General features: G+C 63.0%; 58 protein-coding genes (1 of these 58 only partly in view). 30 read left to right on the top strand and 28 right to left on the bottom strand.

From position 1 onward, the window contains the following. The 6 genes from NKH29_RS09570 to NKH29_RS09545 all read right to left on the bottom strand — a co-directional run. Positions 1-81 carry the start of a chorismate mutase gene (locus NKH29_RS09570; protein WP_023721912.1) on the bottom strand. It extends 246 nt beyond the left edge of the window, so 81 of the gene's 327 nt are visible here — the first part of the coding sequence; its start codon is at positions 79-81; its stop codon lies off the left edge, out of view. A gap of 7 nt (positions 82-88) precedes the next feature. Then, a complete protein-coding gene (ffh, locus tag NKH29_RS09565; protein WP_352999472.1) occupies positions 89-1,699 on the bottom strand; it encodes a signal recognition particle protein in 1,611 nt (536 codons plus the stop codon). Between the two features lie 312 nt (positions 1,700-2,011). Further along, positions 2,012-2,980: a CPBP family intramembrane glutamic endopeptidase gene (locus tag NKH29_RS09560; RefSeq protein ID WP_023721910.1), complete on the bottom strand. Its 969-nt coding sequence runs from the start codon at positions 2,978-2,980 to the stop codon at positions 2,012-2,014. A gap of 147 nt (positions 2,981-3,127) precedes the next feature. After that, on the bottom strand, positions 3,128-3,730 hold the full coding sequence (locus NKH29_RS09555) for a DUF1236 domain-containing protein (RefSeq protein WP_023721909.1): 603 nt from the start codon (positions 3,728-3,730) through the stop codon (positions 3,128-3,130). A 63-nt stretch (positions 3,731-3,793) separates the two neighbouring features. Next, entirely contained in the window at positions 3,794-4,891 is a 1,098-nt protein-coding gene (locus NKH29_RS09550) for a zinc-binding metallopeptidase family protein (RefSeq protein ID WP_352481078.1), read from the bottom strand. A 90-nt stretch (positions 4,892-4,981) separates the two neighbouring features. Then, positions 4,982-6,229: a flavin monoamine oxidase family protein gene (locus NKH29_RS09545; protein ID WP_352999470.1), complete on the bottom strand. Its 1,248-nt coding sequence runs from the start codon at positions 6,227-6,229 to the stop codon at positions 4,982-4,984. Positions 6,230-6,414: 185 nt separating this feature from the next. On the opposite strand from NKH29_RS09545, the gene NKH29_RS09540 reads away from it, so the two are divergent. Then, complete coding sequence (locus tag NKH29_RS09540; RefSeq protein WP_023721906.1) at positions 6,415-7,215, top strand: lytic murein transglycosylase; 801 nt, start codon at positions 6,415-6,417, stop codon at positions 7,213-7,215. A gap of 58 nt (positions 7,216-7,273) precedes the next feature. Here the strand turns inward: NKH29_RS09540 and NKH29_RS09535 are convergent, their stop codons facing one another. Then, a complete protein-coding gene (locus NKH29_RS09535) occupies positions 7,274-7,768 on the bottom strand; it encodes a hypothetical protein (RefSeq protein ID WP_352495991.1) in 495 nt (164 codons plus the stop codon). Positions 7,769-7,781: 13 nt separating this feature from the next. Here NKH29_RS09535 and NKH29_RS09530 point away from each other — a divergent pair, with 13 nt between their 5' ends. Then, positions 7,782-8,162: a hypothetical protein gene (locus NKH29_RS09530; RefSeq protein ID WP_352516116.1), complete on the top strand. Its 381-nt coding sequence runs from the start codon at positions 7,782-7,784 to the stop codon at positions 8,160-8,162. Between the two features lie 99 nt (positions 8,163-8,261). Here the strand turns inward: NKH29_RS09530 and NKH29_RS09525 are convergent, their stop codons facing one another. Beyond that, on the bottom strand, positions 8,262-9,485 hold the full coding sequence (locus NKH29_RS09525) for an argininosuccinate synthase (protein ID WP_352481074.1): 1,224 nt from the start codon (positions 9,483-9,485) through the stop codon (positions 8,262-8,264). A gap of 178 nt (positions 9,486-9,663) precedes the next feature. On the opposite strand from NKH29_RS09525, the gene NKH29_RS09520 reads away from it, so the two are divergent. Beyond that, the gene (locus NKH29_RS09520; RefSeq protein WP_023721902.1) at positions 9,664-10,305 is read left to right on the top strand and encodes a LysE family translocator; all 642 of its coding nucleotides are present in this window, start codon (positions 9,664-9,666) and stop codon (positions 10,303-10,305) included. Here NKH29_RS09520 and NKH29_RS09515 read toward each other — a convergent pair. From NKH29_RS09515 to NKH29_RS09505, 3 genes are all read right to left on the bottom strand, one after another. Continuing rightward, positions 10,277-10,756, bottom strand: coding sequence for a hypothetical protein (locus tag NKH29_RS09515; RefSeq protein ID WP_352999467.1), 480 nt, complete (start codon positions 10,754-10,756; stop codon positions 10,277-10,279). The genes NKH29_RS09520 and NKH29_RS09515 overlap by 29 nt on opposite strands. Further along, positions 10,753-11,985, bottom strand: a complete 1,233-nt coding sequence (rlmN, locus tag NKH29_RS09510) for a dual-specificity RNA methyltransferase RlmN (protein ID WP_352481073.1) — start codon at positions 11,983-11,985, stop codon at positions 10,753-10,755. Before rlmN ends, NKH29_RS09515 begins: the two co-directional genes overlap by 4 nt. Before the next feature lie 315 nt (positions 11,986-12,300). Then, entirely contained in the window at positions 12,301-12,807 is a 507-nt protein-coding gene (locus NKH29_RS09505) for an invasion associated locus B family protein (RefSeq protein ID WP_023721899.1), read from the bottom strand. A 362-nt stretch (positions 12,808-13,169) separates the two neighbouring features. Here NKH29_RS09505 and NKH29_RS09500 point away from each other — a divergent pair, with 362 nt between their 5' ends. Beyond that, a complete protein-coding gene (locus tag NKH29_RS09500) occupies positions 13,170-13,778 on the top strand; it encodes a methyltransferase family protein (protein WP_352481072.1) in 609 nt (202 codons plus the stop codon). A 45-nt stretch (positions 13,779-13,823) separates the two neighbouring features. Here the strand turns inward: NKH29_RS09500 and NKH29_RS09495 are convergent, their stop codons facing one another. The 4 genes from NKH29_RS09495 to NKH29_RS09480 form a co-directional block, all read right to left on the bottom strand. Further along, positions 13,824-14,186 (bottom strand): YkvA family protein, encoded by a 363-nt coding sequence (locus NKH29_RS09495; RefSeq protein ID WP_023721897.1) that lies wholly within the window; start codon positions 14,184-14,186, stop codon positions 13,824-13,826. Between the two features lie 92 nt (positions 14,187-14,278). After that, positions 14,279-14,575 carry a 4a-hydroxytetrahydrobiopterin dehydratase gene (locus tag NKH29_RS09490; RefSeq protein WP_352481071.1) on the bottom strand — a complete coding sequence of 99 codons (297 nt, stop codon included), beginning with the start codon at positions 14,573-14,575 and terminating at the stop codon, positions 14,279-14,281. Between the two features lie 6 nt (positions 14,576-14,581). Further along, the gene (gene thpR, locus NKH29_RS09485) at positions 14,582-15,178 is read right to left on the bottom strand and encodes an RNA 2',3'-cyclic phosphodiesterase (protein WP_352481070.1); all 597 of its coding nucleotides are present in this window, start codon (positions 15,176-15,178) and stop codon (positions 14,582-14,584) included. 137 nt (positions 15,179-15,315) lie between these two features. Next, a complete protein-coding gene (locus tag NKH29_RS09480) occupies positions 15,316-15,960 on the bottom strand; it encodes an arylesterase (RefSeq protein ID WP_023721894.1) in 645 nt (214 codons plus the stop codon). A gap of 108 nt (positions 15,961-16,068) precedes the next feature. Here NKH29_RS09480 and NKH29_RS09475 point away from each other — a divergent pair, with 108 nt between their 5' ends. From NKH29_RS09475 to NKH29_RS09460, 4 genes are all read left to right on the top strand, one after another. Next, positions 16,069-16,779 (top strand): ABC transporter ATP-binding protein, encoded by a 711-nt coding sequence (locus tag NKH29_RS09475; RefSeq protein ID WP_352999465.1) that lies wholly within the window; start codon positions 16,069-16,071, stop codon positions 16,777-16,779. Further along, positions 16,779-19,328, top strand: a complete 2,550-nt coding sequence (locus NKH29_RS09470; protein WP_352999463.1) for an ABC transporter permease — start codon at positions 16,779-16,781, stop codon at positions 19,326-19,328. Before NKH29_RS09475 ends, NKH29_RS09470 begins: the two co-directional genes overlap by 1 nt. A gap of 219 nt (positions 19,329-19,547) precedes the next feature. After that, the gene (locus NKH29_RS09465; protein ID WP_254817871.1) at positions 19,548-20,327 is read left to right on the top strand and encodes a Bax inhibitor-1/YccA family protein; all 780 of its coding nucleotides are present in this window, start codon (positions 19,548-19,550) and stop codon (positions 20,325-20,327) included. Between the two features lie 164 nt (positions 20,328-20,491). Further along, positions 20,492-21,061 (top strand): GNAT family N-acetyltransferase, encoded by a 570-nt coding sequence (locus NKH29_RS09460; protein ID WP_352494036.1) that lies wholly within the window; start codon positions 20,492-20,494, stop codon positions 21,059-21,061. Positions 21,062-21,065: 4 nt separating this feature from the next. On the opposite strand, the gene NKH29_RS09455 is transcribed toward NKH29_RS09460, so the two are convergent. Both NKH29_RS09455 and NKH29_RS09450 read right to left on the bottom strand, forming a co-directional pair. Next, on the bottom strand, positions 21,066-21,452 hold the full coding sequence (locus tag NKH29_RS09455) for a DUF2794 domain-containing protein (RefSeq protein ID WP_023721889.1): 387 nt from the start codon (positions 21,450-21,452) through the stop codon (positions 21,066-21,068). Between the two features lie 599 nt (positions 21,453-22,051). Then, on the bottom strand, positions 22,052-22,801 hold the full coding sequence (locus NKH29_RS09450) for a DUF1223 domain-containing protein (protein WP_023721888.1): 750 nt from the start codon (positions 22,799-22,801) through the stop codon (positions 22,052-22,054). Between the two features lie 175 nt (positions 22,802-22,976). Here NKH29_RS09450 and NKH29_RS09445 point away from each other — a divergent pair, with 175 nt between their 5' ends. Next, entirely contained in the window at positions 22,977-23,639 is a 663-nt protein-coding gene (locus NKH29_RS09445; protein WP_023721887.1) for a ceramidase domain-containing protein, read from the top strand. Positions 23,640-23,706: 67 nt separating this feature from the next. On the opposite strand, the gene acnA is transcribed toward NKH29_RS09445, so the two are convergent. Next, positions 23,707-26,397 carry an aconitate hydratase AcnA gene (gene acnA / locus NKH29_RS09440; protein ID WP_352999461.1) on the bottom strand — a complete coding sequence of 897 codons (2,691 nt, stop codon included), beginning with the start codon at positions 26,395-26,397 and terminating at the stop codon, positions 23,707-23,709. A 283-nt stretch (positions 26,398-26,680) separates the two neighbouring features. Between acnA and ccmA the strand changes: the two genes are divergently transcribed. From ccmA to NKH29_RS09415, 5 genes are all read left to right on the top strand, one after another. Then, on the top strand, positions 26,681-27,289 hold the full coding sequence (ccmA, locus tag NKH29_RS09435; RefSeq protein ID WP_352999460.1) for a heme ABC exporter ATP-binding protein CcmA: 609 nt from the start codon (positions 26,681-26,683) through the stop codon (positions 27,287-27,289). 196 nt (positions 27,290-27,485) lie between these two features. Next, a complete protein-coding gene (gene ccmB, locus NKH29_RS09430; protein WP_352481065.1) occupies positions 27,486-28,151 on the top strand; it encodes a heme exporter protein CcmB in 666 nt (221 codons plus the stop codon). Further along, positions 28,151-28,528, top strand: coding sequence for an Imm50 family immunity protein (locus tag NKH29_RS09425; RefSeq protein ID WP_352481064.1), 378 nt, complete (start codon positions 28,151-28,153; stop codon positions 28,526-28,528). Before ccmB ends, NKH29_RS09425 begins: the two co-directional genes overlap by 1 nt. Before the next feature lie 102 nt (positions 28,529-28,630). Further along, a complete protein-coding gene (gene ccmD, locus NKH29_RS09420) occupies positions 28,631-28,798 on the top strand; it encodes a heme exporter protein CcmD (protein WP_352494038.1) in 168 nt (55 codons plus the stop codon). Further along, positions 28,795-29,370 (top strand): DsbE family thiol:disulfide interchange protein, encoded by a 576-nt coding sequence (locus tag NKH29_RS09415; protein ID WP_352494039.1) that lies wholly within the window; start codon positions 28,795-28,797, stop codon positions 29,368-29,370. Before ccmD ends, NKH29_RS09415 begins: the two co-directional genes overlap by 4 nt. Positions 29,371-29,402: 32 nt before the next feature. Here the strand turns inward: NKH29_RS09415 and NKH29_RS09410 are convergent, their stop codons facing one another. Then, a complete protein-coding gene (locus tag NKH29_RS09410; RefSeq protein ID WP_023721879.1) occupies positions 29,403-29,570 on the bottom strand; it encodes a hypothetical protein in 168 nt (55 codons plus the stop codon). Positions 29,571-29,833: 263 nt separating this feature from the next. Between NKH29_RS09410 and NKH29_RS09405 the strand changes: the two genes are divergently transcribed. Together NKH29_RS09405 and NKH29_RS09400 are read left to right on the top strand one after the other, a co-directional pair. Continuing rightward, entirely contained in the window at positions 29,834-30,751 is a 918-nt protein-coding gene (locus NKH29_RS09405; RefSeq protein WP_352999457.1) for an SMP-30/gluconolactonase/LRE family protein, read from the top strand. A 32-nt stretch (positions 30,752-30,783) separates the two neighbouring features. Continuing rightward, complete coding sequence (locus tag NKH29_RS09400) at positions 30,784-30,993, top strand: tautomerase family protein (protein WP_023721877.1); 210 nt, start codon at positions 30,784-30,786, stop codon at positions 30,991-30,993. Positions 30,994-31,261: 268 nt separating this feature from the next. On the opposite strand, the gene NKH29_RS09395 is transcribed toward NKH29_RS09400, so the two are convergent. From NKH29_RS09395 to NKH29_RS09365, 7 genes are all read right to left on the bottom strand, one after another. Continuing rightward, on the bottom strand, positions 31,262-31,795 hold the full coding sequence (locus tag NKH29_RS09395) for an NADPH-dependent FMN reductase (protein ID WP_352999544.1): 534 nt from the start codon (positions 31,793-31,795) through the stop codon (positions 31,262-31,264). Between the two features lie 40 nt (positions 31,796-31,835). Further along, positions 31,836-32,456 (bottom strand): pyridoxamine 5'-phosphate oxidase family protein, encoded by a 621-nt coding sequence (locus tag NKH29_RS09390; protein WP_352481060.1) that lies wholly within the window; start codon positions 32,454-32,456, stop codon positions 31,836-31,838. A gap of 67 nt (positions 32,457-32,523) precedes the next feature. After that, positions 32,524-33,189, bottom strand: a complete 666-nt coding sequence (locus tag NKH29_RS09385) for a septation protein A (RefSeq protein WP_352817258.1) — start codon at positions 33,187-33,189, stop codon at positions 32,524-32,526. Positions 33,190-33,249: 60 nt separating this feature from the next. Further along, positions 33,250-35,013: a signal recognition particle-docking protein FtsY gene (ftsY, locus tag NKH29_RS09380; RefSeq protein WP_352999455.1), complete on the bottom strand. Its 1,764-nt coding sequence runs from the start codon at positions 35,011-35,013 to the stop codon at positions 33,250-33,252. Positions 35,014-35,024: 11 nt separating this feature from the next. Continuing rightward, complete coding sequence (gene mtaB / locus NKH29_RS09375) at positions 35,025-36,326, bottom strand: tRNA (N(6)-L-threonylcarbamoyladenosine(37)-C(2))-methylthiotransferase MtaB (protein ID WP_352999453.1); 1,302 nt, start codon at positions 36,324-36,326, stop codon at positions 35,025-35,027. After that, positions 36,326-37,210: a diaminopimelate epimerase gene (gene dapF / locus NKH29_RS09370; protein ID WP_352641044.1), complete on the bottom strand. Its 885-nt coding sequence runs from the start codon at positions 37,208-37,210 to the stop codon at positions 36,326-36,328. Before dapF ends, mtaB begins: the two co-directional genes overlap by 1 nt. A 74-nt stretch (positions 37,211-37,284) precedes the next feature. Next, positions 37,285-37,446 (bottom strand): DUF1328 family protein, encoded by a 162-nt coding sequence (locus tag NKH29_RS09365; protein WP_031195454.1) that lies wholly within the window; start codon positions 37,444-37,446, stop codon positions 37,285-37,287. A gap of 289 nt (positions 37,447-37,735) precedes the next feature. Here NKH29_RS09365 and NKH29_RS09360 point away from each other — a divergent pair, with 289 nt between their 5' ends. Then, on the top strand, positions 37,736-38,995 hold the full coding sequence (locus tag NKH29_RS09360; protein ID WP_352999451.1) for a flavin-containing monooxygenase: 1,260 nt from the start codon (positions 37,736-37,738) through the stop codon (positions 38,993-38,995). Here NKH29_RS09360 and NKH29_RS09355 read toward each other — a convergent pair. Then, a complete protein-coding gene (locus NKH29_RS09355; protein WP_352494047.1) occupies positions 38,992-40,002 on the bottom strand; it encodes an MBL fold metallo-hydrolase in 1,011 nt (336 codons plus the stop codon). The genes NKH29_RS09360 and NKH29_RS09355 overlap by 4 nt on opposite strands. Before the next feature lie 281 nt (positions 40,003-40,283). Here NKH29_RS09355 and NKH29_RS09350 point away from each other — a divergent pair, with 281 nt between their 5' ends. Together NKH29_RS09350 and zapE are read left to right on the top strand one after the other, a co-directional pair. Next, positions 40,284-40,823, top strand: coding sequence for a protease inhibitor Inh/omp19 family protein (locus NKH29_RS09350; protein ID WP_023723103.1), 540 nt, complete (start codon positions 40,284-40,286; stop codon positions 40,821-40,823). A gap of 82 nt (positions 40,824-40,905) precedes the next feature. Further along, positions 40,906-42,102 carry a cell division protein ZapE gene (gene zapE, locus NKH29_RS09345; protein ID WP_352790100.1) on the top strand — a complete coding sequence of 399 codons (1,197 nt, stop codon included), beginning with the start codon at positions 40,906-40,908 and terminating at the stop codon, positions 42,100-42,102. An 87-nt stretch (positions 42,103-42,189) separates the two neighbouring features. Here zapE and NKH29_RS09340 read toward each other — a convergent pair whose 3' ends face one another. Beyond that, entirely contained in the window at positions 42,190-42,618 is a 429-nt protein-coding gene (locus tag NKH29_RS09340) for a GNAT family N-acetyltransferase (protein ID WP_031195456.1), read from the bottom strand. A 232-nt stretch (positions 42,619-42,850) separates the two neighbouring features. On the opposite strand from NKH29_RS09340, the gene mdh reads away from it, so the two are divergent. The 11 genes from mdh to lpdA are packed head-to-tail and all read left to right on the top strand — an operon-like array spanning position 42,851 to position 54,680. Continuing rightward, positions 42,851-43,819 (top strand): malate dehydrogenase, encoded by a 969-nt coding sequence (gene mdh, locus NKH29_RS09335; RefSeq protein ID WP_023723107.1) that lies wholly within the window; start codon positions 42,851-42,853, stop codon positions 43,817-43,819. Positions 43,820-43,860: 41 nt separating this feature from the next. Continuing rightward, on the top strand, positions 43,861-45,054 hold the full coding sequence (gene sucC / locus NKH29_RS09330; RefSeq protein ID WP_023723108.1) for an ADP-forming succinate--CoA ligase subunit beta: 1,194 nt from the start codon (positions 43,861-43,863) through the stop codon (positions 45,052-45,054). An 18-nt stretch (positions 45,055-45,072) separates the two neighbouring features. Beyond that, complete coding sequence (locus NKH29_RS09325; RefSeq protein WP_023723109.1) at positions 45,073-45,456, top strand: hypothetical protein; 384 nt, start codon at positions 45,073-45,075, stop codon at positions 45,454-45,456. Between the two features lie 18 nt (positions 45,457-45,474). Then, on the top strand, positions 45,475-45,846 hold the full coding sequence (locus tag NKH29_RS09320) for a cupin domain-containing protein (protein WP_023723110.1): 372 nt from the start codon (positions 45,475-45,477) through the stop codon (positions 45,844-45,846). 49 nt (positions 45,847-45,895) lie between these two features. Next, complete coding sequence (gene sucD / locus NKH29_RS09315; RefSeq protein WP_023723111.1) at positions 45,896-46,798, top strand: succinate--CoA ligase subunit alpha; 903 nt, start codon at positions 45,896-45,898, stop codon at positions 46,796-46,798. Between the two features lie 41 nt (positions 46,799-46,839). Beyond that, positions 46,840-47,586 carry a hypothetical protein gene (locus tag NKH29_RS09310; RefSeq protein WP_023723112.1) on the top strand — a complete coding sequence of 249 codons (747 nt, stop codon included), beginning with the start codon at positions 46,840-46,842 and terminating at the stop codon, positions 47,584-47,586. A 36-nt stretch (positions 47,587-47,622) separates the two neighbouring features. Next, entirely contained in the window at positions 47,623-50,610 is a 2,988-nt protein-coding gene (locus NKH29_RS09305) for a 2-oxoglutarate dehydrogenase E1 component (protein ID WP_352999447.1), read from the top strand. Positions 50,611-50,658: 48 nt separating this feature from the next. Beyond that, the gene (gene odhB / locus NKH29_RS09300) at positions 50,659-51,960 is read left to right on the top strand and encodes a 2-oxoglutarate dehydrogenase complex dihydrolipoyllysine-residue succinyltransferase (RefSeq protein ID WP_352548534.1); all 1,302 of its coding nucleotides are present in this window, start codon (positions 50,659-50,661) and stop codon (positions 51,958-51,960) included. 22 nt (positions 51,961-51,982) lie between these two features. Further along, the gene (locus tag NKH29_RS09295; protein WP_352910349.1) at positions 51,983-52,510 is read left to right on the top strand and encodes a hypothetical protein; all 528 of its coding nucleotides are present in this window, start codon (positions 51,983-51,985) and stop codon (positions 52,508-52,510) included. Further along, positions 52,507-53,256 (top strand): SDR family oxidoreductase, encoded by a 750-nt coding sequence (locus NKH29_RS09290; protein WP_502896936.1) that lies wholly within the window; start codon positions 52,507-52,509, stop codon positions 53,254-53,256. Before NKH29_RS09295 ends, NKH29_RS09290 begins: the two co-directional genes overlap by 4 nt. A gap of 17 nt (positions 53,257-53,273) precedes the next feature. Next, the gene (gene lpdA / locus NKH29_RS09285; RefSeq protein ID WP_352845359.1) at positions 53,274-54,680 is read left to right on the top strand and encodes a dihydrolipoyl dehydrogenase; all 1,407 of its coding nucleotides are present in this window, start codon (positions 53,274-53,276) and stop codon (positions 54,678-54,680) included. Positions 54,681-54,795 lie beyond the last annotated feature (115 nt).

The following is a 54,795-nucleotide window of genomic DNA, read 5'->3' as shown; positions in this document are numbered from 1 at the left end:
CGCCGCGTCGATGTTGTCGATCGAGGCGCGATAATTGACCAGCGCCGCGCGCGCGTCAGCCATGTCCTTTTCTTCGTTCATGGCGCCCTCATTTCTTCTTGCCGAGGCCAGGCAGCCCGCCGCCGGATCCCGGCAAACCAGGGAGCTTCATGCCGCCGGGCAAGCCAGGCAGGCCACCGCCAGCGGGAAAGCCGCCGGGCAGGCCCTTCATGCCGCCGAGCCCGGCCGCCTGTGCCTGCTTCTGCAAGGCCTCGAGCTGCTTGGGGTCCATCTTGGACAGATCGGGCATGCCGCCGCCCATCATGCCGCCTTGGCCGCCCATGCCGGGCATCATGCCGCCGAGCCCCATCTTGGAAGCGAGGCCGCCCATCATGCCGCGCATCAGGCCGCCACCTTTGCCCTTGCCGCCCATCGCCTTCATCATGTCGGCCATGCCGCGATGCATCTTCAACAGCTTGTTGATTTCGGCCGCGTCGGTGCCCGAGCCGGCGGCGATGCGCTTCTTGCGCGAGTGCTTCAGAATATCGGGATTGGCGCGCTCGGCCTTGGTCATCGACGAGATGATGGCGAGCTGGCGGCCGAACATCTTGTCGTCGAGACCGGCGGCGGCCATCTGGTCCTTCATCTTGCCCATGCCCGGCATCATGCCCATGATGCCGCCCATGCCACCCATTTTCGACATTTGCTGAAGCTGGCCGGCGAGGTCGTTCAGGTCGAACTTGCCCGACTGCATCTTCTTGGTCATCGCCGCCGCCTGCTCGGCGTCGATGTTCTCGGCTGCCTTTTCGACGAGGCTGACGATGTCGCCCATGCCGAGGATGCGGTCGGCGATGCGCTTGGGGTGGAATTCCTCCAGCGCGTCCATTTTTTCGCCGATGCCGATCAGCTTGATCGGCTTGCCGGTGACGGCGCGCATCGAGAGTGCTGCGCCACCGCGACCGTCGCCGTCCATGCGGGTCAGCACGAGGCCGGTGATGCCAACACGCTCATCGAAGCTTTTCGCCAGATTGACGGCGTCCTGGCCGGTCAGCGAATCGGCAACCAGCAGGATCTCGTGCGGCGACGACACCTTCTTGATGTCGGCCATCTCGACCATCAACGGCTCGTCGATGTGCGTACGGCCGGCGGTGTCGAGGATGACGATGTCGTGGCCGCCGAGCTTTGCCGCCTGCACGGCGCGGCGGGCGATGTCGACTGGCGTCTGGCCGGCGACGATCGGCAGCGTCGCGACCTTGACCTGCTCGCCGAGCTGACGGAGCTGCTCTTGCGCGGCGGGACGCCGCGTGTCGAGCGAGGCCATCAAGACCTTCTTGTTCTGGCGCTCGGCCAACCGCTTGGCGATCTTGGCCGAGGTCGTCGTCTTGCCGGAACCTTGCAGGCCGACCATCATGATGACGACCGGAGCCGGCGCATTGAGGTCGATGGCGACGCCCTCGGCGCCGAGCATCTCGACCAGCTCGTCATGGACGATCTTGACGACCATCTGGCCGGGCTTGATCGACTTGACCACGGCGGCGCCGACGGCCTTCTCGCGCACCTTGTCGGTGAAGGAACGCACCACTTCCAGCGCCACGTCGGCCTCGAGCAGCGCGCGGCGCACCTCGCGCAGCGCCGCCGAGACATCCGCCTCCGACAAGGCGCCGCGGCCGGTGAGGCCGTTCAGGATCGAACCAAGACGTTCCTGTAGCGATTCAAACATTCTTTTTCCTTTTCCCTGGCACCCGGATGATGCCCGAGAGGTAATGCGTTCGCGCCAGCTGTCCAAGCAAAAGCCGGTCCGGGCAAAAGCCCAAAGCCAAAAAGCACCCGGGGGCGCACAGCGCTGCCGGGTGTTGGCCTCCGGGATCGATTTACAGCACTTCACCTCAAAGAGGTTTCGGCGTCCCGGTCGGTTTGCTCGGAGGAATACTCGTCGCGGAATTTCGCGGCGTGTAGACAGGAAATCGGCCGCGGAGTCAAGCTTTGGTCAGGCTTTGCGCCAAATATGCTCAGGACCACCAGGCAAGGCGCATCAGCGCACGCTGCTGGCGCGCGCCATATCCGGCTCGACCTTCAGCGGGGAGCGCGGATGCAAAAGCAGCAGAACGGTCAACAGGCTGCTGACGATGCCGATCGCGGCGATGAGGACGGCGTCTGAAGTCGTCCAGCCGGCGGCTTCGAGCGGCTTGGCGTTGAACAGGGCGAAGGAATTATAGCTTTGCTGGTGCGAAATCAGCAGGAAGCCGGTCAGATTGTTGCCGAGATGGGCGCCGAAGCCGGCACCGAGATTGCCGGTTGCATAGACCAGAAGCGTCAGCAGCAGCGCAAAGGCGGCGATCGAGGCCAGCACGCAGGCATTGATCGCGGCGCTCGAGCCTGGGCTCCAATGTAGCGAGGTGAACAGCAATCCCGGCAGCAGCGCCCAGATGAAAGGGTTCTGGAACCGGCTCGCCAGGCCCCTGAGCAGATAACCGCGAAACAGCATCTCCTCCGACGAGGTCTGCAGAAAGGTCAGCGCAGCGATCGGGATCAGGAACAAAAGCCACGAGGACAGGCCGATCGTACCGCGCGCAATATCGGGCTGCAGGCCGTAAAGCAGGATCTCGGAAAGCAGCGAGGTGATCAGCACGGCGGCCAGCCCTTTCAGGAACCCCGACCATGAAATGCGCCGGCTGACGCCGATCAGGGCCGTCAGCTTCTCGCGATGGATCCAGCGCATGGCAGCCCAAAGGCCGAGCCAGATTCCGGCAAACGAAGCCAGCGCCGCGAGGATGCCCGCTGGAGAGGCCATGAAATCCTGCACCGCTCCTCCACCTGGCGGGGCGGTGCCAGACGACGCCTGCCAAACGGCAAAGGCATAGGTGCCGCCGAACAGCACGGCGGCAGTGATTCCGAGCCAGAACAGGATGACGACGACCGTTCCAAGCAGAAGGCGCGGCAAAGTGGTCTTCTCGTTGGCGGTGTGCCGGTACTGTTGGAAGGCGGTCGGGTCGATCGTCACGCGGGCTCGCTGGCTGGTGCTTCGGCTCGCATGATCTAGAGCATCGGACGCAAAAGTGGAAACCGGTATTGCAGCGGCAATGCCGGCTTGTGGCAATGTCGGGGTGTGAGCGGCCGCCATTACAGGGCGACCGCCCTGTTTTGCGCGTCAGCGCACGACGTACACGATACGCCGGCTGCTCGGATCGACCAGCGCCGGCTGGCCGTTCACATAGACGTAGCGATAATCATAATCGGGTATCTCGCGCAGCTCGACGGTGTCGGGCAACATCGCGCCGGTAACCACCTCGCCTTCGAGATAGACCGGATCGAGCCGGTTCGTTTCGACATAGGTGCGGATTTCCGCCGGCGGCCGCCGGATGGGCTCGATCGCCTCGCCGGCAACGATCGCTCCGGTATAGCTGTCGGAATATTCGGCGCTATCGGCAGGCGGTGTCACGACGGCAATGTCGGCGCCGGCCGGACGCTGTGTCAGGACCACACGGCTGCCGCCGAAATCGGCCGTCACATAGTCGGAATAGACCCAGCCCTGGCCGTTGGCCTCGGCGATGGTGCACCATTTGCTGTTGGCGATGCAGCCGTCGAGCGTCGCCGACTGACCGGCCGCGAGTACCCCGATGACCGGATATTGCGGGCCGGGGCCGGCGCGTACATTGAGATCGGTGATGGCCGAGACGGCGGTTTCGGCCAAAGCAGAGCCCGACATCGCTATGAGCGCTCCGGCCACCGCCGGAAACAATATGCGTTTCATGGTTTTCTCTCCGTTTCACAGTCCCTCGGGACCGAAAACGAAGCAAAGCGGCATGCGTTCCGGCTAAAAAGCCTCCGCCGGCTCACGATTTGTTCCAATAGTTTTCGGCAGGTCAGTCAAAAGCTCGTGAACAAAAGCAAGCTTTTGCGCCGCCACGTCGGAGATTACGAAGGGATACAGATCGGGCAGGCCCATGCAGCGGTTGATCGAGTTGGAAGCTTCCGACAGCACCAGCCAGCGGTCGAGGATCTTTTCGAAAGGCTCCGGCCTGGTGGCGGGTTCCGATGGTGCCGGCTGCAGCTCGCCGCCGGTATCGGCGCGCGGCAGCTCGTTGGCTTCGACGGTCTCCAGCCGGCCGAGCGGGAAATTCAGCGCATGCACCATCTCCAGCGTGTCGGTGATGTGCATGTGATGCGCCCATGTCTCGGCCCAGTCCTCCCACGGGTGCGACGTCGCATAGGCCGAGATATGGCGCTGCTGCCAGTCGGGCGGCGCGCCATCGGCGTAATAGGTCTTCAGCGCTTGTTCGTAGCCGGCGCGTTCGTCGCCGAACAAAGCGCGAAAACCGGCAAGCTTTTGCGGATCGTCACGGATCAGGCGGTCCCAATAGTAATGGCCGAGCTCATGGCGGAAATGGCCGAGCAGCGTGCGGTAGTTCTCGCCCATCTCGACGCGCCGCCGCTCGCGCTCAGCCGAGTCCGCCTCGGCGACGTTGAGCGTGATCAGGCCGTTGTCATGGCCGGTCAGGATACGCTCGCCACCGGGACCGCCACCGATAGGATCGGCAAGAAAATCGAAAGCGAGGCCGATCTCGTCGCCGGGATTCTGCTTGGATGCGACCGGCAGGCCGAAGGCGAGCAGCGAATAGACGGCACGCTTCTTTGCCGCCTCGACACGGATCCAGCGGCGGCGATTGCCGTCGACCGACAGATCCGGGATCAGCTGGTTCAGCGTGCAGGCGCGGCAGAAGGCGTGGCCAGGCTCCGCCATCCAGTTGCAGGCGCATTCGTCGGCGTTGGTGCATTGGAAGATGTCGTCGATGCCGGACAGCACAAAACGCGCATGCTCGGGATCATAGAGCACGAGGCTGGCGCAGTTCAGGCATTGCGCGTTCTCGAAATAGAGACGGTGGCCGCAATGCGGGCAGTCGAAAAGCTTCATTGGCGTCTCAAATCATTCGAAATGCGGAGGACGAGGCGAACAGGACAAGGCCAAACGCCTGTCACCGGCCCACGTTCCTGCCGGCCGATGCTATTTTGCCGCAAGCTGGGCCACGACCTCCCTGGCCACTGCCTCGCCCGACAATCTGGCGCCGCCGCAGGTCTGCATCAGCGGACCGGCCAAATGCTCGCCGGCGAAGAAGATCTTTTCCGCCACCGGCTGCATCAGCGTGGCGCGCGCTTGCGAGCGGCCGGGCCGCGCCGCCGCATAGGCGCCGCGCACAAACCGCTCAGCGCCCCAATTGGTCATCATTGCGCGTCCGACATGCTTTCGTACGTCGCCGCCAAAGATGCCGCAGAGCCGGTCGACGACGAAGTCGATGCCGGCCGCCTCGCCCGCCGCCGACATCTCCCAAGCGAAATCGCCGCCGACGAAACCGACCATCAAATCGAAGTCGAAGGGAAAGCAGAGGAAGTAGATGTCGTGCCGGGCCAGCCGCTCGATCAGCAAATCGTCGAACGGCTCCAAGCCAAGCCTCGTGCCGGATATTTCGACCGGCAGCTTGGTCAGCATGCCCATCGGCAGATCGAAGAAGGCAGCGAAATGCCCATCGGGGAGTGCGGGCGAGAACGCAATCTCCTCGAAGGCGAGCACTGCCGGCGAGGCGGTGACGATGACAGCCTTGGCGCGGATGGTACCGCGATCCGTGACGCAGGCTACGCCCGGCCCATCCCAGAGGATCTTGCGCACCGGCGTCGACAGCTCCACCGGCACGTCGGCGCCGAAGCGCGCAACCAGCGTGCCGAAGCCTTCCCTGGTGAAATAGTTCGGATCGAGATCGGCGGCGGCCTGAAAGTCGCGGATCGATATCTCGTCCTCGTCGGCGCCGAAATCCATCGGCCCCGCGAAGGTTGCGGCGGCGCGCGGCGCGTGGCCTTTGGCGAGCAATGCCGAAAGGCGGTCATCGTCGCCTTCCCTCACCTGACGTGCCGCCACCAGTTCGAGCAGTCTTGCGTCGGCCACCTTCATCGCGGCCTCTTCGGCTTCGCTTGCCTTTCGCTCGCGGAAGTAGAGATGATCGACATTCATGTCGTGGTGATGAAGCGTCCAGGCGGCGGCTTTCGCCTCGGGAAAGTAGGGATTGCGGTCTGCCGCATGCAGCCAGGCGCAGCCGATGTCGAACGGCACGCCGAAATGCTGGTCGCTGGTCCAGGCGCGGCCGCCGACGCGGTTCATCGCTTCTAACAATTTGAAGGAAAAACCGGCGGCGCGCAGGGTCTTGGCAGCCGAAAGTCCGGCCGAACCGGCGCCGACGATCACGACATCAACGTCTTTCATGCTTATTCTGTCCCCGCCACAATAATTACTTGATCGTAGGCAAATTCCCGGGCATCCGCCAGTGTGGTGGATTTGAAGTTCCTGCTGTATTGAGTGCATCGGCGCAGCGCCGGGACAGTGACAAGCAGGTGTTTCGCTGGCAAATTCGCAATTGGGAACGTGATTCAGGCAACCAGGAGAGCAGCATGGCATTTCTTGCCAAGGGGAAGATGTTTGTAGTGGCCACGGTGGTGGCGGTGCTTGCGCTGGCGACGGGCGCGCAGGCGGCGGCCAGTTGTGGCAAAAACGGCGCCGGCTTCGAGGCGTGGAAACCGGAGTTTGCCGCGGAGGCCAAGGCCGACGGTGTCGGCTCGAAGGGTCTGGCCGCTCTGGCTCGCGCAACCTACGCGACAAAGACGATCTCCGTCGACCGCGCCATCCATAAGGCTTTCAGCGGCTCGGTCGAAGCTTTCATGAAGCGCCGTGGCGCGTCCGCGATCATTGCCAGGGGCCGTGCGCTGAAGAAGGCCAATGCGGCGCTGTTCGACAAGATCGAACGGAATTACGGCGTGTCGCCGGGTGTGTTGATCGCCATCTGGGGTATGGAGACGGGCTTCGGTTCCGCCATGGGCAACCAGAATACGGTCTCTGCCATTTTAACGCTCGCCTATGATTGCCGCCGTCCGGAGTTCTTCTATCCCCATGCCATTGCAGCCCTGAAGCTGGTCGATCGCGGAGCGTTGAGCGCCTCGTCGGTCGGTGCCGCACATGGCGAGATCGGCCACACGCAGTTCCTGCCCGGAAATGTTTTGACGTATGGCGTCGGCAACAAAAATCTGCGCGACAAGAGCACTGCGTTGGCTTCCACGGCCAACTTCCTCAAGGGCCATGGTTGGCGGGCCGGAGCGAGCGCGCAGGCGAATATGGGCGCAATCGCTGGCTGGAATTCCGCTAGCGTCTATCAACAGGCCATCGCCCGCATGGCCACAGCCATCGATGCCGACTGACAGAAATCTCTATTCGATAGAATGATTCGACAGAAAGCCCGGCCATGCGCCGGGCTTTCTATTTCACGTCGAGCGCGTAGGAGCAGCCGGCGAGAACCTTGCCGGGATGTGAATTAACGGTTGAGACATTGAGCGCAATGTGCGTGGAAAATGTCATGCCGTCGGCTTCCTCGCTGCTTTCGACGAGCACCTTCTCGCCAAGGAATTTGTCCGGTGTCGAGATTTGCGCTGTGACGCCGAGCGCTCGAGCGAGATCGGGCGCGGAAACATCGTCAAACACCGCCATCGGCCCGGTCGCGGTAAGGACGACGGCCGCCGTTTCGCGCCCGAAGACGCCGACCGTGGCCGGCAGCTCGTATTGCCTGAGGAAAGGATTGCCGGCGGTGACTTCCTTCCAGCCAAGTTTTTCCGCCGCGCCGGGCTCACCGCTCAGCCACAAGGCGAATCCGTTATAGGCCGGCACGTCGGCCCTGCATTCAATCAGCGCGGCGAGGTCGAGCGAGGTGGGATCGAATTCCTCCGCTCCGGCTGCTGCCAGGCCCGCCAGCAACATCAGCGGAAGTCGCGTGGCGCGTCGCAAACTAACCATCGCCGACCTGTCACTTGCCTTTGATGACCTTCCAGATGTCGGTGGATTGGTCGAGCTGAAGGCTGTTTATGTCGGAGAAGCCAATTCGGCCGCTGCGCACCGCATCGCCCAAGCGCCGGCAGAAGAGGCTCGGCATGCGTTCCTGAGAAACGCCCATGAAGGCTGCGATCTCATGTTTGAACGTAATGGTCCATGTAGCGACAGCGGCGATGCATCCCGCCTGGGGATCCTTCTTCGTGATGTCCTGTCCGGTCTGGCAGCCCGCCAGAATGCCGATCATCGCCGTCAAAATCAAAAGACCAAGTCGCATTATTACAGCCCCATTGCCCAAAAAAACAATTGGACAATCCGGCCATGAGGTCAAGCAAGAAAAGCTCTGCAGCTGTCATTAGAAACAACTACATTAGCTCACTAAGAGTATGGATCCAGGCTAAGCAGGATTTTCATGAATATATACTTAGCCTTTACGACCACGCGCCGCCAGCGTGCGCAGCCTCAGCGCATTGAGGCGGATGAAACCTTCGGCATCTTTCTGGTCGTAGGCGCCGCGGTCGTCCTCGAAGGTGACCAGCGCGTCGGAATAGAGCGTCTTCCTCGACTTGCGGCCGGTGACAATGACGTTGCCCTTGTAGAGCTTCAGCCGCACGATGCCTTCGACGTCTTCCTGGCTGTTGTCGATCATCGCCTGCAGCATCAGCCGCTCGGGCGCGAACCAGAAGCCGTTATAGATCAGCTCGGCATAACGCGGCATGAACTCGTCCTTGAGATGGGCGGCACCGCGGTCCAGCGTGATCGATTCGATCGCCCGGTGGGCCGATATCAGGATGGTGCCGCCGGGGGTCTCGTAGACGCCGCGCGATTTCATGCCGACGAAACGGTTCTCGACCAGATCGAGCCGGCCGATGCCATTGTCGCGGCCGAGATCGTTCAGCGCCGCCAGCATCGTTGCCGGCGACAGTTTCTTGCCGTTGAGCGCGACGGGATCGCCCTTGAGGAATTCGATTTCGATCTCTGTGACCTCATCCGGCGCATCCATCGGCGAGATGGTGCGCTGGTGGACGAATTCCGGCGGCTCGCTCCACGGGTCTTCCAGCACCTTGCCCTCGGAGGAGGAATGCAGCAGGTTGGCGTCGACCGAGAACGGCGCATCGCCCTTCTTGTCCTTCGGCACCGGAATCTGGTGCTGCTCGGCGAAATTGATCAGATCGGTGCGCGACTTGAACGACCAGTCGCGCCAGGGCGCGATGACCTTGATGTCGGGGTTGAGCGCATAGGCCGAGAGTTCGAAACGCACCTGATCGTTGCCCTTGCCGGTGGCGCCATGGGCGATCGCATCGGCGCCGGTCTCCCTGGCGATCTCGACAAGATGTTTCGAGATCAGTGGCCGGGCGATCGAGGTGCCGAGCAGATAGGTGCCTTCATAGACAGCGTTGGCGCGGAACATCGGAAAGACGAAATCGGATACGAACTCCTCGCGGACATCGACGATGCGAATATCCTTGATGCCCATCATCTCGGCCTTGCGCCTAGCCGGCTCCAGTTCGCCACCCTGGCCTAGATCGGCGGTGAAGGTCACGACCTCGGCGCCGAGCTCGGTCTGCAGCCATTTCAGGATGATCGAGGTGTCAAGGCCGCCAGAATAGGCGAGCACGACTTTCTTGACGGCTTTTGCTTTCGACATGGTGGGCGGTTCCGCGACAGGATTCTTGCGGGCGAGGTATCACGGCGTTTCGGGGCTGCGCAAGGGAGGAACAGGCGCCTGGGAGCCGCAAGCGCTGGACCAGACGCCGTGGCGGCGAGATGCTGGCGTCGGCGAGGCGCCTGCGCTATAGGCTGCGCCTTCTTGTCCGAGGCCGCCAATGTCCTTCATTCCCGACAACGCTACGCTTATCCAATTCGCCATCGCGACGGTGATCCTGGCGATTACGCCTGGGCCGGACATGACGCTGTTCGTGTCGCGCACGCTGAGCCAGGGCCGCGCCACCGGCTTCGCCTCGATGGCCGGCGCGCTGTGCGGCACGCTGATCCACACCACGTTGGTGGTGGTCGGCGTCTCGGCGCTGATCGTCGCCTCGCCGATGGCGTTCTTCGTGCTGAAGATTTTCGGCGCCGGCTATCTGGTCTTCCTGGCCTGGCAGGCAATCACAAAAGGGTCGGCGTTTTCACCGGAGAAGAAGAGCGGGCCGCAGATATCGCTGGTTCGCAGCTGGGCGGCGGGGCTCGGCGTCAATCTGCTCAATCCGAAGATCATCCTGTTCTTCATGACCTTCCTGCCGCAATTCGTCTCCGCGCATGATCCCAATGCGCCGGGAAAGCTGTTCTTCCTCGGCGCGATGTTCGTCGTGCTGTCGGTCCCGGTGACAGCGCCGATGGTGCTGGCGGCGGAAAAATTCTCGGCGGCGATGAAAGCCAGCCCGCGCGTGACGCGCGTCGTCGACTATCTGTTTGCCGGAGTTTTTTCGGCCTTCGCGCTCAAGATCCTGACGGCCCAGGCAAAATAGGGCGTCCGATTTGACGCCAGCTCCCAGCCGAGCGGCCGGCGCTCAGCCAGTAGAAAATACCGCCGACCATGCCGCAGCCGATCACCGCCAGCATGACGCTTGTGTTGGTAACCTCGAAATTGGCGTCGTTCGTCTGGTGGACGAAGCCGAGGAAGACCGCCGCCACCGCCGCGCCCGCCAGTGCATAGAACAGCCAGTCGCGCCGGCCGAGGATTTCGGAAACCAGGATGGCGATCGCCGCCGGCATGAAAGCGAAATAGGCGACGAACAGCGCGACGAAGGGGACGGAAAAATAGAGGGAAGCCGTCGCCGCCGGCGGTGCCTGCTCCGGCGTGTAGCCCAGGGACGCCAGAAACATGATATTGAGAAATGCGCTGGCCGCCAGCGAGGCGACGCCATAACCGATCAGGATGACGGCGAAGCGGATCAGATAGGCGACGACGCGATTCACGCCTCGCCGTGCCCTGCGATCATCATCGCTTCCAGCGCCAGCCGGTCGACTTTGCGCATGCGCTCGGAGTCCGATTTGAGCTGGCCGCAGGCGGCGAGGATGTCGCGGCCGCGCGGCGTGCGGATCGGCGAGGCATAGCCGGCATTGTTGATGTAGTCGGCGAATTTCTCGATCGTCTCCCAGTCCGAGCACTGGTAGTTGGTGCCCGGCCACGGATTGAACGGGATCAGATTGATCTTGGCCGGGATGCCCTTGAGCAGCTTGATCAGCGCCTTGGCGTCCTCGATGGAATCATTGACGTCCTTTAGCATCACATATTCGAAGGTGATGCGCTTGGCGTTGGACAGGCCGGGATAGGCACGGCAGGCAGCGATCAGCTCGTTGAGCGGATACTTCTTGTTGATCGGTACCAAAAGGTCACGCAGATCGTCATTGGTAGCGTGCAGCGAGATTGCCAGCATGACGCCGATCTCTTCGCCGGTGCGGAAGATTTCGGGCACGACGCCCGAGGTCGACAGCGTGATGCGCCTCTTCGACAGGGAAAGCCCGTCGCCGTCGGATGCAATCAGCAGCGCCTTCTTCACCGCCTCGAAATTGTAGAGCGGCTCACCCATGCCCATCATGACGACGTTGGACACTTTCCGGCCCTCGGCCGGCACGATGGCGCCGTCGGGCGTGTCGCGGTCGGGGAAATCGCCGAGCCGGTCGCGAGCTGTCAAAAGCTGGGCGAGGATTTCTTCCGCCGTCAGGTTGCGCACCAGCTTTTGCGTGCCGGTGTGGCAGAAGGAGCAGGTCAGGGTGCAGCCGACCTGCGAGGAGATGCAGAGCGTGCCGCGGCCTTCTTCGGGAATGTAGACGGTCTCGATCTCGACCGGCCGGCCGGCGCCGCGCGGCGGAAAGCGGAACAGCCATTTGCGCGTGCCGTCGGAGGAAATCTGCTCCTCGACGATCTCGGGCCTGGCAACGGTGAAATGCCTGTCCAGTGCGGCGCGCAAATCCTTGGAGATGTTGAACATGCCGGCAAAATCGGAAACGCCGCGCACATAGATCCAGTGCCAGAGCTGCTGGGCGCGCATCTTCGCCTGGCGCTCCGGCACGATGCCGGCGGCGACGAGGGCGGCCCCGAGTTCGGCGCGCGTCAAGCCGATCAGCGACGGCTTTTCAGGCGTCGTGCGGGTGCGCAACGCGTCACGCGCGCCTTCGGCGGTAAGATCGAATGAAAGGGTCATTGTTGCGCCAATATAAGCGATTTGCGGCCGATTACAGCATCGTGCCCGAAATGAAGCGCGGCGCATAGCACAGGTTGATGGCGGAGTCATGCAGGGGGTTCTTCCTTCTCCCCTTGTGGGAGAAGGTGGCCGAGCGAAGCTCGGTCGGATGAGGGGTGTTCCAGCTTGGCATCCCCTGCACTCCGTCCAGCACCCCTCAACCCTCTTGGCGCTGCGCGCCAATCCACCTTCTCCCACAAGGAGAGAAGGCAAGACCGCACGAACGCTGGTTCTTTACGTCGCTGTGTTAGGTGGTGAACGTCCCGGACGAGGACTTTACTTGCACTTGGCGATCGAGGCCAGCGCCGCCGAGATGCCCTTCAGCGAGAAGACGTAGGTGGTGGTATTGCCGCGGCCGGACTTGGCTGACACCTTCATGTCGGTGCCGGTCTTCATCGCGGCGATCAGCACCGGCTCCTCGGCGGCGTTCTCGACCCAGGCCGACTTGCCGCGCGTGAACATCGAAAAAGACTTCTTGTCGATGGTGACGGTGGCCTTGGAACCTTCCTGGAAGGTATAGCCGGCGATGAATTGCGGCTCGTAGGACACTTGCTGCCCCGGCCGCTGGCTGACGAAGAAGAACATGTCGCCATGATCGAGCGTCGGCGGCTGCTTGTCGGTTGGCACGGTCAGGACATAGCAGACCTTGCCGCCGCCCGACGCCTGGTAGCTGTAGGTGCCCCAGGCATTGTGCTGGCCGATCTTGGTTGCCGACTGCGCCAGCGCGGGCGCCGTCAAGGCCACCAGGGCCAGGCTGGAAACTATAGCAATCAATCCGCGCATCGCTTTTCCCGTATTCCACTGGTGCGGCGGCAGGCCGGCTCGGCGTCCTGCCCGTCGCTTCATTTTGATTTAATCTGGGTTACCAAACGGTGAATTTCCCCTGAGAAAAGGATGTTCACGCCAGGAAACCGCCGCCGTCTTCGCGCTGCCGCTTGAAAAAGCGGCTGGCGCAATGTCCCTGCCGCGACTTGGAGGCCACGAAAACGGCAAGAGTTTGACTTTTCAAGCAGCTAGGTCTTGCAGCGATTCTCGCTTTTCTGAGAGCTACGTGACGAATTTCCCGCCAGGCGGTATATGTCTGCGTTCGGCTCCACGGCACTCGGCCAGGGTGCCCTCCTTGGCGGCTTACGGGAGATTTGGCCATGGCCATTTCCGAGACAGTTCTGATCCTGGCGGGCGGCACAGTCGTCCTGGCGATCGTGTTCGGCATTCGTGTCGCCGTCCGCGCGGTGGCCAGCGGCGCGGTGCCCCGGTCGGATGGCGGAGAGGTGGCGGGCGGACCGGGCGCGCCCGACGTGGCGGGGGTCATTGCGCTGCCGCCTTTGATCTTCCTCGGCTTCCTGGCGGCGGCAACCGTGCTCGAGGTGCTCGCGCCGCTCTCGGTCATGGCCGGGCAGGCCCTCGCCCGCTATCTGGCCGGCGCCGTGCTCGCGGTGTGCGGCTTGGTGCTCATCTTTATGGCGGCGGGCCGCTTTCAGGCCGCTGGAACCAACATACCACCGACCTTGCCAACGACGGCGCTGGTCGTCGACGGTATCTATCGGTGGACCAGAAATCCGTTCTATCTGGGAGCGACCCTTATCTATCTGGGCCTCGGTGTCGCGGCCGGAAGTCTTTGGGGTATCGCGCTCGTCATTCCCTTGCTGTGGGTGATCAATACGGGCGTCATCGCGCCGGAAGAGCGTTATCTCGAGCGTAAGTTCGGAGACGCCTATCGCGCCTACAAGACGCGGGTGCGGCGGTGGCTTTGACGGCCGGAAAGTCGGTTCCCGCGCGATTTTTTGCGCCGTACCGGCTCAGCTCTTGTCGGCGATGGCCTGCCTGGCGGCGAGCCGGTGCGCCGGCGTGATGTGGGCGCTGACGGTTGTGATCGCCGCGGTCAGCACAGCGATGTCGTCGGTGAAGCCAAGCCCAAAGATGAAATCGGGGATGACGTCCGTCGGCAGCACGAAATAGCCGAGCGCAGCCAGCAATGTGCCCTTGGCGCGCAGCGGCGTCTTCTTGTCCATGGCGCAGTAATAGGCGGCGACCACCTCCTCCATGAACGGGATCTGCCGGGCAGCCTTCTTCGCCGTACGCCAGAACTTTTCGCGTACTTCGCTCTCATTGCCCAGCTTGCTGCCGAGGCCGAAGAAATCAAAACCGGATTTTTGCGCCATCAACCTCTCCTTGCCGCCGTCGCGTGACTTCACGCGTGACCGCGAGGCAAAATGTGGTGAAAGCCGAACCTCGCTGCAAGGTGCAGATAACGTCAGGTGCCGAAATAGCGGTTCATCTTCCTGGCCAGATCGAAATCCAGCGCGGTCAGGCCGCCGACGTCGTGGGTGTTGAGGGTCACGTTTACCGTCTTGTAGACGTTCGACCAGTCGGGGTGGTGGTCCATCTTCTCCGCAGCCAGGGCAACGCGGGTCATGAAGGCAAAGGCTTCCGAGAAATTCTTGAAAGTGAAGCTGCGGCTGATCGAACCACCATCCTTGGCCAGCGACCAGCCGTCGAGGCCGGCAAGTTCGGCGCTGATCGCCTCTTTTGCTAGTTTCTCCCTGGCCATGTCCGTCTACCGCATGATCCGCGAAGCGTCGGCGGCGCCGGCCAAACGGCTGGCGACGCGGTTGTCGGCACCTGAAAGCGGCCAAGCCTCCTCGACGACGTAAGGCCCGCCGCCGACCGAGTCGCGCGACGACATCAGCACGAAGCGGCCGACCCGGAACGGCAGCGTCGAAAAATTGCCGCGCGCCGACAGATACTGGGCGACGTCGAGCGGGCTCGCATTGCGCAGGCGGGCCAGCGTCACATGCGGCATGAACTTGCGCGGGTCGGCCGGGATGCCGAGCCGCTGGCAGATGCGCTCGATTTCGCTTTGCAGAGCGGAAAGATCGGGCGAAGCGGCGACCCCGGCCCACACCGCATGCGGCTTCTTCTGGCCGAAGGCGCCGACGCCGGACAGCGTCAGCGGGAAGGACGGGCGGTGAACGCGGTCGAGCGCGTTGGCGATTTCGTCGGCGACATGGCCCTCGACATCGCCAATGAAGCGCAGCGTCAGATGATAGTTTTCGACGTCGATCCAGCGGGCTCCGGGCAGGCCGCCCCTGAGCAGGGACAGCGAAAGAGCGGCATCACGCGGTATTTCGAGGGCGGTAAAAAGACGCGGCATGGCAAGCCTCCTGTCCTCGAATCGAACTCTTGCCCCTAGCGAATCATCGATATTCAAACGGGGCAAGGGGTTTGTTGGTCGCAGGCCTGCCTAAAAGCTTCCCCCGCGGAAGGTGTTGCGGCGGCGAACCCTCGCCTTCAGGAATTGCCCCGGATCGCTTCAATGGTCTTCTCCACGCTGGGCAGGATACCCTCGACGATGCGGTCGACGCCTCGGGCGTTTGGATGAAGACCGTCTTCGAGCTGCAGGACGGATTGGCCGGCGATGCCCTCGAGAAAGAAAGGATAGAGCGGCACGCCGTATTTTTCAGCCAGTCTCGGAAAGGTCGCGTCGAAGGCCCTCTGGTAATCGGCGCCGAGATTCGGCGCCGCGCGCATCCCGGCCAGCAACACGGCGATCTTGCGCTGCTTCAGCTTTGCCAGCATGGCGTCCAGGTTCTTTTCCGCTATGGCGGGCGAAACGCCGCGCAGCATGTCGTTGGCGCCGAGCTCCAGGATGACCAGCTGCGTGCCGTCCGGCACCGACCAGTCGAGCCGCGACAGGCCGCCGCTCGTCGTATCTCCGGAAACGCCGGCATTGGCGACCGTGACATCGTAGCCCTTGGCGCGAAGCGCGGCCTGCAGCTTTTCGGTGAACCCCTGACCCGGCCCAAGGCCATAACCCGCCATCAAGCTGTCGCCGAAGCCAACGATGGTGAAGGGCTCGGCGCGCGCCGACGAAATGGCGCTGCAGATCGCGAGGAAAAGGGCGAAGGCTGCGGCAAAAGTGTGTTTGAAAGCCATGCGGCAGGCCCCATATGACCAGGAACATCTGTTGGCGAAGGCAGGTTTTCGTCTTTGTCGAGCATCGGATGCTCTAGCCCTCTTTCCCCCATATAGGACGATTTGATTTTGGAAGAAGCCGTCATTTCGCTGAAAGACGTATCGCTGACGCTCGGCGAAGGCGCATCCTCGGTGCATGTGCTGAAGGGCGTCAGCCTTGATGTGGCGAGCGGCGAAGCGACAGGCATCGTTGGACCTTCGGGTTCGGGAAAGTCGACATTGCTGATGGTTTTGGCCGGGCTTGAAAGGATCGATTCGGGTGCGGTACGAATTGCCGGCGAGCTGCTCAACGGCAAAAGCGAAGACCAGATCGCATCGTTTCGAGGGCGAAACATCGGCATCGTGTTCCAGTCGTTCCACCTCATCCCCAATATGACGGCGCTGGAAAACGTCGCCGTCCCGCTTGAGCTTGCCGGCCATGCCGATCCGTTCGGCGTGGCGGCGCGCGAACTGGCGGCGGTCGGCCTTAGCGATCGCATCACCCATTATCCCGGCGAATTGTCTGGCGGCGAGCAGCAGCGCGTGGCGATCGCCCGGGCGCTGGCGCCGTCGCCACGCATCCTGATCGCCGACGAGCCGACCGGCAATCTCGACCAGGCGACGGGACGGCACGTCGCCGACCTGCTGTTCGCCAAGGCGGCCGAACGCGGCATGACGCTGGTGCTGGTCACGCATGACCCGGTGCTCGCGGCGCGCTGCTCGCGCCAGGTGTCGATGCGGTCGGGGCTGATCGAGGACGCATCCAAGCCGGCCTCCAGGGCCGGCAAGGTGACCGCCTGATGCCGCTGTCGCAAACGCTGAGGCTGGCCTTCAAGTTCTCGCTGCGCGAAATGCGCGGCGGGCTGTCCGGTTTCCTGATCTTCCTTGCCTGCATTGCGCTCGGCGTCGCGGCAATCGGCGGCGTCAATTCGGTGGCGCAGGCGATTTCCGCCGGTGTTGCCGACCAGGGTCAGACGCTGCTCGGCGGCGATCTCCGCTTCCAGATCAACCAGCGCGATCCGACCAGAGCCGAACGCAGCTTCCTCGGCCGGCTTGGCACGGTTTCGCACAGCGCCAACATGCGCTCGATGGCGAGGCTCGAGGACGGCTCCGACCAGGCGCTGGTCGAGGCCAAGGCGGTCGACGGCGCCTATCCGCTCTATGGCGCGCTGGAGACCCAGCCGGTGCTGTCGCGAGAGGATTTGTTCGGCGAAAAATCCGGTGTCTTCGGCGCCGCCGCCCCGGACCTTCTGTTCGAGCGGCTGAACCTTGGCATCGGTGACCGGTTGAAGCTCGGCAGCGCGACATTCGAGCTGCGCGCCAAGCTGGTCAACGAGCCAGATGCGGTGTCGGATGGCTTCGGTTTTGCGCCGCGGCTGATGGTGTCGACCGACGGGCTTGCCGCTTCAGGCCTGATCCAGCCGGGCAGCCTGGTCGAGAACGCCTATAAGGTCCGCCTGCCCGGCGGCACCACTGAAGTACAGATCAAGGCGATCCAGGAGCAGGCCGCGAAAGAGTTCCCGCAGGCCGGCTGGTCGATCCGCACGCGCAGCAACGCAGCGCCGGCGCTGTCCTCGAACATCGAGCGGTTCTCGCAATTCCTGACGTTGGTCGGGCTGACGGCGCTGGTGGTCGGCGGCGTCGGCGTGGCCAATGCGGTGCGTGCCTATCTCGACGGCAAGCGCGGCGTCATCGCCACCTTCAAGAGCCTGGGGGCTTCGGGCGGGTTCGTCTTTGCCGTCTACCTGGTGCAGATCCTGATGATTGCCGCCCTCGGTATCACGCTGGGCCTTGTGCTTGGCGCGCTGATGCCGTTCGCGGCCAGCGCGGCACTCCAGTCGGTTATTCCGGTGCCGGCGGAAGGTGGGTTCTATCCCGGCGCCCTCGGCATGGCAGCGCTGTTCGGGCTGCTGGTGACGCTGGCCTTCGCCCTGCTGCCGCTCGGCCGTGCTCGCGACGTGCCAGCGACGGCGCTGTTTCGCGAAATGGGTTTTGAGGGCCGCGGTTTTCCCCGCCCGCTCTATGTCGCCGCGGCAATGGCCATCGCGCTGCTGCTCGCGGTGCTGGCGATCCTGTTTTCCGGCGACCGCCGTATTGCCTCGATCTTCGTCGGCGCCACGGTCTTTTCGTTCCTGGTGCTGCGTGTCGTCGGTACGCTGGTGCAGTGGGCGGCGAAGAGAAGTCCGCGTGTGCGCTCGACGGCGCTCAGGCTCGCCATCGGCAACATCCATCGGCCTGGCGCCTTGACGCCGTCCGTGGTGCTGTCGCTGGGTCTCGGGCTGACGCTCCTGGTGACGCTGGCGCTGATCGATGGCAATCTCAGGCGGCAGATTTCCGGCAGCCTGCCGGAACGGGCGCCGAACTTCTTCTTCGTCGATATCCAGAGCGGCGACGTCGATGCCTTCTCCGCGCTGGTCGGCAAAGAGGCGCCGCAGGGCACGCTGATCAAGGTGCCGATGCTGCGCGGCCGGGTGATGGCGCTCAACGGCGTCGATGTCGACAAGGTCAAGGTTCCGGCCGAAGGCGCCTGGGTGCTGCGCGGCGACCGTGGGCTGACCTATGACGCACAATTGCCGGAGAATGCAACGCTGACCGAGGGCAGCTGGTGGCCGGGGAATTATTCCGGCGAACCGCTGGTCTCGTTTTCCGCCGAGGAGGGCAAGGAGATCGGGCTGAAGCTCGGCGACACCATCACCGTCAACGTGCTCGGCCGCAATATCACGGCCAAGATCGCCAATTTCCGCCAGGTCGAATGGGAAACCATGGGCATCAATTTCGTCATGGTGTTCTCGCACAACACATTCGCCGGGGCGCCGCATGGCTGGTTGGCGACGCTGACCGAGACGAATGCGTCGGCGGCCGACGACGCGCATCTTCTCAATGCCGTCACCCGGGCTTTTCCCGCGGTGACGACGGTCAGGGTCAAGGACGCGCTCGACATCGTCAACCGGCTGGTGGTGCAGCTCGGCACCGCGATCAGGGCCGCGGCGGGCGTGGCGTTGATCGCCTCGGTGCTGGTGCTGGCCGGGGCGCTCGCCGCCGGCAACCGGGCCCGCATCCACGACGCGGTGGTGCTGAAGACCCTGGGTGCGACCAGGAAAACGCTGATCGCGGCCTTTTCGCTGGAATACATGCTGATCGGCCTTGCGACCGCGATCTTCGCGCTGGCGGCGGGCGGTGTGGCGGCGTGGTACGTCGTCGCGCGCATCATGACGCTGCCATCGCACTTCATGCCCGAGGTAGCGGTGGCGACCATCGGCTTTTCACTGGTGGTCACGGTGGGTATCGGCCTGGCCGGCACGTGGCGGGTGCTGGGCCACAAGGCGGCGCCGGTGCTGCGGAATCTTTGAGCCAGAGCCGGTTTTGATTAAATCTCGTTAATGTTTCGACCGGCAAGGCCAATAAAACCGGATCTCCGGCACTTCACGGAGCATTACGTCCGGTTACGGTCTTGTCCTTTACGCCAAGAACCATCATATTTCGGCGCAGGCATGCTGGAGCCCCGCCAGCGGCGCCTGGGTTCAAAAGGACCTGACACCGGACGGGGCAGAAGCAATATGAGGATTTCCATGGCTGATCCCGTTCGCAATTATCAGACGCGCGCCGTGCCCGGCGCCGGCGTCGATGCTGCCATCGACCAGGGCCTGCGCGCCTACATGATCAAAGTCTACAACCTGATGGGGCTTGGCCTCCTCATCACCGGCCTTGCCGCGGTCGGCACAATCATGCTGGCCACCACCAGCGATCCCGCCTCGGCGGTTGCCACGTTGCCAAGCGGCGAGATGCTGACCTCGTTCGGCTACGCGATCTTCGGCTCGCCGCTGAAATGGCTGGTGATCTTTGCCCCGCTGGCAGCGGTGATGTTCCTGTCGTTCCGGGTCCAATCGATGAGCGTTTCGGCGGCGCAGACGACGTTCTGGGTTTACGCCGGCCTTGTCGGCCTGTCGCTGTCGTCGATCTTCCTGGTCTACACCACCGCCAGTATCTCGCAGACCTTCTTCGCCACCGCCGCCGCGTTTGGCGGGCTGTCGCTCTACGGCTACACGACCAAGCGCGACCTTTCCGCGTTCGGCTCGTTCCTGGTCATGGGCCTGGTCGGCCTGATCATCGCGATGGTGATCAACATCTTCCTGCAGTCGTCGGCGCTTTCCTTCGCCGTTTCGGCGATCGGCGTGCTGATCTTCGCAGGCCTCACCGCCTATGACACGCAGAACATCAAGGAGATGTATTTCGAGGGTGACGAGACTGATGTCGCCGGCCGCAAGGCGATCATGGGCGCGCTGAGGCTCTATCTCGACTTCATCAACCTGTTCATGTTCCTGCTGCAGTTCATGGGCGACCGTCGCTAGTACGGCGTTCTTTGTTGACCATGATCTGTTCCGAAAACCGGTTTCCACTTTTCGGGATCATGGTCTGACTCCAGCGAGTTTGGAAAGGGCGGCCCAATGGCCGCCCTTTTCTTTTGTGCCGGCTTTTGCTGTGATATAGGGCAGATGAACGACGTGCATAAATTATGAGCAGCATCACCTTGCGGGCCGCGACGTCGGCCGATCTCGACCGGATCACGGAAATCTATGCCGACGCGGTGACAAACGGCACGGCGAGCTATGAACTCGACCCGCCAAGTCGTATCGAGATGGGAGCGCGCTTCGACAGTTTGGTAGCGGGTGGCTTTCCCTATCTCGTGGCGGAAAAAGGCGGCATTGTGCTCGGCTATGCCTATGCCGGCGCTTTCCGGCCGCGCCCGGCATACCGCTTCGTGGTTGAGGATTCCGTCTATGTCGCGCCCGACGCCAAGGGGCAGGGCGTCGGGCTGCTCCTGATGCAAAGGCTGATCGAGGCAGCCAAGGCGGCGGGCTTTCGCCAGATCATCGCGGTGATTGGCGATGGCCGGCCCGACAGCGCCTCGGTGCGGTTGCACGAGAAGCTCGGCTTTCACCATTCCGGCCGCCTGGAAGGCTCCGGCTACAAGCACGGACGCTGGCTGGACACGGTGTTCATGCAACTGCCGATCAACGGTGGAGCGTCGGTCCCGCCCGATCCGCAATCGCTGCCCGAGCGGAAGTTCCGCAAACAAAAATAAGGGGTTACGCCTCGACCAGCTTCAGCGTTCGGTCGAACACGCCAAGCACCCGGCCGAGTTCCTGGCCACGCTTGAGGATGCGTCCGCCGGCGGCGATGACGGCGAATGCGCCTTGCCGGCGCGCCAGCTTCGGATCCTTGACGATCTGGAAAAGCGGCACTTCGCTGGTGCGACGGAAGACGGAAAAAACGGCGCGGTCGGTGAGATGGTCAATAGCATAGTCGCGCCATTCATTGGCGGCGACCATACGGCCGTAGAGCCTGAGGATCTGGTCCAGTTCGCGGCGGTCGAACCGCACCGGCTGGTCGAGGCGTTCGTGTCTTGCCTCGTGCAGCGGGATCAATATTGCGGATGCGTCCCCATCCTCCGTCCCGCTGCTGCGATCAGTCATGCCTGGATCCTCGCAATGAATCGTACGCCGACCAAAGTTGGCGCTTTCGTTGCCGAATTGCAAGGCCCGGCCGGGCAACGGCAGCACCGCGCGGTTTCTCCAACGTCCAGTCACGTTTGCGAAACGCCTGTTGGAATTGGTGATGCTTCGCCACAATCCTGCCTTTTTTTATCCGTGCTCATGCCCCAATGTCCGACGAATTTACCGGCGTTGCCTGAGACGGTTCGGTCCGGCACCGGCTCGTAAACCCCAAGCCCCCCGCCCACGGGTCTGCGTCGGATCGAACCAACCTCGGTCTTTCCTTGGAAAGATCGGGTGCGACGATCCCAAAACCTAAATGACCGGCGTCAGAAGCAAGCTGACGCCGGTTTTTTATTGGCTGGAGCCGTGGCGGCGCGATCCATCCGGATAGGCTGTCGTCGGAGGCTTGAGCGCGGCTATCCCTTCTCCCCTTGTTGTGGAAGAAGGTGGATCGGCGCGCAGCGCCGAGAAAGATGAGGGGTGTTGGACGGAGTGAGGCGTTGGCGTTCCCTGGAACACCCTCATCCGTCGCCTTCGGCGACACCTTCTCCCACAAGGGAGAAGGGAGAGCGCTCCATCTAAGGCTTGCGGATAAAGGCTGCACCCAGGATCGGACCGGGCACGCCGTCCTTGCCGACCGACTGCAGCAGCACGGCGCAGCCGCCCTTCTTGGCGATCTCGCTCATCGGCAGTTCGTAGCGCTGCGCCTTGCCGTGCCACATGCCGGCGGTCTGGATGCTGGAGACGGCGTTCCAGTAGGTCATGCTGCGGCCGGTGTTTTCACCCTTGCCGATCTTGATCGTCTGCGGCGGGTTGAAATAGACGATGACGACATGCGCGTCGGCGGGGCCGGTCACGGCGTCGCCGGCATCGATCATGACGCGATCGCTGGTCCGGCTGACCTTGATGCCGACGCGCATGCCTTCGCCGACCCTCTCCATGCGGGCCAGCGCGCCGTCGACTTCCTTGCGGCTGGCGCCATTGACATGGCTGCGGCCGTTGATGACGGCTTGCGGGGTGTAGACGGAACGGCTGCCGAAGGCGCGCATATACTCATATTGCCGCTCGGTATTTTCCTTGCGGCTCAGCGTATCCTGCCAGCCGAGGTAATCCCAATAGTCGACATGATAGGCGAGCGCGACGATGTTCTCCTTGGCGGCGAGCTCGGCGAAGAATTCGTCGGCCGGCGGACAGGAATTACATCCCTGGCTGGTGAAGAGCTCGACGACGCCTAATGGCTTGTCGGCCTGCTCGGCGAAGGCGCTTCCGGCAAACGCCGAGAGAGCCAGCGCAACGGCCGCAAGCCGCAATGGTCTTCGAGATGACATGGCCGTTCCGATCCCGCCGGTGATGCCGGCTTTGTTCTGATTGTCGAAATATGTGGCAGAAGCGGCAGTCAACGGGAAGTCACGTTGCGGTGAAATTTTGCCGTTGCAACCGCTGGCAAGGGCGCAATAGGTGGACGCGCACTTCACGATGGAAGCGATTCGGGCGGCAATCAGCATGTGGCAATCTCTCCTGGCGCCGGTCGACCTCTATTGCGAACGGACGGGGCCGGAATTCTGGGCTGAACCGCTCAATGCGCTGAGCAATCTGGCTTTTTTTGCCGCCGGGCTATGGGGTGTCTGGCAGGTGCGCAAGCGCGGCACCGGCGCCTTCGCCGAAGTGCTGGCCTGGTGGGTGGTGGCGATCGGCGTCGGCTCGTCGCTGTTCCACACCTTTGCCACAAGGGGAATGATCCTGGCCGACGTGCTGCCGATTGCAGGGTTCACGCTGGCCTACACGCTGTTCAACCTGCGACGTTTTCTCGGCATGAAATGGGGCAAGGCGATCGTCATCTTCGTCGCCTTTTACGCCGTTGCCGGGCTGGTGACCTTTGCCGTGCCGGACTGGCTGCGCCAAGCGTCGAACGGCACGACCGGCTACCTGCCGCCCTTCCTGGCGCTTGCCTTCTTCGGCGCCTGGGTGGCGGCCAGCGGCAATCGTGCCGGCTGGTACAATCTGGCGGGTTCGGCGATCTTCGTCGTGTCGGTCGTCTGCCGGATGATCGATCCGCTGGTCTGCGGCGGCTTTCCGCTCGGCACGCATTTCCTGTGGCACATCCTCAACGGGCTGATGCTCGGCGTGCTGCTGGCGGCGACAGCGCGGTTTGGAAAGCCAAAGTAGGGCAGTAGGGCAGTAGGTGCTTGTCCTTGCTTCCCCTACTGCCCTACTCCCTTATTGCCCTACTCCCTTAAGCCGCAAGGTCGCGCAGCACGTATTGCAGGATGCCGCCATTCTTGAAGTAGTCGAGCTCGTCCAGCGTATCGATGCGGCAGATGATCGGAACCTCTTTGACGCTGTCGTCGCCATAGGTGATCCTGGCGATCATCTTCTGCCGCGGCTTGATGTTGCTCAGTCCGTCGATCTCGACCAGTTCGTCGCCCTTGAGGTTGAGCGAGGCCCACGAGGTGCCTTCCTCGAAGACGAAGGGGATTACGCCCATGCCGACCAGGTTGGAGCGGTGGATGCGCTCGAAGGACTGGGCGATGACCGCGCGGACACCGAGCAGATTCGTACCCTTGGCCGCCCAGTCGCGCGACGAGCCGTTGCCATATTCGACGCCGGCGAAGATGACCAGCGGCACGCCCTCCTTCTTGTAGTGCATGGCGGCGTCGTAGATCGATTCCTCTTCCTTCGACGGGTAATGGATGGCGTAGCCGCCCTCGCGGCCGTTCTCGCCCAGCATGTGGTTGCGGATGCGGATGTTGGCGAAGGTGCCGCGCATCATCACCTCGTGGTTGCCGCGGCGCGTGCCATACTGGTTGAAATCGGCGACGCCGACGCCGTGGTCGGTGAGGTACTTGCCGGCCGGGGAGGCCGCCTTGATCGAACCGGCCGGCGAAATGTGGTCGGTGGTGATCTTATCGCCGAACAGACCGAGCACACGCGCGCCCTTGATATCGCCGATCTTGCCGAAGCCTGATGTCATGCCGGCGAAATAGGGTGGGTTCTGCACATAGGTCGAATTGTCGTCCCAGGCATAGGTCTGGCCTTCCGGCGCCTTGACGTTCTGCCAGTACTCGTCGCCCTTGAAGACGTCGGCATATTTGCGGGCGAACAATTCGCGCGTGACATTCTTCTCGATGAATTCCTGGATCTCGACTGAACTCGGCCAGATGTCCTTGAGATAGACCGGATTGCCGTTGCGATCCTCGCCGAGCGGCTCGGTGGTCAGATCCTTGGTCACGGTCCCGGCCAGCGCGTGGGCGACGACCAGCGGCGGCGAGGCGAGATAGTTCGCCTGCACGTCGGGCGAGACGCGGCCTTCGAAATTGCGGTTGCCGGACAAGACTGCCGCAGCAATCAAGCCCTTATCGTTGATGGTCTTGGAGATCGGCGCCGGCAGCGGGCCGGAATTGCCGATACAGGTGGTGCAGCCGAAGCCGACCAGGTTGAAGCCGATCTGGTCGAGCTCCTTCTGCAGACCGGATTTCTCCAGATATTCGGCGACGACCTGGCTGCCCGGCGCCAGTGAGGTCTTGACCCACGGCTTCTGCTTGAGGCCGAGCCGGTTGGCGTTGCGCGCCAACAGCCCGGCGCCGATCAGCACGCTCGGGTTCGAGGTGTTGGTGCAGGAGGTAATGGCGGCGATGACGACATCGCCATGGCCAAGATCGTAGTCCGTGCCCTCGACGGCATAGCGCTTGTCGATTTCGGCGGCCTTCTTGTACTCGGTCTCCATGGCCTTGTCGAAGCCGGCCGGAATGTCTTCAAGTGCCACGCGGCCTTCCGGCCGCTTCGGGCCGGCCATCGACGGGACGACACTGCCGAGATCGAGCTCGAGCAGATCGGTGAAGACCGGATCGGCCGAGCCGACGTCGCGCCATAGGCCTTGCGCCTTCGAATAAGCCTCGACCAGGGCGATGCGGCTTTCGTCACGGCCGGACATAGTGAGGTAGCGGATGGTTTCGCTGTCGACCGGGAAGAAGCCGCAGGTGGCGCCATATTCCGGCGCCATGTTGCCGATGGTGGCACGATCGGCCAGCGTCATGTTGGACAGGCCCGGACCGAAGAATTCGACGAACTTGCCGACGACGCCCTTCTTGCGCAGCATCTGCGTGACGGTGAGCACCAGGTCGGTGGCGGTGACGCCTTCCCTCAGCCTGCCGGTGAGGCGAAAGCCGATCACTTCGGGCAACAGCATGGAAACCGGCTGGCCGAGCATCGCGGCCTCGGCCTCGATGCCGCCGACGCCCCAGCCGAGCACGCCGAGGCCGTTGATCATGGTGGTGTGCGAATCGGTGCCGACGCAGGTGTCGGGATAGGCGGTGGTCTCGCCATCTTCGCTGTTGGTCCACACGACCTGGCCGAGGTACTCAAGGTTGACCTGATGGCAGATGCCGGTGCCGGGCGGCACGACGCGGAAATTGCGGAACGCCTGCTGGCCCCATTTCAGGAATTTGTAGCGTTCCTCATTGCGCTCATACTCAAGCTCGACATTGCGGGCGAAAGCCAGCGGCGTGCCGAATTCGTCGACGATGACCGAATGGTCGATGACCAGATCGACCGGCACCAGCGGATTGATTTTTTGCGGGTCGCCGCCGAGCGAGGCCATGGCGTCGCGCATGGCGGCAAGGTCGACCACAGCCGGAACGCCGGTGAAATCCTGCATCAGCACGCGGGCCGGGCGATAGGCGATCTCGACGCCGGCAGTGCCCCGGTCTGTCAGCCAGCCGGCGACCGCCTGGATGCTCTCCTTGGTGACGGAACGGCCGTCCTCGTTGCGCAGCAGGTTCTCCAGCAGCACCTTCATCGAATAGGGCAATTGAGCGATGCCGGTGAGGCCGTTCTTTTCGGCCTCGACAAGGTCATAGTAGATGTACTCGGCGCCGCCGGCGGTCAGCGTGCGGCGGCAATTGAAGCTGTCGAGTGATTTGGACACGTGCGATCCCTAACTGTCGGTTGCCGGGGAGGGAACGGACGCCAGTGGGCATGCAAATCACGCGCAAAGGTGCGGGTACGGCCATTTCCGCTATCCGTTCCCAAGCGTCCGGGCCGTTCAAGGCGGCACGCGCGCTGGTTCGGCGCAAATTCGGTTCCCGTGCCGACCGCTGGCACGGATGATGCGGATATAGAGAATTTTCTGGAATAGTTCTAGACACGGAATTGCCATTTTTGCTGCGGCGCACCGAAGCCGCGCTTGAACTTTCGGCGAAGGGGAACGGATGCGGCTGATCGCCGAAAATCTGGGCGGCGAACGCGGCGGCGAGACGGTATTTTCCGGCATCGAATTCGCGCTGGGGGATGGCCAGGCGTTGGTCGTCACCGGCGCGAACGGCGCCGGCAAATCGACGCTGCTCAGGATCATCGCCGGACTGTTGCCGGTGGCGGCAGGCCGTGTGCGGTTCGAAGGTGGTGGCGAAGACTTTCCGTCGGCCGCCTCGGCCTGTCACTATCTCGGCCACCTCGACGCGATGAAGAGCGCACTCACCGTTAAGGAGAATCTGTGCTTCTGGCGCGATTTTTCGGGCGCGGGTTCCAGGGGTGTTGAAGAGGCGCTGGAGACCGTCGGGTTGGGCGGCATCGGCCATCTGCCGTTCGGCTATCTCTCGACCGGCCAGCGCCGCCGCGCCGCGATCGCAAAACTGCTGGTCAGTCATCGGCCATTGTGGCTGCTCGATGAGCCGACGGCGGGACTGGACAAGGCTTCGGAGGAGAGATTCGGCGGGCTACTGCGGAAGCATCTCGATGGTGGGGGGATCGTGGTTGCGGCCACGCATTTGCCGCTGGGGCTGGAGGGGGCGAGGGAGCTTGTGATGGGGATGGTTGGGTGATGCCGGCGCTCTGTCGCACCCCCCTCTGTCCTGCCGGACATCTCCCCCGCAAGGGGGGAGATTGGCGGTTTCAACGACTCGCCCTCTCTTTCACGTTGAAGACTGACGAAAGCCGAGGCGACATCCAATCTCCCCCCTTGCGGGGGAGATGTCCGGCAGGACAGAGGGGGGTGCCTGGGCGAAAGCATCTCACATCATGCTAGCCCTCTTCCTGCGCGACATCCGCTTAAGTATCCGCGCCGGCGGCGGGGCGCTGACTGGCGTGATTTTCTTTCTCGCCGTTATCGCGACCATCCCCTTCGGCGTCGGTCCCGACCTGAAGCTGCTGGCCCGCATCGGCCCGGCGATCCTGTGGATCGCCGCCTTGCTGGCCTGCCTGCTCGGCCTCGACCGGCTGTTCCAGGCTGACCGCGAGGACGGCTCGCTCGATCTTCTGGTGCTTGGCAACGACCGGCACATGCTGGCCCTGACCGTGCTGACGAAATGCCTGGCGCATTGGGCGGGTAGCGTGTTGCCGCTGGTCATCGCGGCTCCCCTGCTCGGCCTGTTCATGAACATGGAGCCCATCGGCATCGGTGCCACGGCGCTGACGCTTCTGGTAGGCACGCCGGCGATCACCTTCATCGGTGCCGCCGGTGCCGCGGTGGCGGTAGCATTGCCGCGCGGCGGGCTGCTGATCTCGGTGCTGGTGCTGCCGCTGACCATTCCCGTGCTGATCTTCGGCGTATCGGCAAGCTATGGCGCGGTGGCGGACCCCGATCCCTTCCTGCAGCCCTTCCTCATTCTTACCGCGCTGACCCTGTTTCTTGCCGTGCTCGGGCCGGTGGCAGCGGCGCTGGCGCTGCGGCACGGAACGGATTGATGTGGCCGCTGCGCATAGAGAACCCGATCTTTCTCCAGACCATCTACGGCAACTACCCCGATCTGTCCTCCGTCGAGGTTACCGGGGCCAAGATGGACCGCAACGGGCCTAGCATGCACCTTTCCTTCATCTCGACCGTCCTCCCCTACCGGCCTCCCGCCAAATGGGCGGCGTTCAATGCCGTGTCTTTCGGGCTTGAGTTCATCGCGGTCGAATCCATTAGCCTTCGCAAGTTCCAGAGCCATGGCTCCAGTGCAATCAGGATGTGGGATGACGCCGGTAGAATCCTGCTTACCTGCGAAGGAGCTGTCAGGCTGTCCCTCACGTGCCAATACATGCGTATCAAAAACATATCAGGTGTTTTGCTTTCGCAGTGACCTTCGGCTTGCGATAACCGCAAATCTGCCGCAGACCCGTTCATTGCGGCAAACAGCCGGTGAGGCTATGAATTTCGCCGTGAGAAGCCTTGGATCGGGAAAATGAGCGTGCACGCCCTTTATGTCACCGCCGCCTATGCCATTACGGCCGTGGTGCTGGCCGGGCTGGTTGGCTGGATCCTGCTCGACCAGCGCGGCCGCAAGCGAGAGCTCGCCGAGCTGGAGGCGTCCGGCGTGCGCCGGCGCTCCGACAAGGCAGCAAAATCATGAGCACGGAAACGGAAACTCCGGCGCGCCGCCGCCTGATCGTGCTGCTGCCGCTGCTGGTCTTTCTCGGGCTGGCGGGATTGTTCCTGGCGCAGCTGTTGTCCGGGCGCGACGTTTCGGAAGTGCCGTCGGCACTGATCGGCCTGCCGGCGCCGCAGACCAATCTGCCGGCGCTCGAAGGCACCAATTTGCCGGGCCTCGATTCAAAACAGTTCGCCGGCAAGGTGACGCTGGTCAACGTCTTCGCGTCCTGGTGCGCGCCGTGCCGCGACGAGCATCCGGTGCTGCTGGCGCTGTCGCAGGACAGACGCTTCGTCATGGCAGCGCTGAACTACAAGGACCAGCCGGAAAACGCCCGTCGGTTCCTTGGCGATCTCGGCAATCCGTTCCAGGCGATCGGCGTCGACCAGGCCGGGCGCACGGCGATCGACTGGGGTGTCTACGGCGTGCCGGAGACCTTCGTCATCGGCAAGGATGGCAAGATCGCCTACAAGCATGTCGGGCCGCTGACGCCGGACTCGGCGCAGACGCTGCTGCTGCCGGAGATCGAGAAGGCGCTGGCCGTGCCGGGCTGATGCCCGCCGATCGTGATAGGTCGACCGAAGACTCAGCCGTAGATCTGCTTGTGGACCTGATAGAGCATTTCTGAGCGGTCGGCGCGCATGTCGGCGAGGTCGCGGCTGCTGAAGCTGTCGATTTCGGCGACGAGGCGGTTGTAATGCCGGCGCTTGGCGATGCTGGCGCGAGCGCGACTCATGAGGCTGTCGATGATCATAGCAAGTTTCCTTTTGCGCCGCATTTCGCGGCCAGTTGTTCCTCCCTTGATCGATACGGAGCATTACATAGTTATGGTGCGTTGCAAAAATAAGATGTTGCAATGCACCATTGCGTTGGGCGCATAGCCGGTTAGCGGGATGTGACCTGCCGCCTGGGCCAGCATTCGCTTCCATAGTGCTTCTGACGCATCATCGATCTTGCCATGCCGATCGCAGGCTGGCTTGATCGCGCCTCGCCAAGCGATTGATACCGGGAGGAACCATGGCCAGCGAATTCTACGAAGTCCTCGATCCGCGCTTTTCGCGGCTGTTCAACGGCAATGCACAGGTCGACAGGTTGTTTACCGGCTGCCGATGGGCGGAAGGACCGGCCTGGTTTGCGGCCGGGCGCTATCTGGTCTGGTCCGACATCCCGAACAATCGCATGCTGCGTTACGACGAGACCGACGGCAGCGTCAGCGTGTTCCGTCAGCCGTCCGGCAATTCCAACGGCAACACCGTCGACCGGCAAGGCCGGCTGGTCACTTGCGAACATTCCGGCCGCCGCGTCAGCCGCACCGAGCATGACGGCTCGGTCATCACCATCGCCGACCAATGGCGCGGCAAGCGACTGAACTCGCCCAATGACGTGGTGGTCAAGTCCGACGGCTCGATCTGGTTCACCGACCCGAGCTACGGCATCGATACCGATTACGAGGGCGACAAGGCCGAAAGTGAGATCGGCGCCTGCCATGTCTACCGGGTCGATCCCGGCACCGGCGAGACCGAGGCGGTGATCACCGACATGGTCAGGCCCAACGGGCTCGCCTTCTCGCTCGACGAGAGCAAGCTCTATGTCGCCGACACCGGCCGCACGCATGGCGCCCAAAACCCGGCGCACATCCGGGTTTTCACTGTCGGCCAGGGCGGCAAGACGGTCTCAGGCGAAAAGGTCTTTGCCGACTGCACCGCCGGCCTGTTCGACGGTTTCAGGCTGGATGCGGACGGCCGCATCTGGACCAGTGCCGCCGACGGCGTCCATTGCTACGATCCAGACGGGACGCTGATCGGCAAGGTCAAGGTACCGGAAGTCGTCGCCAATTGCGTGTTCGGCGGCAACAAGCTGAACTGCCTCTACATTGCCGGTACGACCTCGCTCTACATGGTCCGGCTCATGGTCAACGGCGCCAAGACATTTTGACCGGCCGCCAAGCATATCCAAGGGAGGGCACCATGCCATTCGTAAACATCCGCCTGGTCAAGGAGGTGATTGCCGACGACCCGGCCGGAAAAAAGGCCGCGATCGCCGCCCAGGTGACGGCGGCCATCACCGGCGCCACCGGCCTGACCAGCAACGATGTCTGGGTGGTGTTCGAGGAAGTCGCTGCACGCGACTGGTTCGTCGGCGAGACCGACGTCGAGACGCGGAGACGGAAGGGCTAGTTCCCGGCTCAGATTGGCCGCAGCCCCTAGCGTCGTCATCCCAGGGCGGAGCAGGAGCGAAGCTCCGTCGCGGAGGCCGTGACCTACCAGTAGAACAGCGGTGCGGTTCTGTTGTGCAGCGCGCCGGTGTAATGTCCAACGTCAGGCCTCCGGCGGCCTTCCCGAACCGCTGCATCTCCGACGAATGTCACGGCATGGATCCTAGGGTCTGCGCCGCGTCGCTTCGCTCCTTGCTCCGCCCTAGGATGACGAAAGCACGGCCCGACGTTCACCGCGAGCGGATGAACTCCGCGAAGGCGGATAGGGCATCGCGCATTGTCTGCCTACTTGCCGGCTGCGCCAGGATTTTCTCCACCTCCGGCGGCTTCTTGCCGAGCAACGCGATTTCGAGCGCTGCTTCCTCATAGAGCGCGAAAGACATTGTCCGCATGATCTCGGCAAGTGCGGCGCGGGCAAACAGCGAGCGCGGCGAGGCATGTACCAGCATGGCCGGTTTGCCGACGGCTGCATCGCGCGACACCAGCCAGTCGAGCGCGTTCTTCAGGCCGCCTGGCACACCATGGGCATATTCCGGGCAGGAGACGATGACGCCGTCGGCGGCGGTGACCGCGTCGATCAGCGCCGCTGCTTGCGGCGGCGTCCGCTCGCCCTCGTCGTCGGGGTTGAAAATCGGCAGCCGGGCAAGCCCATCGTAGACGGAGACGTGACAGTCCAGCGGCGCGTTTTGCGCGAGTGCCGCGACCAGGGCCGAATTGGTCGAGGCGGCGCGCAGGCTGCCGGAGATGGCGAGGATGCTGAGCAAAGGAATGGAAACCGGCTTGAGCGATTCGTCGCCGGGCACACTACCACATGGTCTCTCTGTATTCCTCGTCCAGCCAGCGGTCGGTCGCCTCGGCCGAATCGGCGAGCGCCAACTGGTCGCGCAGGATCTGACCGAGCGTCGGCAGCGTCGCGCGGTCGTACCAGCTCTCCGGCTTCCACAATTCGGAGCGCATGAAGGCCTTGGCGCAATGCATGTAGGCGGCCTTGACCGTCACCACGACGACGCTTTGCGGTGCCTTGCCGTCGACCGCCAGCCGCTCACGCAATGACGCATCGACCGTGATGCGGGCATCGCCATTGACACGCAGCGTTTCGTTCATGCCGGGAATGAGGAAGAGCAGCCCGATCGAGGGATTGAGAAGGATGTTCTCCAGCGTGTCGAGGCGGTTGTTGCCGGGCCGGTCGGGGATGGCGATGGTCTTCTCGTCGAGCACTGTTACGAAGCCCGGCCTGTCGCCCTTCGGCGTCACGTCGGCATTGCCGGCGCCGTCGGACGAGCCGATCAGCACGAAGGGGCTCTTGCCGATGAAGGAACGGCAGTGGCCGTCCAATGCCTTCAGTTCCTTGCGGATCGAACCGTCGGTCGGCCGAGGCGTCTTGTAGATCGTCCTCAACTCGTCGCGCGTGGTGATGAATTCCATGCCCCTCTCCTCCTATTCTGACGCAATTCCGGACGGAAAACCGCTACACACTTTTCCTGGAATTGCTCTATTTGCCGGCTTTCTCTTCCTTGGCGGCCTTGTCCTCGAGCGAGTGGCGCAGGATCAATGGCATTTGGCTTAACGTGAAGACAAGGGTAATGGGAATCGTGCCCCAGACCTTGAAATAAAGCCAGGTTTCCTCAGAAAAATTGCGCCACACGACCTCGTTCAGCACAGCCAGAAAAAGGAAGAAAAGCCCCCATCGGAAAGTGAGCTTGCGCCAGCCTTCGGCGTCGAGATTGAAGGCGGAATCAAAGACATAGCCCAACAGCGATCTGCCAAACGCCAACCCGCCAAGCAGCGTGATGCCGAACAGGCTGTTGATGATTGTCGGCTTCATGAAAGCGAAGGTCTTGTCCTGCAGCCACAGCGCCAGCGCACCAAACACAAACACGACGATGGCCGAGACCAGCGGCATGATCGGCCAGCTGCGCGTCAAAATCCACGAAACGCTGAGCGACAGCGCCGTCGCCACCATAAAGAACGCTGTGGCAATCAGGATAGGCTCGCCGATATGGCTGAGGATCGGGAATTTCCCAACAAGCCACGCGCCGCGGATGGTGGTGAAAAAGAACACCAGACCAGGCCCGAGTTCGAGCAGGAATTTCAGGCCGGGGTTCAACGCCTTGCGTCGCGGATCGGACAGGTCGCGTTCGAGGATGGGTGGGTTCATGGGATCCTTCTTACGCACGATCCAATCCAAAAAGTCTGCAACTTTTCGGGATCATGCTCGTCAAGCCACGCCAGCGATCGCCCTGGCGAACTCGCTTGCGGAAAAGGGTTCGAGGTCGTCGACCTGTTCGCCGACGCCGATGAAGTAGACCGGCAATTTGTGCTTTGCCGCGATCGCCACCAGAATACCGCCGCGCGCCGTGCCGTCCAGCTTGGTCATCACCAGGCCGTTGACGCCGGCGACATTGCGGAAGATCTCGACCTGGTTGAGCGCATTCTGGCCGGTGGTGGCATCGACCGTCTGCAGCACGGTGTGCGGCGCTTCCGGATCGAGCTTGCCCAGCACGCGGACGATCTTTTCCAGTTCCGCCATCAGTTCGGTCTTGTTCTGCAGCCGCCCGGCGGTGTCGATGATCAGCACGTCGGAGCCAGCCTCCTTCGCCCGCTCGAAGGCGTCGTAAGCGAGGCCGGCGGCGTCGGCGCCGAGCTTCGAGGCAATGACCGGCGAGTTGGTGCGCTCGCCCCAGATCTTCAACTGCTCGATCGCGGCGGCGCGGAAAGTGTCGCCGGCGGCGAGCATCACCGAGAGGCCGCCATCGGTCAGCTTTGCGGCGAGCTTGCCGATGGTCGTGGTTTTCCCCGTGCCGTTGACGCCGACGACCAGGATGACATGCGGCTTGTGGCTGAGGTCGAGTTCCAGCGGCATGGCGACATGGGTCAGCACCTTCTCCACCTCCGCCGCCATGATGGCGCGGACTTCCGTCTCGGAGACATCCTTGCCGTAGCGGCTGGCGGAGAGCGCGTCGGTAACGCGCAAAGCCGTCTCCATGCCGAGATCGGCGCGGATCAGCACATCCTCCAGGTCCTGCAGCGTGTCCTCGTCGAGCTTGCGCTTGGTGAAGACGCCGGCGATGTTGCCGGACAACTCCCTGGAAGAGCGGGCAAGCCCGTCTCGCATGCGCTGGAACCAGGAGCGCCTCGGCGCCGGTTCGGGCGCTCTTTGCGGCTCGGCCTTCTGCTCGACCTTCTTGGTTACGGTCACCTTGCCGGGGGCAGGTTTTGGCTCCGGCGATGGTTGCGGAATGGCCTCTGGTTCGGGCGCAATCTCGGTCAAGACCGGTTTCGTTTCGACCGGGGCGGGCTGGCGGAGCGGAGGCGGGATTTCGGCCGGCGGCGCTTCGGGCGCTGCGGAGGGGCTCTCGGCGGGCGGTGCGGTATCTTGCAGAGGTTCGCGCTGCCCCTCACCCTTTCCCGTTCCGGGGCGAGCCGCTTGTCTCGCCGGTCCTTCGGACCCCCGTGAAGGACGGAGAGAGGGGGACGTCAGCGTTGCAGCTTCTTCTTCACCGCTTTCAAAAGGAGGCTCGGCCTGCCGATCAGCCCCCTTCTCCCCGTCACCATACGGGGAGAAGGTGCCGGCAGGCGGATGAGGGGCAGCGCCAGCTTCCGATGACCGAGGCTCAGTCTGGACAATCTCCGGCTGCTCCGGCTCGGGAATAACAAGCTCGGCCGGGATTTCTTCCGGCTCCTCAGCAGGCGTTTCCGACTCCGGCTGGATCTCTGGCTCGGGCGGACTGGTTGGTGCGGGTTCGAGCGGTGGCTGCGGCGCGGGCGGCGCTTCCGTCTCGACAGACGGCGGAGGCGCAGTGTCTGCCTCGGGCCGCGACTCTTCGCGTTTCAAAAACTCCGGGACGGCCTGCTCGGCCGCCGGCTTCAGCGCCTCCAGTTCGTCCCATTTGATCGGCGGCAGCGGTGCGGTCTCGTCGGGCCGCTCCTCGACAACTTCCTTCTTGCCGAACGAAAATATCTTCTTGAAAAACCCGGCCACGTCTTGCGCTCTCAGGCGGCGCGGGCGGCAAGCGGCGCGGCGATCAGTCTGATACCGTCATTGCCGGCGATATCAGCCTCGACGATGTCGCCCGGCGCCCCGGCTGACAACACGGCCAGCGTAAACCCTTCGGTGCGGCCGAGCCCATCGCGCTCGACCAGGATCGACTGGCGTGTGCCAGCGAGCGAGGAAAGGTGACGGCGGTAGGCGGCCTCGCCGGCGGCGCGCAACCGTGCGGCGCGCTGCTTGACCATTTCGCGGCGAAGCTGCGGCATGCGCGCGGCGGGCGTGCCCTGGCGCGGCGAAAACGGGAAGACATGGAGATGCGTCAGGCCGCATTCCTCGACGATCTCCAGCGAGTTTTCGAACATGGCATCCGTCTCCGTCGGGAAGCCGGCGATGATGTCGGCGCCGAAAACGATGCCGGGGCGCAGTTTGCGCACATCCTCGCAAAAGCGGATCGACTGGTCGCGGCTGTGCCGGCGCTTCATCCGCTTCAGGATCATGTCGTCACCCGATTGCAGCGACAGGTGCAGATGCGGCATCAGCCTCGGCTCGGTGGCGATGGCGTCCAGCAGATCGTCGCCGGCCTCGATCGAATCGATGGAAGAAAGCCGCAGGCGTTTCACGTCTGGCACCTGCTTCAGGATGGTCTTGACCAATTTGCCGAGCTTCGGTGCGCCCGGCAGATCGGCGCCAAAACTGGTCATGTCGACGCCCGTCAGCACGATCTCGGCATAACCATTGCCGGCGAGTCGCTTGACCTGCTCAACCACGGCGCCCATCGGGACCGAGCGCGAATTTCCGCGACCGTAGGGAATGATGCAGAAGGTGCAGCGGTGGTCGCAGCCGTTCTGCACCTGGACAAAAGCGCGCGCCCGGCCCTCGATGGCGTCGACCATGTGGGTGGCCGTTTCGCGCACCGAAAAGATATCGTTGACGCGCGCCTTTTCGGTGTCGTTGACGCCGAAATCCGGCAGCGCGCGATATGAATGCGCCTTCAGCTTCTCCTCATTGCCGAGGACGAGATCGACCTCGTCCATGGCGACGAAATCCTGCGGGCCGGTCTGCGCGGCGCAGCCGGTGACGATGATGCGGGCGGCCGGGTTCTCACGGCGGGCTTTTCTGATCGACTGCTTGGCCTGGCGCACCGCCTCGCCGGTGACGGCGCAGGTGTTGAAGATGATAGCGCCGCCTTCGAGCCCGCCGAGGCCCGCACTTTCGGCTTCACGCCGCATCACCTCGGATTCATAGGTGTTCAGCCGGCAGCCGAAGGTGACGACGTCGATACCCCTGTTGCCACGAGGAGCCATCAGGCGGCGCTTTCGGTGTCGCGCGCCCACGCCCCGGTCGACGGATCGAAGCTGCCGGAAAATTCCCATTCGGCGGCACCGGTCAGGATGACGTGGTCGTCGTCGCGCCACAGGACGTGCAGCGAGCCGCCGCCGGGCGTCATCAGCGTGACGCTGCGGCCGGTGCGCCGGGTGCGGGCCGCGGCGACCACGGCGGCGCAAGCAGCCGAGCCGCAGGCCTTGGTCAGTCCGGCGCCGCGCTCCCAGGTGCGGATGGCCATGGTCTCCGGCGAAGTCACTTGCGCGATGGTGATGTTGGCGCGCTCAGGGAAGATCGGGTGGTTTTCGAGCAGCGGGCCGAAGCGCTCGAGTTCATAGGACCGGACGTCGCGGTCGACCCAGAAGATGGCGTGCGGATTGCCCATCGAGACCACCGACGGCGAATGCAGTACCGGCGCATCGATCGGGCCGATCTGCAGTTCGATCATGCGGGTGTCGCGAAACTCCTCGGCCAGCGGGATGTCCCGCCAGCCAAAGCGCGGCTTGCCCATGTCGACCGAGATCATTCCGTCGGCATGTTCCTCGGCATTGAGGATGCCGGCGACTGTTTCAAAGGCAAATGTCTTCTGGCCCGTCTCGGCGGCGAGCGCCTGGACGACACAGCGCATGCCGTTGCCGCAGGCTTGCGCACTGGTTCCGTCGGAATTCAAGATGTCGATGAAAAAGGCGGTGCCCGGCGTCCTGGGATCGTGGATCGCCATGATCTGGTCGAACCTGGTCGCGGCGTCGGCATTAAGCGCGACGGCTGCCGCAGGCGTTACGCGATCGGCACGGCCACGCATATCGGCAACGATGATTTCGTTGCCGATACCGTTCATCTTGGCGAAAGGGGCCGCGCTTGCCATGGATCGAAAGGTCTCTTGCCGATTTGGCGCCTATATGGCGGATACCGGCCGAAATTACCAGTGCGGCATGCTTTTCAGGTCACCGCGAATACGCCAAGCACGATCAGCAGGAAGATGATCAGCACGATGCCGATGAGGATGCGGGCGCCGGTTGCGGCGGCTCCAGCCAGTGCCGGCATGCCGAGCAGGCTTGCCGCGGCCGCGATAATCAAAAGAATGATGATCCACCTGATCATGAGAGACACCTCGCAGCCGGCAGGTTTGAACACCTACAAACGCTTCTGCGAGGGCTTGGGTTCCCTGCGGTGGCTGGGCGGGTCGAGGACCTGGCTGTGATATGCAGCTACGGATGCAATGTTGTCATGGTGTTGAATGAACGCTACCGTTGTGTCGATTTGACGTCCGGGAATGGATATTTCGCTGCTAAGCAATCTTGGATCCGTTTTTTCGTCTTACCCATGATCTTCACCGCACCGAGACCGTAAGCTGACGACGTGTTTGGCGGGCCGGCGATAGAGTTTTCCAATGACTGAGCGTTGGGACACGATCATTATTGGTGGCGGCCAGGCGGGGCTCGCCATGAGTTACTATCTTCACCAACATGAACGTGAGCATGTCGTGTTGGAACGCGCGCGTATTGCCGGACGCTGGCGGACTGAGCGTTGGGATTCGCTTCGGTTTCAATTCATCAACCAGGCAATAGAGCTTCCTGGGGTTTCTTATCAGGACCCTGAACCGGAAGGATTCGCCCACCACACCGCCATCACGCGGTTCATCGAGCACTATGCGGCAAAAATTGCAGCTCCGGTTCGCGAGGGTGTGGAGGTCACGAAGCTCCGACACAGGGATACCGGCGATTATGCGTTGGAGACAAACGCCGGCAGCATGACGGCCCGCAATGTCGTTGTGGCGACGGGCCCGTTCCAGCGTTCGATGGTACCGGCGGCGGCCAAGGATTTGCCTCGATCCGTTTACCAGGTTCACGCTTCGAGGTACCGCAACCCCGACGAGCTTCCCCCCGGAGTGGTGCTGGTGGTGGGCAGTGGTGCATCCGGCAGCCAGATTGCGGATGAACTCCAGCAATCCGGGCGCGATGTCTATCTTTCGGTCAGTCCGCATCGTCGGGTGCCGCGGCGCTATCGCGGCCAGGATGTTTTGTGGTGGTTCGACAAAATGGGACGTTTCGAGATCACTATCGATAGTTTCCCGGAGCGGCGGTATCCCCCCTCGACCGTCGTAACCGGTGTCAACGGCGGTTACGATATGAACGTCCGCCGTTTTGCACACGATGGTGGAGTGGTGCTGGGACGTGTACTCGGATGCGCCGATGGAAAACTGTTGGTGGCCGGGGATGCCTCGCAGATATTGGCTGAAGCCGATAGGTCCTATGACGATTTTGTCTCCGCGGCAGAGGCGTTGGCAGAGAAACCTGAAGTCTCGGACCACATCAGCGATGGCAATGAACGCTCAGCAACGCCAATCCTGGCGGAAGTCGGCGGCGCCCGGTCAGTGGATATCTCCGGCGAGAACGTCGGCTCGGTCATCTGGGGAACGGGATATCGCTTCGACTATAACTGGATCGATTTACCAATTTTCGATTCGCGCAACGCACCTATTCAACAGCGTGGCGTGACAGCCTTTCCCGGCCTATACTTTCTTGGCCTTCATTGGATGCATACCTTCGGCTCCGGCCTTCTTTCATATGTGGGCCGCGACGCCGCCCATATAGCCAGGCATATGGAAGCTTTGCAGCCGCCTTCGCCGTCAGGCCAGCCGCCGCGCTAAACCTCTGGCACGTCCCAGACTTCGCCCGGCTGCAAGGCACGGAAACGATCCCGCGGCAGACCGGCGGCTCCAAGTGCTTCGCCGAGCTTTCTGGCCGGCTCGTCGATCGGCTCGTTGGTGAGCCGGAATGTGCCCCAGTGGCAGCCGGCGGCATAGCCAGCGTTGCACAAAAGCATGCCTTGCACCGCCTCCTCCGGATCCTGGTGATGCGGCGCCATGAACCAGCGCGGCTCGTAGGCGCCGATCGGCAGGATGGCGAGGCGGAAGCCGCCATGCTTTTCAGCCATCAGCCGGTAGTTGATACCGCCGTGGAAGCCGGTATCGCCGGCAAAATAGATCTTTGCACTTGGCGTTTCGACGACGAAACCCGCCCACAGCGCCATGCGCCGGTCGCGAGTACCGCGGGCCGACCAGTGGTGCACCGGCTCGACATGCACGGCGACGTCATCGCCGATATCGACCCGATCGCCCCAGTCATGCGCGGAAAGCCGCATACCGGGAACGGCAGCGCCGATGATGGCGTCGTTGCCGAGCGGCGTCAGCAGTAGCGGGTCGTGCCTTGCCTTCAGGCGCTTCAGCGTGGCGAGGTCGAGATGGTCGTAATGGTTGTGGCTGACCAGCACGAGGTCGATCGGCGGCAGATGGGAAAAGGCGATGCCCGGCGGATTGACGCGTTTCGGCCCGGCGAACGAGATTGGCGAGACACGCCGCGACCAGACCGGATCGGTAAGGATGTTCAGGCCGGCTGTCTGGACGAGCAGCGAGGAATGGCCGACCATGGTGAGGCGGAGCGCTGCACCATCGATCCGCTCGACCGGTCTTGCCGGTGGAAACGGACTCGGATTCGCCGCCGGCCATTTCGAGCGCTCGCCGCTCAATTGCCATTTCAACAGATCGGCAAAGCGACCCGGCGGCCGGCCGTCGGGATTGAAGAACAAGGTGCCGTCGAAATGATCGCTGGGCGGGCCGCTGTAATAGCGGTTGGCGGCTCTCTTTCTCGCGGCCAAGAAATCGGCTCCCTGCAGTTTGCTGATCGCCAAGAGATAATGCCGGAGCCAGCTGGCGCAAGCATTTGAGGTGAACGTCAAGGATTTGGAGCCGGCGCGCCGTATCGCACCGACCCGGAGGTATCAGCCAGGCAATGTGCATTTTGCGATAAATTTGCAACATTAGCGGCGCAAACCGTATTTTAACCATATCGGGTTGAAATTTCGCCACCTTCTCCATCTTGGTGAGAGGGACATTGCGCGGACGGCACCCCCCAGCCGGATCCGACGGAGGTTGAAGAATGAGATTTTCGAAAACCGGCCTGCTGGCCGTATCGCTGGCCGCGCTCGTTGCGAGCGGCTGTTCAACCTCGCGGTTCTCATCAATGGACGAGCAGCAGCCGGCGCCGCTGGAAGCTGCGCCCGCCGGCAAGGTGACTGCAAACCAGCTGCCGCCCCCGGCGACACCCGGCCCGGCCGATCCGTCGAAATTTCCAACCGCGCCGCAGAACACCCAGGTCGCCTCGTTGCCGCCCGACGGGACGGCGCCGGCCGGCGCGGCCGACCTGACCGCCTCCAGCGTCGCCGGCGTGTGGAAGGCAAGCGTGTCCGGCCAGAGCTGTCAGGTGGCGACGCCGCAGACCAAATTCGGCTCGGGCTATCGCGCCGGACCGCTGCATTGCCCGGCGCCGCTCGACGGCATCAAATCCTGGAACGTCGCCGGCAAACAGCTGACGCTCTTTGACGAGAACGGCGGCACGCTGGCACGGCTCTATTCCTCGGGCGGCGAGAAATTCGACGGCCAGACTTCCAACGGCCTGCCGATCTCGCTAACAAGGTAATCGAACCGCCCCTATTGTTACGCAATTCCGGACGGAAAACCGTTATACACTTTCCTGGAATTGCTGCAGAACGACGTGACCGATGCATCTGCGTGACGGCCTCCAGACCCATGCGACCGTCAAGCAGCGCTACGACCATCTGGTCGAGACGGGCGCCATCGGGCGCGACCCGGCGCAGGAGCGGATCGCCGCTGCGCTCGACCGGCTGATCGACGAAATATCGGCAAAGCGGCTGGCGCATAAATCAAGCGCACTTGGGTGGCTGTTCGCCCGCAAGCGCGAAGTGCACGAGGCAGTCAAGGGCCTCTACATCCATGGCGGCGTCGGCCGCGGCAAAACCATGCTGATGGATATGTTCTTCGAGCTGCTGCCGGTGCGGCGCAAGCGCCGCGTGCATTTCAACGATTTCATGGCCGACGTGCAGGATCGCATCCAGAAGCACCGGCAGGCTCGCAAGAACGGCACGGCCAAGGAGGACGATCCGATCCCACCGGTGGCGCGCGCGCTGGCCGAGGAAGCCTGGGTGCTGTGCTTCGACGAGTTTTCGGTCACCGACATCGCCGATGCGATGGTCCTGTCCAGGTTGTTTTCGGCGTTGTTTGCCAATGGCGTGGTGCTGGTCGCCACTTCCAATGTCGCGCCGCAGGAGCTCTACCGTGACGGCCTGAACCGTCAGTTGTTCTTGCCGTTTGTTGCTATCTTGGAGCGCCACGCGCAGGTGCTGGCGCTGGACGCCGACAAGGATTACCGCCTCGACAAGCTCAGCCGCATGCCGGTCTACGTCACCCCGGCCGATGCCGCCGCCGACCATGCGCTCGACGACGCCTGGGCGGTGATGACGCATGGCAGGCCGACGGCCGAGACGATGCTGATGGTGAAGGGCCGGCATGTCGTAGTGCCGCGTGCTGCCGGCGAGGCGGCGCGGTTTTCCTTCGCTGATCTCTGCGAGAGGCCGCTCGGCGCCCGTGACTATCTTGCCATCGCCGGCCGTTTCTCGACCATCTTCATCGACCATGTGCCGGTGCTCGGCGAAGGCAAGCGCAACGAAGCCAAGCGCTTCATCCTGCTGGTCGATACGCTCTACGATCATCATGTGCGGCTGGTGATGAGCGCCGCAGCACCGCCGCCGCAGCTCTATACGGCCAAGCGCGGCAACGAGGTCTTCGAGTTCGAGCGCACCGCATCGCGGCTGATCGAGATGCAGAGCCACGACTGGCTGGAGGATTGGGTGGAAAGGCAGAAGGCGCGGGGATCATCGACAGAGGCGCGGCAGGCTTAGGGCTAGGAGCCCGATGCCCAGCAGGCTGATCTGCAGCGCTCCTTCACACCTGTCCAGCCATCGTTAAAAGGGTCCGTCCCGCCGCGTCTATAATCGATAAACATACATCACAAAATCCTCCGCCGGCCCATGCGGCACCTTTCGCGACTCGTAAAGTGCGCGAGCAGCAACATTGTCCGGCTCGGTGCCGACCCAGGCCTCCTCACAACCATGCTCGCGACCGAGTGCGAACATGGCGTCGAGCATCCTCGTCGCAATGCCCTGGCGTTGAAAGGCCGGCGCCACACCGACCTCGTCTATGTAGAGTTCGCTCACCTTGTCCGGGTGCCGGTGGACGATCGCGGCGCATTGGCCGATAACGACGCCGTCGGCGAGGGCCACGATCATGAAATGGCCGGGCGCCGCGAGATAGGCAGAGAGTCGATCCGGCCTGACCGGCTCATCGAAAACCTCGTCGGCAACCCGCATCACAAGGGCGTCATCGCCCGGAAATAGCCTTCTGATTTCAGATGCCATTGTGTAGAATTCCTCTAGCCGGCTTCAGAACTTTTACGTTTACGTAAGTCCCATTGTTTCTAACCGATTGAAATTACTCACTCCAAAATAATCGTTTGAATTTTTGCACGGCCGGGGCTATTGCGTGCGGCGAATTTCGCGGTTCCGCAGCATTCCGGCCTCTTCCTCCGACGCCGTCATCAAATCGTCAAGGATTTGGGCGCCGTCATAGTCAAAGGGAAAACATCCTGACATGGCACGCAACAAGATAGCGCTCATCGGCTCGGGCATGATCGGCGGCACCCTCGCCCACATGGTCGGCCTCAAGGATCTCGGCGACGTCGTGCTGTTCGATATCGCCGAAGGCATCCCGCAAGGCAAGGGGCTGGACATCGCGCAGTCGTCGCCGGTCGATGGGTTCGACTCCAGGCTGACCGGCGTCAACGACTATGCCGGCATCGAGGGCGCCGACGTCTGCATTGTCACCGCCGGCGTGCCGCGCAAGCCCGGCATGAGCCGCGACGATCTTCTGGGCATCAATCTGAAGGTGATGGAGCAGGTCGGCGCCGGCCTCAAGAAATACGCGCCGAAGGCCTTCGTCATCTGCATCACCAATCCGCTCGACGCCATGGTCTGGGCGCTGCAGAAGTTTTCCGGCCTGCCGAAGAGCCATGTCGTCGGCATGGCCGGCGTGCTCGACAGTTCGCGCTTCCGTTATTTCCTGGCCGAGGAATTCAAGGTCTCGGTCGAGGATGTCACCGCCTTCGTGCTCGGTGGCCACGGCGATTCCATGGTGCCGATGATCCGCTATTCCACCGTTGCCGGCATCCCGCTGCCCGACCTCATCAAGATGGGCTGGACCTCGAAGGAGCGGCTCGACCAGATCGTGCAGCGCACCCGCGACGGCGGCGCCGAGATCGTCGGCCTGCTCAAGACCGGTTCGGCCTTCTACGCGCCCGCCGCCTCGGCCATCGCCATGGCCGAAGCCTATCTCAAGGACAAGAAGCGGGTGCTGCCCTGTGCTGCCTTTCTTTCCGGCCAATATGGCGTCAAGAACACCTATGTCGGCGTTCCCGTGGTGATCGGCGCCGGCGGCGTCGAGCGTATCATCGAGATCGAACTGGCGAAAAGCGAACAGAAGATGTTCGACAGTTCGGTCGCCGCGGTGCAGGGTCTGTGCGACGCCTGCGTCAAGATCGCTCCGCATCTCGCGGCCAAATAAGCCGGCAACCAAGCCCGCCAAACAAGCTGGAGACATAGCGCATGAACATCCATGAGTATCAGGGCAAGGCGCTGCTGAAAGGTTTTGGCGCACCGGTGGCCGAGGGCGTGCCGGTGTTCAAGGCGAGCGAGGCGGAAGCCGCCGCCAAGGCGCTGCCCGGCCCGCTCTATGTGGTCAAGAGCCAGATCCATGCCGGCGGCCGCGGCAAGGGCAAGTTCACGGAGCTCGGCGCCGATGCGAAGGGCGGCGTCAGGCTGGCGAAGTCGGTGGCCGAGGTCGTCGCCAACGCCAAGGAGATGCTCGGCCATACGCTGGTCACCAAGCAGACCGGCCCGGCCGGCAAGCAGGTCAACCGGCTCTACATCGAGGACGGCGCTGACATCGAGCGCGAGCTCTATCTGTCGATCCTGGTCGACCGCTCGGTCGGGCGCGTCGCCTTCGTCGTCTCGACCGAGGGCGGCATGGACATCGAGGCGGTCGCCCACGACACGCCGGAAAAGATCATCACCGTCGCCATCGACCCGGAAAAGGGCGTGACGGCCGACGATGTGAACACGCTCAACGCCGCACTGAGGCTCGACGGCGACGCCGCCAAAGATGGTGGCACGCTGTTTCCGATCCTCTACAAGGCGTTTGTCGAGAAGGACATGAGCCTGCTCGAGATCAACCCGCTGATCGTCATGAAGAGCGGCCGGCTGCGCGTGCTCGACGCAAAAGTGTCGTTCGACAACAATGCGCTGTTCCGCCACCCGGACGTGCTCGAATTGCGCGACACCACCGAAGAGGACGAGAAGGAGATCGAGGCGTCGAAATACGACCTGGCCTATGTCGCGCTCGACGGTAATATCGGCTGCATGGTCAACGGCGCCGGCCTTGCCATGGCGACGATGGACATCATCAAGCTCTACGGCGCCGAGCCGGCCAACTTCCTCGATGTCGGCGGCGGCGCGTCTAAGGAAAAAGTGACGGCGGCGTTCAAGATCATCACCAAGGATCCAGCGGTCAAAGGCATTCTGATCAATATCTTCGGCGGCATCATGAAGTGCGACATCATCGCTGAGGGCGTCATCGCCGCGGTCAAGGAGGTCGGCCTGCAAGTGCCGCTGGTTGTGCGGCTGGAAGGAACCAATGCCGAGCTCGGCAAGAAGATCATCAACGACAGCGGGCTGAACGTAGTGTCGGCCGATGATCTCGACGATGCGGCCAAGAAGATCGTGGCGGCGGTGAAACACTGAGAAACTAGGAGCGTTGCGTTGGGTAGCTTCCCCATTCACTGGGAAGAAGAGGTTCAGAGCTTGGACCAGCTGCCCGACCGCAGCCCCTATTCGGTCGAGGAAATCGAACAATACCTTTGGGAGTGCCACTATCATTGGAAGCTGGACGAAAAACCGATGCACTACAAAGTGCGGGGCGTAGTCGCTGAGGAGACCGATAATTATCGACGTTTCTGGCTTTATCAGGTGTCAGATGAGATTGGGCGCGAGTGGTACGTCGTCGTCGGAGCAGGAAAGAGCCCGTTCAAACCTACGATGAAAATGAGAGCCTGGATGTATGGCAAAGAGAATGATCTCGGACATGCACCTGACCGTTTCCTGCGGGATGAGATTGATGAACAGCACGCTGCCGATGCCCGATGACGGAAAAGGAATGAGCCTGTGCCTCCGCACAAGATAAACCTCGTCGAGGCGGCGGATACGAAGATCAAGAAGGTCTTCGATCCGCATATTGCCGGCGACGTGAACGACAGCCAGGTCAAGATCGCCAAGTTCGGCGACGTCTTCGACTGGCACGCGCACGACAATGAAGACGAGGCCTTCCTGGTGCTGCGCGGCCGCATCGCCATCGATTTCCGCGACGGCACGGTGGAGCTTTCCAGCGGCGAGTTCATCGTCGTGCCGCGCGCCGTCGAGCACCGGCCGCGCTCGCTGAGCGAAGAACCTGTGGTGCTGATGTTCGAGCCGGCGACGACGCTCAACACCGGCAACGCCAAGAGCGACCTGACCGTCGCCGAGCTGAAGCGGTTGTGACGATGAGCGCGCGGCCTTCCCCGATCAACGGTTTTTGAAAAGGACCACCATGTCCATTCTCGTCGACAAGAACACCAAGGTGCTGGTGCAGGGCCTGACCGGCAAGACCGGCACGTTCCACACCGAACAGGCGCTGGCCTATCACGGCACGAAAATGGTCGGCGGCATCCATCCCAAGAAGGGCGGCGAGATCTGGACCGGCGCCAAGGGCGAGGCACTGCCGATCTTCGCCACCGTAGCCGAAGGCAAGGCGAAGACCGGCGCCAACGCTTCGGTCGTCTACGTGCCGCCGGCGGGTGCCGCCGAAGCGATCCTGGAAGCGATCCAGGCCGAGATCCCGCTGATCGTCTGCATCACCGAGGGCATACCGGTGATGGACATGATCAAGGTCAAGGCGAGGCTCGACCGCTCGAAATCGCGGCTGATCGGGCCGAACTGCCCCGGCGTGCTGACCCCCGACCAATGCAAGATCGGTATCATGCCCGGCAACATCTTCCGCAAGGGCTCGGTCGGCGTTGTTTCGCGCTCGGGAACGCTTACCTATGAGGCGGTGTTCCAGACCACCAATGTCGGTCTCGGCCAGACCACCGCCGTCGGCATTGGCGGCGATCCGGTCAAAGGCACGGAGTTCATCGACGTGCTGGAGATGTTCCTTGCCGACGATGAGACCAAGTCGATCATCATGATCGGTGAGATCGGCGGCTCGGCCGAGGAAGACGCCGCGCAGTTCCTCAAGGATGAGGCAAAGCGTGGCCGCAGCAAGCCGATGGCGGGCTTCATCGCCGGGCGCACGGCGCCGGCGGGCCGCACCATGGGCCATGCGGGCGCGGTCATCTCGGGCGGCAAGGGCGGCGCGGAAGACAAGATCGCGGCGATGGAATCGGCCGGCATCAAGGTATCGCCGTCGCCAGCACGGCTCGGTACGACACTGGTCGAGGCGATCAAGGGTTAAGAAAGTGAGCAGTCGAGCTTTCGAATGTCGATGAGCAGGACATGGAAGACGAGAAGCGCATCATCCTATGCATACCCGGCCCTTGGGAAGGCAGGTCGGCCTTTGTGCGCGCCGTTGCAGAGGCGTCGATGCCTTCAGCTGATTATGTGGCTGCGGGGATGATCGTGATGCACGGCCCGAGCAAAGCTGCGTTCGAGTTTGATTTCTGCGACCGCGACGAGGACATGACGAGAGCCTTCGCTAGCGCTGGCCTCGTCAACGAGCTCGGTAAGGATGTCATCGACAAAATCGCCTCGCATAGGAGCGTCGTCTACCTGCTTTCCACATCCCCACAAACGAAGGAAACGTCGATTTCCGTCGCAAAAGCGGCAGCCCATCTGATCAAGGCCGGCGGTCTTGGCGTGAAGGTCGAAACGGCCGGCAAGGCATTCTCAGCCGATCAATGGCTTGAACGCACAAGCGGTGATTTTGTTGAGATCTATGGACTGATGGTTCTGGATTCTGTCTCGGATGGCACGACGACCTACAGCTGCGGCATGCGTAATTTGGGGCTTTGGGATTCTATCGTTTCAGGTGACGAATTTCAGTCTGCCGTCAAGCTGCTTCGCGGCTTCAACATGTATCAACTTTACGAAAGCCCCGAGCTTTTGGCCGGTCAGACGTTTGGACTGGAAGCAGGCGCACCGCGATATCGTTTGAGTGTGGAGACGCAGCAGCCAGACGGGGAACACAATCTGTATACGAACCCTTTTGGCATGTGGCGGCTTAGCCGCGTGGTAGCGCATTAGGGATAGGGAGAACGGAGTAGCACTCCGCTAGGCAAAATGGCACGACAAGATCAAACCAACGACCAGTTTTCGCTTACCTCGTTTCTCTATGGCGGCAATGCCGACTATATCGACGCGCTTTATGCCGCTTATGAGGACGATCCCGCGTCGGTCGATCCCGAATGGCAGGACTTTTTCGCGGCGCTGAAGGACGACGCTGGCGACGTGCGCAAGAATGCCAAGGGCGCCTCATGGGCCAAGCCCTCCTGGCCGATGCAGGCCAACGGCGAGCTTGTCTCGGCGCTGGACGGCAATTGGGGCCTGGTCGAAAAGCACATCGAAAAGAAGGTGAAGGACCGAGCAGCCGGCAACGGCGCAGCGCTTTCCGACGCCGACGTGCATCAGGCGACGCGCGATTCCGTCCGCGCCATCATGATGATCCGCGCCTTTCGCATGCGCGGCCACCTGCATGCCAATCTCGATCCGCTCGGCATTGCCAAGCCGCTCGAGGATTATAACGAGCTGTCGCCGGAGAATTACGGCTTCACCGAAGCCGATTACGACCGGCCGATCTTCCTCGACAATGTGCTCGGGCTGGAATTCGGCACCATCCGGCAGATGCTCGACATCCTGACCCGGACCTATTGCTCGACGCTCGGCGTCGAATTCATGCATATCTCCGATCCCGAGGAGAAGGCCTGGATCCAGGCGCGCATCGAGGGCGCCGACAAGGAGATCTCCTTCACCGCCACCGGCAAGAAGGCGATCCTGCAAAAGCTGGTCGAGGCCGAAGGCTTCGAGCAGTTCATCGACGTCAAGTACAAGGGAACCAAGCGCTTCGGCCTCGATGGCGGCGAGTCGCTGATCCCGGCGCTGGAGCAGATCGTCAAGCGCGGCGGCCAGCTCGGCATGAAGGAGATCGTGCTCGGCATGGCGCATCGCGGCCGGCTGAACGTTTTGTCGCAGGTGATGGCCAAGCCGCACCGCGCCATTTTCCACGAGTTCAAGGGCGGCTCGGCCGCGCCCGACGAGGTCGAAGGCTCGGGCGACGTGAAGTACCATCTCGGTGCCTCATCCGACCGCGAGTTCGACGGCAACAAGGTGCATCTGTCGCTGACCGCCAACCCATCGCATCTGGAAATCGTCGATCCGGTGGTTATGGGCAAGGCGCGCGCCAAGCAGGACTATCTGTTTGGCCGCAGCCGCGAGGAGATCGTGCCGCTGGAAGAGCGCGCCAAGGTGCTGCCGCTGCTGCTGCATGGCGATGCGGCCTTTGCCGGCCAGGGCGTGATTGCCGAAATCCTCGGCCTGTCTGGCCTGCGTGGCCACCGCGTCGCCGGCACGCTGCATTTCATCATCAACAACCAGATCGGCTTCACCACCAACCCGCGCTTTTCGCGTTCGTCGCCCTATCCGTCCGACGTGGCCAAGATGATCGAGGCGCCGATCTTCCACGTCAATGGCGACGATCCGGAAGCCGTGGTCCATGCCACCAAGGTGGCGATCGAATTCCGCATGAAGTTCCACAAGCCTGTCGTGGTGGACATGTTCTGCTACCGCCGCTTCGGCCACAATGAGGGCGATGAGCCGGCCTTCACCCAGCCGATCATGTATCGCAAGATCCGCAACCAGAAGACGACCATGCAGATCTATGCCGACCGGCTGATCGCCGAAGGCCATATCAGCCAGGCCGAGCTCGAAAAGATGAAGGCCGACTGGCGGGCGCATCTCGAGCAGGAATTCGAGGTCGGCCAGCACTATAAGCCGAACAAGGCGGACTGGCTGGACGGCGCCTGGTCCGGCCTGCGCTCGGCCGACAACCAGGACGAACAGCGGCGCGGCAAGACCGCGGTACCGGTCAAGACGCTGAAGGAGATCGGCAAGAAGCTGACCGAGGTGCCGAAGGATTTCGAGGCACACAAGACGATCATCCGCTTCCTCGACAACCGCCGCCAGGCGATCGAATCGGGCGAAGGCATCGACTGGTCGACGGCCGAGGCGCTGGCCTTCGGCGCCATCCTGCTCGACGGCAATCCGATCCGGCTGTCCGGACAGGATTCGGAGCGCGGCACCTTCTCGCAGCGCCATTCCGTGCTCTACGACCAGCGCGACGAGACCCGCTACATCCCACTCAACAATCTGTCGGCGGCGCAGGCCGGGTTCGAGGTCATCAACTCGATGCTGTCGGAAGAGGCCGTGCTCGGCTTTGAATATGGCTACTCGCTGGCTGAGCCGAAGGCGCTGACGCTGTGGGAAGCGCAGTTCGGCGACTTCGCCAATGGCGCCCAGGTGGTATTCGACCAGTTCATCTCGTCGGGCGAGCGCAAGTGGCTCAGAATGTCGGGCCTCGTCTGCCTGCTGCCGCACGGCTATGAAGGCCAGGGGCCGGAGCATTCGTCGGCCCGGCTCGAGCGCTTCCTGCAGCTTTGCGCGGAAGACAACATGCAGGTCGCCAACGTCACGACGCCGGCCAACTACTTCCACATCTTGCGCCGGCAATTGAAGCGGGACTTCCGCAAGCCGCTGATCCTGATGACGCCGAAGTCGCTGCTGCGCCACAAGCGGGCGGTGTCGACGCTGCCGGAAATGTCGGGCGAAAGCGCCTTTCACCGGCTGTTGTGGGACGACGCCCAGCTGCTGTCGGGCCAGGCCATCAAGCTCACCAAGGATTCGAAGATCCGCCGTGTCGTGCTCTGTTCGGGCAAGGTCTACTACGACCTCTACGAAGAGCGCGAGAAGCGCGGCATCAACGACGTCTACCTGCTGCGCGTCGAGCAGCTCTATCCGTTCCCGGCCAAGGCGCTGATCACCGAACTGTCGCGCTTCCGCAATGCCGAGATGGTGTGGTGCCAGGAGGAGCCCAAGAACATGGGCGCCTGGTCGTTCATCGATCCGTATCTCGAATGGGTGCTGGCGCATATCGACGCCAAGCACCAGGGGGTGCTATATCCCGGCCGGCCGGCCGCCGCCTCGCCGGCGACCGGATTGATGTCGAAGCATCTCGCCCAGCTTGCCGCCTTGCTCGACGACGCGCTTGGTGAATAGAACAGAACTGGGCGGATAAAATAGAACCGAAAGAAACGGACAGGCACAATGGCAACCGAAATCCGCGTCCCGACACTTGGTGAATCCGTCACCGAGGCGACCATCGGCAAATGGTTCAAGAAGGTCGGCGACGCGATCGCCGCCGATGAGCCGCTGGTCGAACTCGAAACCGACAAGGTGACGGTGGAAGTGCCGGCCGCCGCCGCGGGCACGCTCAGCGAGATCGCCGTCAAGGAAGGCGAGACGGTTGGCGTCGGGGCGCTGCTCGGCACGATTTCGGCAGGCGCCGGCGCAGCAGCCAATGCTGCCGCCGCTCCGGCAGCGAAGCCGGACGCGGTGTCGCAGGCCTCGGCTCCGACCGCGGCCTCGAGCGTCCAGCAGGCCGCGGCCGAGACGGCCAAGATCGCCGGCGACGCCGGCGCGATTGAGACACGCACAATGCCGCCGGCGCCGTCGGCGGCAAAGCTGCTGGCCGAGCACAATCTTGCGGTCGACCAGGTCTCGGGCTCGGGCAAGCGCGGCCAGGTGCTGAAAGGCGACGTGCTCGACCTGATCGCCAGGGGCGCGCCGTCGCAGCCGGCCGAAATGCCAAAGGCAGCACCTGTGCCGGCACCTGTCGCCGCGCGCGCGCCGTCCTCGGCCGACGATGCGTCGCGCGAGGAGCGCGTGCGCATGACCAAGCTGCGCCAGACCATCGCGCGCCGCCTCAAGGAAGCGCAATCGACCGCCGCGATGCTGACCACCTTCAACGAGGTCGACATGAGCGCGGTGATGGCGCTGAGGAGCAAATACAAGGACGTGTTCGAGAAGAAGCACGGTGTGAAGCTCGGCTTCATGGGTTTCTTCACCAAGGCCGTCACCCATGCGCTGAAGGAGATCCCGTCCGTCAACGCCGAGATCGACGGCACCGACATCATCTTCAAGAACTACGCCCATATCGGCGTCGCCGTTGGTACCGAAAAAGGCCTTGTCGTGCCGGTCGTGCGCAATGCCGACCAGATGTCCATCGCCGAAATCGAGAAGGACATCGGCAGGCTCGGGCTTGCGGCGCGCGACGGCAAGCTATCGGTTGCGGATATGCAAGGCGGCACGTTTACGATTTCCAACGGTGGCGTTTACGGGTCGCTGATGTCGACGCCGATCCTCAATGCGCCGCAGTCGGGCATTTTGGGCATGCACAAGATCCAGGAGCGGCCGGTGGTGGTCGGCGGCCAGATCGTCATCCGGCCGATGATGTATCTGGCGCTGTCCTACGATCACCGCATCGTCGACGGCAAGGAAGCGGTGACGTTCCTGGTGCGGGTCAAGGAAAGCCTGGAGGATCCCGAGCGGCTGGTGCTCGACCTCTAGGGCGGCCCGAGTGAGCCGGAGAATGGATCTGCGCCACCGGATGGGTTCCTCTCGTTTCCGGTCCGGTTTGTTTGTCACGATCTCCGCACTCGGCGTGCAGACGGTCTCCGCTGCGCTTGCCGCCTGCCCGCTCGAACTGGCCGTCTACGGCGACACTGAAAACGCAGCCGAGATCGATTTCAGGCCAACCGGCGAATCGGCCGCCGTCACCAACAGTTTCAAGATGGTGCTCGACAAGGGCGTCGTGCTCGACGGCATCGTCATGTGGACGGAGGGCGTGGCGCGGCCGCATGGCTCACTGATGTACAAATGCCCGGCCGGCGACGTCACCGGCGACGAGCTCGCCGCTTGCACCGTGTGGGAGGGGGTCATCTATACGGCCGACGACCAGGGCAACATCGCGTTGCTGCCGGGCGAAGGAAAGGATGCGCCGAAGAAGCTGATCCTTCCCGATCTGGGAGCGTCGTTGCAGATGTCGGCGGCCTATGGCGCCAACGGCTTTTCCAAGGTGCCCTGGGACGTCTTTGCCCTGAAAGGATGTCAGGAATGAGCGGAAAAATCCTGCTGGTGACCGGCGGCAGCCGCGGCATTGGCGCCGCTACATGCAGGCTTGCCGCCAAGGCCGGCTACCGCATTGCGGTCAATTACGCGTCGAATGCAAAAGCGGCCGAAACGGTGGTCGCCGACATCGAGGCCGGCGGCGGAGAAGCCTTTGCCCTCAAGGCCGATGTCGGCAGCGAGACGGATGTGCTGGCCATGTTCGAGGCGGTCGAAGACCGCTTCGGCGGGCTTGATGCGCTGGTCAACAATGCCGGTGTCGTCGACAGCCTGTCACGGGTCGACGAGATGTCGTTCGCGCGGCTCGAGCGCATGATGCGGATCAATGTGATTGGGCCGATGCTTTGCGCACGCGAAGCGGTGAAGCGCATGTCGACCAGAAATGGCGGCAAGGGCGGCGCCATCGTCAATTTGTCTTCGATCGCGGCAAGGCTTGGCGGGGCAGGTCAATATATCGACTACGCAGCCTCCAAGAACGCGATCAACGCCTTCACTGTCGGCCTGGCGCGGGAAGTGGCCGAGGAAGGCGTCCGTGTCAACGCCGTCAGCCCGGGCATCATCGACACCGAAATTCATGCCTCCGGCGGGCAGCCGGATCGCGCCGAGAGAATGCGCAAGGTGGTGCCCATGCAGCGCGCCGGCACCGCCGAGGAAGTCGCAGCCGCAATTCTCTGGCTGGTGTCGGACGAGGCGTCCTACACGACAGGCGCCAATCTGGAAGTCGGCGGCGGCCGCTAAAGCAAAGGGACAGTATCATGGCCTATGACGTCGTTATCATCGGATCGGGACCGGGCGGCTATGTCTGCGCCATCAAGGCGGCGCAGCTCGGCCTGAAGACGGCGGTGGTCGAAAAGAATCCGACCTTCGGCGGCACCTGCCTCAACATCGGCTGCATCCCGTCGAAGGCGCTGCTGCATGCGTCCGAGATGTTTGCCGAGGCCGGCCATTCCTTCGATGCGCTTGGCGTCGAGATCGGCGCGCCCAAGCTCAACCTTGGGAAGATGATGGCACACAAGGATGCGACCGTGACGGCCAACGTCAATGGCGTCGCCTTCCTGTTCAAGAAGAACAAGATCGACAGTTTTCGTGGCACCGGCAAGGTAGTTGCGGCCGGCAAGGTGTCGGTGACCTCCGATGACGGCAAGGTCGAGGAGATCGAGACCAAGAACATCGTCATCGCCACCGGCTCCGACGTCGCCGGCATTCCCGGCGTCAAGGTCGATTTCGACGAGAAGGTGATCATCTCGTCGACCGGCGCGCTGTCGCTGGACAAGGTGCCGGGCCATCTGGTGGTGGTCGGCGGCGGTGTCATCGGTCTGGAGCTCGGCTCGGTATGGGCGCGGCTCGGCGCCAAGGTCACCGTGGTCGAGTTCCTCGACACCATCCTGGGCGGCATGGATGGCGAGGTCTCCAAGCAGTTCCAGCGCCTGCTGTCGAAGCAGGGCTTTGAGTTCAGGCTGGGCGCCAAGGTCACCGGCGTCGCCAAGGCCAAGAAGGGAGCGACGGTCACCTTCGAGCCAGTCAAAGGCGGGGCGGCCGAGACGATCGAGGCCGACGCCGTGCTGATCGCGACGGGACGACGGGCCTATTCGGACGCTCTCGGGCTTAAGGAGGCAGGCGTCGACGTCGACGAGCGCGGCTGGGTCAAGACCGACGGCCATCTCAGGACCAAAGTCCCCGGTATCTACGCCATCGGCGATGTCATCGCCGGCCCGATGCTCGCCCACAAGGCCGAGGACGAGGGCGTGGCGGTGGCCGAAACAATTGCCGGCCAGGCCGGGCATGTGAACTATGACGTGATTCCGAGCGTCGTCTACACCACGCCGGAAATCGCTTCGGTCGGCAAGACCGAAGAAGAATTGAAGAAGGCCGGCGTCGACTACAAGGCGGGAAAATTCCCGTTCAGCGCCAATGGCCGGGCGCGCGCCATGCTGCACACCGACGGCTTTGTGAAAATCCTGGCCGACAAGGCCAGCGACCGCGTGCTCGGCGTCCACATCGTCGGCTTCGGCGCCGGCGAGATGATCCACGAGGCGGCGGTGCTGATGGAATTTGGCGGCTCGTCGGAAGACCTAGCCCGCACCTGTCACGCCCATCCGACAATGTCGGAGGCGGTCAAGGAGGCGGCACTGGCGACGTTCTTCAAGCCCATCCATATCTGAGCAAACGCGGTGAATCGCAAAGCTTAGAGAAGTTGTGTGCGTCAAGTTCTGCAAAAATGGCGTGGCAGTAGCTGTGACGTCGGCGTGTCCGCCGCGCAGCCCCCGTGTTTAGCGG

Source organism: Mesorhizobium sp. M1295 (assembly GCF_040318135.1).
In the GTDB taxonomy this organism is placed as follows: Bacteria; Pseudomonadota; Alphaproteobacteria; order Rhizobiales; family Rhizobiaceae; genus Mesorhizobium.
Note: the sequence above shows the minus strand (reverse complement) of the source record. Positions and strands in the feature narration are given on the sequence as shown.

Coding starts and splice junctions, on each gene's coding strand:
- ffh (WP_352999472.1), bottom strand. CDS start 1,699: ATGTTTGAATCGCTACAGGAACGTCTTGGTTCGATCCTGAACGGCCTC.
- NKH29_RS09555 (WP_023721909.1), bottom strand. CDS start 3,730: ATGAAACGCATATTGTTTCCGGCGGTGGCCGGAGCGCTCATAGCGATG.
- NKH29_RS09550 (WP_352481078.1), bottom strand. CDS start 4,891: ATGAAGCTTTTCGACTGCCCGCATTGCGGCCACCGTCTCTATTTCGAG.
- NKH29_RS09545 (WP_352999470.1), bottom strand. CDS start 6,229: ATGAAAGACGTTGATGTCGTGATCGTCGGCGCCGGTTCGGCCGGACTT.
- NKH29_RS09540 (WP_023721906.1), top strand. CDS start 6,415: ATGGCATTTCTTGCCAAGGGGAAGATGTTTGTAGTGGCCACGGTGGTG.
- NKH29_RS09535 (WP_352495991.1), bottom strand. CDS start 7,768: ATGTTGCTGGCGGGCCTGGCAGCAGCCGGAGCGGAGGAATTCGATCCC.
- NKH29_RS09525 (WP_352481074.1), bottom strand. CDS start 9,485: ATGTCGAAAGCAAAAGCCGTCAAGAAAGTCGTGCTCGCCTATTCTGGC.
- NKH29_RS09520 (WP_023721902.1), top strand. CDS start 9,664: ATGTCCTTCATTCCCGACAACGCTACGCTTATCCAATTCGCCATCGCG.
- rlmN (WP_352481073.1), bottom strand. CDS start 11,985: ATGACCCTTTCATTCGATCTTACCGCCGAAGGCGCGCGTGACGCGTTG.
- NKH29_RS09505 (WP_023721899.1), bottom strand. CDS start 12,807: ATGCGCGGATTGATTGCTATAGTTTCCAGCCTGGCCCTGGTGGCCTTG.
- NKH29_RS09500 (WP_352481072.1), top strand. CDS start 13,170: ATGGCCATTTCCGAGACAGTTCTGATCCTGGCGGGCGGCACAGTCGTC.
- NKH29_RS09495 (WP_023721897.1), bottom strand. CDS start 14,186: ATGGCGCAAAAATCCGGTTTTGATTTCTTCGGCCTCGGCAGCAAGCTG.
- NKH29_RS09490 (WP_352481071.1), bottom strand. CDS start 14,575: ATGGCCAGGGAGAAACTAGCAAAAGAGGCGATCAGCGCCGAACTTGCC.
- thpR (WP_352481070.1), bottom strand. CDS start 15,178: ATGCCGCGTCTTTTTACCGCCCTCGAAATACCGCGTGATGCCGCTCTT.
- NKH29_RS09480 (WP_023721894.1), bottom strand. CDS start 15,960: ATGGCTTTCAAACACACTTTTGCCGCAGCCTTCGCCCTTTTCCTCGCG.
- NKH29_RS09470 (WP_352999463.1), top strand. CDS start 16,779: ATGCCGCTGTCGCAAACGCTGAGGCTGGCCTTCAAGTTCTCGCTGCGC.
- NKH29_RS09465 (WP_254817871.1), top strand. CDS start 19,548: ATGGCTGATCCCGTTCGCAATTATCAGACGCGCGCCGTGCCCGGCGCC.
- NKH29_RS09460 (WP_352494036.1), top strand. CDS start 20,492: ATGAGCAGCATCACCTTGCGGGCCGCGACGTCGGCCGATCTCGACCGG.
- NKH29_RS09455 (WP_023721889.1), bottom strand. CDS start 21,452: ATGACTGATCGCAGCAGCGGGACGGAGGATGGGGACGCATCCGCAATA.
- NKH29_RS09450 (WP_023721888.1), bottom strand. CDS start 22,801: ATGTCATCTCGAAGACCATTGCGGCTTGCGGCCGTTGCGCTGGCTCTC.
- NKH29_RS09445 (WP_023721887.1), top strand. CDS start 22,977: ATGTGGCAATCTCTCCTGGCGCCGGTCGACCTCTATTGCGAACGGACG.
- ccmA (WP_352999460.1), top strand. CDS start 26,681: ATGCGGCTGATCGCCGAAAATCTGGGCGGCGAACGCGGCGGCGAGACG.
- ccmB (WP_352481065.1), top strand. CDS start 27,486: ATGCTAGCCCTCTTCCTGCGCGACATCCGCTTAAGTATCCGCGCCGGC.
- NKH29_RS09425 (WP_352481064.1), top strand. CDS start 28,151: ATGTGGCCGCTGCGCATAGAGAACCCGATCTTTCTCCAGACCATCTAC.
- ccmD (WP_352494038.1), top strand. CDS start 28,631: ATGAGCGTGCACGCCCTTTATGTCACCGCCGCCTATGCCATTACGGCC.
- NKH29_RS09415 (WP_352494039.1), top strand. CDS start 28,795: ATGAGCACGGAAACGGAAACTCCGGCGCGCCGCCGCCTGATCGTGCTG.
- NKH29_RS09410 (WP_023721879.1), bottom strand. CDS start 29,570: ATGATCATCGACAGCCTCATGAGTCGCGCTCGCGCCAGCATCGCCAAG.
- NKH29_RS09405 (WP_352999457.1), top strand. CDS start 29,834: ATGGCCAGCGAATTCTACGAAGTCCTCGATCCGCGCTTTTCGCGGCTG.
- NKH29_RS09400 (WP_023721877.1), top strand. CDS start 30,784: ATGCCATTCGTAAACATCCGCCTGGTCAAGGAGGTGATTGCCGACGAC.
- NKH29_RS09390 (WP_352481060.1), bottom strand. CDS start 32,456: ATGGAATTCATCACCACGCGCGACGAGTTGAGGACGATCTACAAGACG.
- NKH29_RS09385 (WP_352817258.1), bottom strand. CDS start 33,189: ATGAACCCACCCATCCTCGAACGCGACCTGTCCGATCCGCGACGCAAG.
- mtaB (WP_352999453.1), bottom strand. CDS start 36,326: ATGGCTCCTCGTGGCAACAGGGGTATCGACGTCGTCACCTTCGGCTGC.
- dapF (WP_352641044.1), bottom strand. CDS start 37,210: ATGGCAAGCGCGGCCCCTTTCGCCAAGATGAACGGTATCGGCAACGAA.
- NKH29_RS09365 (WP_031195454.1), bottom strand. CDS start 37,446: ATGATCAGGTGGATCATCATTCTTTTGATTATCGCGGCCGCGGCAAGC.
- NKH29_RS09360 (WP_352999451.1), top strand. CDS start 37,736: ATGACTGAGCGTTGGGACACGATCATTATTGGTGGCGGCCAGGCGGGG.
- NKH29_RS09350 (WP_023723103.1), top strand. CDS start 40,284: ATGAGATTTTCGAAAACCGGCCTGCTGGCCGTATCGCTGGCCGCGCTC.
- zapE (WP_352790100.1), top strand. CDS start 40,906: ATGCATCTGCGTGACGGCCTCCAGACCCATGCGACCGTCAAGCAGCGC.
- NKH29_RS09340 (WP_031195456.1), bottom strand. CDS start 42,618: ATGGCATCTGAAATCAGAAGGCTATTTCCGGGCGATGACGCCCTTGTG.
- mdh (WP_023723107.1), top strand. CDS start 42,851: ATGGCACGCAACAAGATAGCGCTCATCGGCTCGGGCATGATCGGCGGC.
- sucC (WP_023723108.1), top strand. CDS start 43,861: ATGAACATCCATGAGTATCAGGGCAAGGCGCTGCTGAAAGGTTTTGGC.
- sucD (WP_023723111.1), top strand. CDS start 45,896: ATGTCCATTCTCGTCGACAAGAACACCAAGGTGCTGGTGCAGGGCCTG.
- NKH29_RS09310 (WP_023723112.1), top strand. CDS start 46,840: ATGGAAGACGAGAAGCGCATCATCCTATGCATACCCGGCCCTTGGGAA.
- NKH29_RS09305 (WP_352999447.1), top strand. CDS start 47,623: ATGGCACGACAAGATCAAACCAACGACCAGTTTTCGCTTACCTCGTTT.
- odhB (WP_352548534.1), top strand. CDS start 50,659: ATGGCAACCGAAATCCGCGTCCCGACACTTGGTGAATCCGTCACCGAG.
- NKH29_RS09295 (WP_352910349.1), top strand. CDS start 51,983: ATGGATCTGCGCCACCGGATGGGTTCCTCTCGTTTCCGGTCCGGTTTG.
- NKH29_RS09290 (WP_502896936.1), top strand. CDS start 52,507: ATGAGCGGAAAAATCCTGCTGGTGACCGGCGGCAGCCGCGGCATTGGC.
- lpdA (WP_352845359.1), top strand. CDS start 53,274: ATGGCCTATGACGTCGTTATCATCGGATCGGGACCGGGCGGCTATGTC.